Origin of the sequence: Segatella copri, assembly GCF_949820605.1 — a bacterium.
GTDB lineage: Bacteria > Bacteroidota > Bacteroidia > Bacteroidales > Bacteroidaceae > Prevotella.
Genome location: NZ_CATKVU010000006.1, coordinates 2,420,343 through 2,478,013, shown reverse-complemented (window position 1 = coordinate 2,478,013; position 57,671 = coordinate 2,420,343). Strand labels below are relative to the sequence as shown.

General features: G+C 44.9%; 48 protein-coding genes and 2 pseudogenes (2 of these 50 cut by a window edge). 42 read left to right on the top strand and 8 right to left on the bottom strand.

Translation table 11 applies throughout. The features are described from left to right. The 17 genes from rplF to RCO84_RS11305 all read left to right on the top strand — a co-directional run. Positions 1-88, top strand: partial view of a 50S ribosomal protein L6 gene (gene rplF / locus RCO84_RS11385; protein WP_264902335.1) — the 3' portion only. Its footprint begins 485 nt before the window's first position; only the last 88 of its 573 coding nucleotides appear in the window; its start codon lies off the left edge, out of view; it ends in the stop codon at positions 86-88. 18 nt (positions 89-106) lie between these two features. Next, on the top strand, positions 107-451 hold the full coding sequence (gene rplR, locus RCO84_RS11380) for a 50S ribosomal protein L18 (protein WP_022122151.1): 345 nt from the start codon (positions 107-109) through the stop codon (positions 449-451). A gap of 6 nt (positions 452-457) precedes the next feature. Further along, on the top strand, positions 458-970 hold the full coding sequence (rpsE, locus tag RCO84_RS11375) for a 30S ribosomal protein S5 (RefSeq protein ID WP_317585142.1): 513 nt from the start codon (positions 458-460) through the stop codon (positions 968-970). A 16-nt stretch (positions 971-986) separates the two neighbouring features. Further along, the gene (rpmD, locus tag RCO84_RS11370; RefSeq protein WP_317576233.1) at positions 987-1,163 is read left to right on the top strand and encodes a 50S ribosomal protein L30; all 177 of its coding nucleotides are present in this window, start codon (positions 987-989) and stop codon (positions 1,161-1,163) included. A 26-nt stretch (positions 1,164-1,189) separates the two neighbouring features. Continuing rightward, positions 1,190-1,636 (top strand): 50S ribosomal protein L15, encoded by a 447-nt coding sequence (gene rplO, locus RCO84_RS11365; RefSeq protein ID WP_006848817.1) that lies wholly within the window; start codon positions 1,190-1,192, stop codon positions 1,634-1,636. A 4-nt stretch (positions 1,637-1,640) separates the two neighbouring features. After that, a complete protein-coding gene (gene secY, locus RCO84_RS11360; protein ID WP_144152563.1) occupies positions 1,641-2,978 on the top strand; it encodes a preprotein translocase subunit SecY in 1,338 nt (445 codons plus the stop codon). A 289-nt stretch (positions 2,979-3,267) separates the two neighbouring features. Next, positions 3,268-3,486, top strand: a complete 219-nt coding sequence (gene infA / locus RCO84_RS11355) for a translation initiation factor IF-1 (protein ID WP_006848815.1) — start codon at positions 3,268-3,270, stop codon at positions 3,484-3,486. 17 nt (positions 3,487-3,503) lie between these two features. Continuing rightward, a complete protein-coding gene (rpmJ, locus tag RCO84_RS11350; RefSeq protein WP_006848814.1) occupies positions 3,504-3,620 on the top strand; it encodes a 50S ribosomal protein L36 in 117 nt (38 codons plus the stop codon). A gap of 99 nt (positions 3,621-3,719) precedes the next feature. Further along, positions 3,720-4,100 (top strand): 30S ribosomal protein S13, encoded by a 381-nt coding sequence (gene rpsM / locus RCO84_RS11345; RefSeq protein WP_006848813.1) that lies wholly within the window; start codon positions 3,720-3,722, stop codon positions 4,098-4,100. 21 nt (positions 4,101-4,121) lie between these two features. Then, entirely contained in the window at positions 4,122-4,511 is a 390-nt protein-coding gene (gene rpsK / locus RCO84_RS11340) for a 30S ribosomal protein S11 (protein ID WP_144152565.1), read from the top strand. A 57-nt stretch (positions 4,512-4,568) separates the two neighbouring features. Further along, on the top strand, positions 4,569-5,174 hold the full coding sequence (rpsD, locus tag RCO84_RS11335) for a 30S ribosomal protein S4 (RefSeq protein WP_006848811.1): 606 nt from the start codon (positions 4,569-4,571) through the stop codon (positions 5,172-5,174). 12 nt (positions 5,175-5,186) lie between these two features. Next, a complete protein-coding gene (locus RCO84_RS11330; protein WP_118152793.1) occupies positions 5,187-6,182 on the top strand; it encodes a DNA-directed RNA polymerase subunit alpha in 996 nt (331 codons plus the stop codon). A gap of 31 nt (positions 6,183-6,213) precedes the next feature. Continuing rightward, positions 6,214-6,708 carry a 50S ribosomal protein L17 gene (rplQ, locus tag RCO84_RS11325; protein ID WP_144152567.1) on the top strand — a complete coding sequence of 165 codons (495 nt, stop codon included), beginning with the start codon at positions 6,214-6,216 and terminating at the stop codon, positions 6,706-6,708. Between the two features lie 724 nt (positions 6,709-7,432). Then, on the top strand, positions 7,433-8,695 hold the full coding sequence (gene ltrA / locus RCO84_RS11320) for a group II intron reverse transcriptase/maturase (RefSeq protein WP_144151270.1): 1,263 nt from the start codon (positions 7,433-7,435) through the stop codon (positions 8,693-8,695). A 130-nt stretch (positions 8,696-8,825) separates the two neighbouring features. After that, on the top strand, positions 8,826-9,578 hold the full coding sequence (locus RCO84_RS11315; RefSeq protein ID WP_317585140.1) for a hypothetical protein: 753 nt from the start codon (positions 8,826-8,828) through the stop codon (positions 9,576-9,578). Between the two features lie 237 nt (positions 9,579-9,815). After that, positions 9,816-11,372: an IS1182 family transposase gene (locus tag RCO84_RS11310; protein ID WP_317585138.1), complete on the top strand. Its 1,557-nt coding sequence runs from the start codon at positions 9,816-9,818 to the stop codon at positions 11,370-11,372. Between the two features lie 231 nt (positions 11,373-11,603). Then, on the top strand, positions 11,604-12,809 hold the full coding sequence (locus RCO84_RS11305) for an IS256 family transposase (RefSeq protein WP_317584557.1): 1,206 nt from the start codon (positions 11,604-11,606) through the stop codon (positions 12,807-12,809). Positions 12,810-12,936: 127 nt separating this feature from the next. On the opposite strand, the gene RCO84_RS11300 is transcribed toward RCO84_RS11305, so the two are convergent. Continuing rightward, positions 12,937-13,551 (bottom strand): septal ring lytic transglycosylase RlpA family protein, encoded by a 615-nt coding sequence (locus RCO84_RS11300; RefSeq protein ID WP_317585136.1) that lies wholly within the window; start codon positions 13,549-13,551, stop codon positions 12,937-12,939. Between the two features lie 97 nt (positions 13,552-13,648). Here RCO84_RS11300 and RCO84_RS11295 point away from each other — a divergent pair, with 97 nt between their 5' ends. From RCO84_RS11295 to RCO84_RS11285, 3 genes are all read left to right on the top strand, one after another. Beyond that, positions 13,649-16,690 carry a PEP/pyruvate-binding domain-containing protein gene (locus tag RCO84_RS11295; protein ID WP_317585135.1) on the top strand — a complete coding sequence of 1,014 codons (3,042 nt, stop codon included), beginning with the start codon at positions 13,649-13,651 and terminating at the stop codon, positions 16,688-16,690. A 279-nt stretch (positions 16,691-16,969) separates the two neighbouring features. Then, positions 16,970-18,196, top strand: a complete 1,227-nt coding sequence (locus tag RCO84_RS11290; protein ID WP_317585134.1) for a sugar MFS transporter — start codon at positions 16,970-16,972, stop codon at positions 18,194-18,196. 262 nt (positions 18,197-18,458) lie between these two features. Beyond that, positions 18,459-19,472 carry a class II fructose-bisphosphate aldolase gene (locus RCO84_RS11285; RefSeq protein WP_144152915.1) on the top strand — a complete coding sequence of 338 codons (1,014 nt, stop codon included), beginning with the start codon at positions 18,459-18,461 and terminating at the stop codon, positions 19,470-19,472. Positions 19,473-19,554: 82 nt separating this feature from the next. On the opposite strand, the gene RCO84_RS11280 is transcribed toward RCO84_RS11285, so the two are convergent. After that, positions 19,555-20,361, bottom strand: a complete 807-nt coding sequence (locus RCO84_RS11280) for a DUF5106 domain-containing protein (protein WP_317572790.1) — start codon at positions 20,359-20,361, stop codon at positions 19,555-19,557. Positions 20,362-20,786: 425 nt separating this feature from the next. Between RCO84_RS11280 and RCO84_RS11275 the strand changes: the two are divergent. The 8 genes and pseudogenes from RCO84_RS11275 to RCO84_RS11240 form a co-directional block, all read left to right on the top strand. Beyond that, a pseudogene (locus tag RCO84_RS11275) lies at positions 20,787-21,146 on the top strand (Arm DNA-binding domain-containing protein); the annotation flags it as partial. Between the two features lie 14 nt (positions 21,147-21,160). Further along, a pseudogene (locus tag RCO84_RS11270) lies at positions 21,161-21,751 on the top strand (relaxase/mobilization nuclease domain-containing protein); the annotation flags it as partial. A gap of 470 nt (positions 21,752-22,221) precedes the next feature. Further along, positions 22,222-23,508, top strand: a complete 1,287-nt coding sequence (locus RCO84_RS11265) for an IS1380 family transposase (RefSeq protein WP_200756500.1) — start codon at positions 22,222-22,224, stop codon at positions 23,506-23,508. A 180-nt stretch (positions 23,509-23,688) separates the two neighbouring features. After that, the gene (locus RCO84_RS11260; RefSeq protein WP_317585133.1) at positions 23,689-24,228 is read left to right on the top strand and encodes a TetR/AcrR family transcriptional regulator; all 540 of its coding nucleotides are present in this window, start codon (positions 23,689-23,691) and stop codon (positions 24,226-24,228) included. A gap of 153 nt (positions 24,229-24,381) precedes the next feature. Beyond that, positions 24,382-26,184 (top strand): ABC transporter ATP-binding protein, encoded by a 1,803-nt coding sequence (locus RCO84_RS11255; RefSeq protein ID WP_287797410.1) that lies wholly within the window; start codon positions 24,382-24,384, stop codon positions 26,182-26,184. Positions 26,185-26,191: 7 nt separating this feature from the next. Next, the gene (locus RCO84_RS11250) at positions 26,192-26,812 is read left to right on the top strand and encodes a class I SAM-dependent methyltransferase (protein ID WP_270490500.1); all 621 of its coding nucleotides are present in this window, start codon (positions 26,192-26,194) and stop codon (positions 26,810-26,812) included. Positions 26,813-26,826: 14 nt separating this feature from the next. Next, positions 26,827-28,557 (top strand): ABC transporter ATP-binding protein, encoded by a 1,731-nt coding sequence (locus RCO84_RS11245; protein WP_144152903.1) that lies wholly within the window; start codon positions 26,827-26,829, stop codon positions 28,555-28,557. Positions 28,558-29,355: 798 nt separating this feature from the next. Then, positions 29,356-30,363 carry a transcriptional regulator gene (locus RCO84_RS11240; RefSeq protein ID WP_317585131.1) on the top strand — a complete coding sequence of 336 codons (1,008 nt, stop codon included), beginning with the start codon at positions 29,356-29,358 and terminating at the stop codon, positions 30,361-30,363. Between the two features lie 29 nt (positions 30,364-30,392). Here the strand turns inward: RCO84_RS11240 and RCO84_RS11235 are convergent, their stop codons facing one another. Beyond that, on the bottom strand, positions 30,393-31,907 hold the full coding sequence (locus tag RCO84_RS11235) for an NAD(P)H-hydrate dehydratase (protein WP_317585130.1): 1,515 nt from the start codon (positions 31,905-31,907) through the stop codon (positions 30,393-30,395). Between the two features lie 166 nt (positions 31,908-32,073). Here RCO84_RS11235 and hpt point away from each other — a divergent pair, with 166 nt between their 5' ends. From hpt to RCO84_RS11200, 7 genes are all read left to right on the top strand, one after another. Further along, on the top strand, positions 32,074-32,613 hold the full coding sequence (hpt, locus tag RCO84_RS11230; RefSeq protein WP_144152897.1) for a hypoxanthine phosphoribosyltransferase: 540 nt from the start codon (positions 32,074-32,076) through the stop codon (positions 32,611-32,613). A gap of 10 nt (positions 32,614-32,623) precedes the next feature. Further along, positions 32,624-32,863 carry a DUF6722 family protein gene (locus tag RCO84_RS11225; RefSeq protein ID WP_117727200.1) on the top strand — a complete coding sequence of 80 codons (240 nt, stop codon included), beginning with the start codon at positions 32,624-32,626 and terminating at the stop codon, positions 32,861-32,863. Beyond that, entirely contained in the window at positions 32,802-32,969 is a 168-nt protein-coding gene (locus RCO84_RS11220; protein WP_153084623.1) for a hypothetical protein, read from the top strand. The genes RCO84_RS11225 and RCO84_RS11220 overlap by 62 nt, the downstream gene beginning before the upstream one ends. Before the next feature lie 43 nt (positions 32,970-33,012). Then, the gene (locus tag RCO84_RS11215; RefSeq protein ID WP_022122168.1) at positions 33,013-33,585 is read left to right on the top strand and encodes an adenylate kinase; all 573 of its coding nucleotides are present in this window, start codon (positions 33,013-33,015) and stop codon (positions 33,583-33,585) included. A 67-nt stretch (positions 33,586-33,652) separates the two neighbouring features. Next, complete coding sequence (gene obgE, locus RCO84_RS11210) at positions 33,653-34,813, top strand: GTPase ObgE (protein ID WP_317585129.1); 1,161 nt, start codon at positions 33,653-33,655, stop codon at positions 34,811-34,813. A gap of 5 nt (positions 34,814-34,818) precedes the next feature. Beyond that, a complete protein-coding gene (gene pgeF, locus RCO84_RS11205; protein ID WP_317585128.1) occupies positions 34,819-35,658 on the top strand; it encodes a peptidoglycan editing factor PgeF in 840 nt (279 codons plus the stop codon). Positions 35,659-35,816: 158 nt separating this feature from the next. Continuing rightward, positions 35,817-37,010 carry a M23 family metallopeptidase gene (locus RCO84_RS11200; protein WP_317572787.1) on the top strand — a complete coding sequence of 398 codons (1,194 nt, stop codon included), beginning with the start codon at positions 35,817-35,819 and terminating at the stop codon, positions 37,008-37,010. Between the two features lie 385 nt (positions 37,011-37,395). Here the strand turns inward: RCO84_RS11200 and RCO84_RS11195 are convergent, their stop codons facing one another. Next, positions 37,396-37,596 carry a hypothetical protein gene (locus tag RCO84_RS11195; protein WP_006848784.1) on the bottom strand — a complete coding sequence of 67 codons (201 nt, stop codon included), beginning with the start codon at positions 37,594-37,596 and terminating at the stop codon, positions 37,396-37,398. Between the two features lie 83 nt (positions 37,597-37,679). Beyond that, positions 37,680-38,864, bottom strand: a complete 1,185-nt coding sequence (locus RCO84_RS11190; protein WP_233401169.1) for a phosphoribosylaminoimidazolecarboxamide formyltransferase — start codon at positions 38,862-38,864, stop codon at positions 37,680-37,682. A gap of 212 nt (positions 38,865-39,076) precedes the next feature. Here RCO84_RS11190 and RCO84_RS11185 point away from each other — a divergent pair, with 212 nt between their 5' ends. Beyond that, positions 39,077-39,301, top strand: coding sequence for a hypothetical protein (locus RCO84_RS11185; protein ID WP_022122172.1), 225 nt, complete (start codon positions 39,077-39,079; stop codon positions 39,299-39,301). A gap of 142 nt (positions 39,302-39,443) precedes the next feature. Here RCO84_RS11185 and rplS read toward each other — a convergent pair whose 3' ends face one another. Continuing rightward, positions 39,444-39,809, bottom strand: coding sequence for a 50S ribosomal protein L19 (rplS, locus tag RCO84_RS11180; protein ID WP_144152889.1), 366 nt, complete (start codon positions 39,807-39,809; stop codon positions 39,444-39,446). 264 nt (positions 39,810-40,073) lie between these two features. On the opposite strand from rplS, the gene RCO84_RS11175 reads away from it, so the two are divergent. Then, on the top strand, positions 40,074-40,850 hold the full coding sequence (locus RCO84_RS11175; RefSeq protein ID WP_317572786.1) for a 5'-nucleotidase: 777 nt from the start codon (positions 40,074-40,076) through the stop codon (positions 40,848-40,850). Positions 40,851-40,928: 78 nt separating this feature from the next. Continuing rightward, entirely contained in the window at positions 40,929-41,762 is an 834-nt protein-coding gene (locus tag RCO84_RS11170) for a bifunctional metallophosphatase/5'-nucleotidase (RefSeq protein ID WP_287828099.1), read from the top strand. Between the two features lie 91 nt (positions 41,763-41,853). Here the strand turns inward: RCO84_RS11170 and RCO84_RS11165 are convergent, their stop codons facing one another. Together RCO84_RS11165 and RCO84_RS11160 are read right to left on the bottom strand one after the other, a co-directional pair. Beyond that, positions 41,854-43,524 carry a glycoside hydrolase family 43 protein gene (locus RCO84_RS11165; protein WP_317572785.1) on the bottom strand — a complete coding sequence of 557 codons (1,671 nt, stop codon included), beginning with the start codon at positions 43,522-43,524 and terminating at the stop codon, positions 41,854-41,856. Positions 43,525-43,731: 207 nt separating this feature from the next. Next, positions 43,732-47,838, bottom strand: coding sequence for a hybrid sensor histidine kinase/response regulator transcription factor (locus tag RCO84_RS11160; RefSeq protein WP_317585127.1), 4,107 nt, complete (start codon positions 47,836-47,838; stop codon positions 43,732-43,734). A 478-nt stretch (positions 47,839-48,316) separates the two neighbouring features. On the opposite strand from RCO84_RS11160, the gene RCO84_RS11155 reads away from it, so the two are divergent. The 4 genes from RCO84_RS11155 to RCO84_RS11140 all read left to right on the top strand — a co-directional run. Then, positions 48,317-49,717, top strand: coding sequence for a cellulase family glycosylhydrolase (locus RCO84_RS11155; protein WP_186292255.1), 1,401 nt, complete (start codon positions 48,317-48,319; stop codon positions 49,715-49,717). 142 nt (positions 49,718-49,859) lie between these two features. Beyond that, a complete protein-coding gene (locus tag RCO84_RS11150) occupies positions 49,860-52,985 on the top strand; it encodes a SusC/RagA family TonB-linked outer membrane protein (RefSeq protein ID WP_373690124.1) in 3,126 nt (1,041 codons plus the stop codon). A gap of 19 nt (positions 52,986-53,004) precedes the next feature. Beyond that, complete coding sequence (locus tag RCO84_RS11145) at positions 53,005-54,969, top strand: RagB/SusD family nutrient uptake outer membrane protein (protein WP_144152879.1); 1,965 nt, start codon at positions 53,005-53,007, stop codon at positions 54,967-54,969. Positions 54,970-55,013: 44 nt separating this feature from the next. After that, positions 55,014-57,671, top strand: the 5' portion of a protein-coding gene (locus RCO84_RS11140) for a SusC/RagA family TonB-linked outer membrane protein (protein ID WP_144152877.1). It continues 210 nt past the right edge of the window; only the first 2,658 of its 2,868 coding nucleotides appear in the window; it begins with the start codon at positions 55,014-55,016; its stop codon lies off the right edge, out of view.

Sequence of the window (57,671 nt, the reverse complement as noted above, 5' to 3'; positions counted from 1 at the left end):
CAAGCCTGAGCCTTATAAAGGTAAGGGTATTCTCTTTAAGGGTGAAGTTATTCGCAGAAAGTCTGGTAAGAGTGCTTCAGCTAAGTAATTTTAATTATTTACGATTATGACAACAAAGAAAGTAGAAAGACGAATTAAGATAAAGTTCCGCATTCGTAAGAGTGTTAACGGTACAGCTGAGCGTCCACGTCTTAGTGTATTCCGCTCTAACAAGCAGATTTACGCTCAGGTTATTAACGATTTGACAGGCACTACACTTGCGTCAGCTTCTTCACTCGGTTTGGAGAAGATGCCTAAGCAGGAGCAGGCAACTAAGGTTGGCGAACTCATTGCTGAGAAGGCTAAGGCTGCTGGTGTTGAGGCAGTAGTTTTCGACCGTAACGGTTACCTTTACCATGGTCGTGTAAAGCAGTTGGCTGAAGGTGCTCGTAATGGTGGTCTTAAATTTTAAACGATTATGGCAATGGATAAAGTAAAAATAATTAACGAAGAAGTACTTAAGGATCGCTTGGTTGCTATCAACCGTGTAACTAAGGTTACAAAGGGTGGTCGTACTTTCACATTCGCTGCTATCGTCGTTGTAGGTGACGGTAATGGCGTAATCGGCTACGGTCTTGGTAAGGCAGGTGAGGTTACTGCTGCTATTGCAAAGGGTACTGAAGCTGCTAAGAAGAACTTGGTAAAGGTTCCTGTACTCAAGGGTACTGTTCCTCATGAGGTTGAAACTTCATTTGGTGGTGCTAAGGTTCTTATTAAGCCAGCTGCAGCCGGTACTGGTTTGAAGGCCGGTGGTGCTATGCGTGCAGTACTTGAGAGCGCAGGTATCAAGGATGTCATCGCTAAGTCTAAGGGTTCTTCAAATGCCCATAACCTTGTGAAGGCTACTATCGCAGCTCTTGCAGAGATGCGTGATGCTTATACTGTAGCAGGTGAGCGTGGTATCAGTATGGATAAAGTATTTAACGGTTAATTAGGAAAAATCGAATATGGCAACAATTAAAATCAAGCAGATTAAGAGTAAAATCGGTGCTCCAGTAGATCAGAAGCGTACTCTCGCTTGTCTTGGTCTCCACAAGATTTCTCAGGTTGTTGAGGTAGAGGATACTCCTAGCAACCGTGGTATGATCCGTAAGGTTCATCACCTCGTAAGTATAGTTGATTAATTAATCTTTTTAAATTAGGAACGATTATGAAATTAAATAATTTGAAACCTGCTGCAGGTTCTACCCATTCACGTCGTCGTATTGGTCGTGGTCCAGGTTCTGGTCTCGGTGGTACTTCTACACGTGGTCATAAGGGTGCCAAGGCTCGTTCTGGTTATAAGAGAAAGATTGGTTTCGAAGGTGGTCAGATGCCATTGCAGCGTCGTGTTCCAAAGGCTGGTTTTAAGAATATCAACCATAAGGAGTACTTCGCAGTAAACCTTTCAACTCTTCAGGCTCTTGCTGAAGCAAAGAACCTTACTAAAATCGGTATTGAGGAACTTAAGGCTGCTGGCCTCACAAACGGCAAGGAGCTTGTAAAGGTTCTCGGTAACGGTGAACTTAAAGCAAAATTGGAAGTTGAAGCTAATGCTTTCTCAAAGACTGCCGAAGAAGCAATCAAGGCAGTAGGTGGTAACGCAACTATAATCTAAGTAAATGAAAAAGTTTATTGAGACACTAAAGAACTGTTGGAAGATAGAGGATCTCCGTCAGAGACTCCTCATTACTCTTCTGTTTACGGCTATTTACCGTTTTGGCTCGTTTGTGGTACTTCCAGGTATCAATCCGGGCATGTTGGAAAAACTTCAGTCGCAGACCTCTGGCGGTCTTATGTCGCTATTGGACATGTTCTCTGGTGGTGCATTTTCCAATGCATCTATCTTTGCACTCGGAATTATGCCTTATATCTCAGCTTCAATCGTTATGCAGCTTCTTGCTGTTGCTGTACCTTATTTCCAGAAGATGCAGCGCGAGGGCGAGAGCGGCCGCAAAAAAATACAATGGTATACTAGAGTCCTGACTGTGGCTATTTTGGTCTTTCAGGCTCCTAGTTACCTTTTGAATTTGAAAATGCAGGCTGCCAATGCTCTAGCCACAGGTATTAGTTGGACGGTATTCATGATACCGGCAACAATTATCTTGGCTGCAGGTAGTATGTTTATCCTTTGGTTAGGTGAGCGTATCACTGACAAGGGAGTAGGTAATGGTATCTCTCTTATTATTATGATTGGTATTATCGCCCGTTTGCCACAGGCTTTCGTTCAGGAGATAACCTCTCGTTTGCAGGCAATTTCAGGTGGTGGTCTTATTATGTTTATTGTAGAGATTCTTATCCTTTATGCTGTTGTTTGTGCATCAATTCTTTTGGTGCAAGGCACACGTAAGATTCCTGTTCAGTATGCTAAACGCTTGGTTGGAAATAAGCAATATGGTGGTGCGCGTCAGTACATTCCTTTGAAGCTTTTTGCAGCTAACGTGATGCCTATCATCTTTGCACAAGCTTTAATGTTTATTCCATTGGCAATAGTTCGCTATCAGTCTGAAAATGCTAGTAGTGTTGTTCAGCAGTTGATGGATAATCGTAGCTTGCTATATAATGTTGTCTATGTAATCTTGGTTATTGCATTTACTTATTTATATACAGCTATTACATTGAATCCTACTCAGATGGCTGAGGATATGAAACGTAACAATGGTTTCATTCCTGGTGTAAAACCAGGAAAGGATACAGCTGAGTACATTGATACCGTAATGTCTCGTATTACTTTACCAGGTTCGTTATTTATTGCGTTTATTGCAATTATGCCTGCATTAGCAGGACTTCTCGATGTACAGCAAGCTTTCTCTCAATTCTTTGGAGGTACATCTCTATTGATTTTGATTGGTGTTGTCATTGACACATTACAACAAATCGAGAGTCATTTGCTTATGCGCCACTATGATGGTCTTTTGAATTCAGGCCATACGCGTCAGGGTGGTGTTGCTGCATATTAATCTTTTTCTTTTGAAATGAGAAATTTCTGAAGACAGAAGATGAAATTATTCAGAGTGCAGTTTTACTTCATCTTAAAGTAAAGCTAACTTGAATTTACTATATTATGTGAGACGACTCTCCATTTGGATAGGTAATTCCTCATCCACTTGGAGAGCCTTTTCCCGCTAATATGTCATCTAATTATGATTTTTATCTGATAGTGATGGCACAAAGTTGCTCGAAAAGATAAAGCACAATTTTATCTTCATTCGTAGAAGTTTAACATTAAGAAGGACAAATATTTATATTATGGCAAAACAAGCCGCTATTGAGCAAGATGGAACAATTGTAGAAGCATTGTCAAATGCGATGTTCCGAGTAGAATTAGAGAATGGAGTTGACATCACAGCTCATATCTCTGGTAAGATGAGAATGCATTACATCAAGATTTTACCTGGTGATAAGGTAAAGGTGGAGATGAGTCCATATGACCTTACCAAAGGTAGAATTGTTTTTAGATACAAATAATAATCATATATAAGGTTATGAAGACAAGAGCATCATTAAAGAAGCGTTCAGCTGACTGTAAAATCGTTCGTCGTAAAGGTCGTCTGTTCGTTATCAACAAGAAGAACCCTAAGATGAAATTACGTCAGGGTTAATGTTAAAGTATTGTAAAAGTGCCGTTTTTTCAAAAAATAGTTGTACTTTTGCACCGCTTTAAACGAAAGGTATTAATTTTTTTAATTATTTTTTTAACAATGGCAATAAGAATTGTTGGAGTAGATTTGCCCCAGAATAAGCGTGGCGAAATCGCATTGACCTATATCTATGGTATTGGTCGAAGTAGTTCAGCAAAGATATTGGATAAGGCCGGTGTAAACCGCGACCTGAAGGTTAGCGAGTGGTCTGATGACCAGGCAGCTAAGATCCGTGAAATTATCGGCGCTGAGTTCAAAGTTGAAGGTGATCTTCGTTCAGAGATCCAGATGAACATTAAGCGACTGATGGATATTGGTTGCTATCGTGGAGTTAGACATCGTAATGGTCTTCCAGTTCGCGGTCAGAGCACAAAGAATAATGCTCGTACACGTAAGGGTAAGAAGAAGACTGTTGCTAATAAGAAGAAGGCTACTAAGTAATTCTGAAGGAGGAAATTAATTATGGCAAAGCAAAAAGCAACATCTAAGAAGAGAAATGTACGCGTTGACGCTATCGGTCAGCTTCACGTTCATAGCTCATTCAATAACATTATTGTATCTCTTACTAATAATGAGGGTCAAATCATTTCTTGGTCTTCAGCTGGTAAGATGGGTTTCCGTGGTTCTAAGAAGAATACTCCTTATGCTGCTCAGATGGCTGCTGAGGATTGTGCAAAGGTCGCTTTTGATCTTGGTCTTCGTAAGGTTAAGGCTTATGTTAAGGGTCCAGGTAATGGTCGTGAGTCTGCTATCCGTGCCATTCACGGTGCAGGTATCGAGGTTACAGAAATCGTTGACGTAACTCCATTACCACACAATGGTTGCCGTCCTCCAAAGCGTCGTCGTGTATAACGCTTGAGGTTAGCATTATTAATTAAGATACAAACAATATAGCATTTATATAATATTATGGCTAGATATATAGGTCCGAAATCTAAAATTGCGCGTCGTTTTGGTGAGCCAATCTTCGGCGCTGACAAAGTTTTGTCCAAGAGAAACTTCCCTCCTGGACAGCATGGCAACAACCGTCGTCGTAAGATGTCTGAGTACGGTGTCATGTTGGCAGAGAAGCAGAAAGCTAAGTACACTTATGGTGTATTAGAGCGTCAGTTCCGTAATATGTTTGATAAGGCTGCTAAGGCTGATGGTATTACTGGTGAGGTTCTTCTTCAGAATCTCGAGTGCCGTCTTGATAACGTTGTTTTCCGTCTTGGTATCGCTCCAACACGTGCTGCTGCGCGTCAGTTGGTTGGTCACAAGCACATCGTTGTTGATGGTAAGGTAGTTAATATCCCTTCATTCGCAGTTAAGCCTGGTATGGTTGTTGGTGTTCGTGAGAAGTCTAAGTCTCTCGAGGTTATCGAAGCAGCTCTTGCAGGTTTCAATCATAGCAAGTACCCATGGATTGAGTGGGACGATAATTCAAAGAGCGGTAAGTTCTTGCACAAGCCAGAGCGTGCCGACATTCCAGAGAATATTAAGGAGCAGTTAATCGTTGAGTTGTACTCTAAATAAATCATTACATTAATGGCGATATTAGCATTTCAAAAACCTGATAAAGTAGTAATGTTAGAGGCTGATAACCAGTTCGGAAAGTTTGAATTCCGTCCTTTGGAGCCTGGCTTCGGTGTTACCATTGGTAACGCTTTGCGCCGCATTCTCCTTTCATCATTGGAGGGTTATGCTGTTAACACTATACGCATTGCGGGTGTTGAGCATGAGTTCTCTTCAGTTCCTGGTGTAAAGGAAGATGTTACTAACATTATCTTGAATCTCAAACAAGTTCGATTCAAGCAAGTAGTAGAAGAATTCGAGAATGAGAAAGTTAGTATCACCGTTGAGAATTCTACAGAATTCAAAGCAGGTGATATCGGTAAGTATCTGACTGGATTTGAAGTGTTAAACCCTGATTTGGTGATTTGTCATTTAGATGCCAAAGCTTCGATGCAGATCGATTTGACTATTAATAAGGGACGTGGTTATGTTCCTGCTGATGAGAATCGTCAATTCTGCACTGACGTTAACGTTCTCCCAATCGATTCCATCTACACCCCTATTCGTAATGTAAAGTACGCTGTAGAACCATATCGTGTTGAGCAAAAGACCGACTATGATAAGCTCGTACTTGAAGTTACAACAGATGGTTCCATTAGTCCAAAGGATGCACTGAAAGAGGCTGCGAAGATTCTTATTTATCACTTCATGCTCTTCTCTGATGAGAAGATTACTCTTGAGACTCAGGATCAGGAGAGCAATCAGGAGTTTGATGAAGAGGTTCTTCATATGCGCCAGTTGCTTAAGACTCGTCTCGTAGACATGAATCTTAGTGTTCGTGCCCTCAACTGCTTGAAGGCAGCTGATGTTGAGACTCTTGGTGATTTGGTTCAGTTTAACAAGACTGACCTCTTGAAGTTCCGCAACTTTGGTAAGAAATCGCTCTCAGAGCTTGATGATTTGCTCGAGAGTCTGAATCTATCTTTTGGAACTGATATTTCAAAGTATAAATTAGACAAGGAATCTTAAAGGTTCGTAGTCCAAAAAGCAAAAACAAAAAATGAGACATAATAAGAAATTCAACCATTTAGGTCGTACTGCTTCTCATCGTAACGCGATGTTGGCTAACATGGCTTCATCACTTATCTTGAGCGAGCACAAAAGAATCACTACGACCCTCGCAAAGGCAAAGGCTCTTAAGAAGTATGTTGAGCCATTGATTACTCGTTCTAAGAACGATACAACAACTTCACGTCGTGTAGTTTTCCGTTATCTTCAGGATAAGTATGCTGTTAAGGCTCTCTTCGGTGAGGTAGCTGAGAAGGTAGCTAACCGTCCAGGTGGTTACACTCGTATAATCAAGTTGGGTACCCGTCAGGGTGATGCAGCTGAGATTGCTTTCATCGAGCTCGTTGACTTTGATGAGAATATGGCTAAGACTCTGAAGGCTGCTGCTAAGAAGACTCGTCGTAGTCGTAAGGCAACAAAGGCTGAAGAGGCTCCTGTAGCTGAGACTGAGGCTCCTGCAACTGAGGAGGCTCCAAAGGCTGAATAATTTTCAATCATCTCAGATAAATTTAGCGTCCTTGTCTTGACAAGGGCGCTTTTTTTGTCCCTTTTTCAAAACTATCTGCTCTTTTAGGTTTTTTCCTAATCATTATTAGGGATTTTTTTGCTTTTGTTCTTTTAGTTCTTTGTATCTTTGCAGCAGAAAGTGTGTCCTGAGACAGAATGAAGTCTGATATTGGTTATATTTGATAGACTTCTGTCGTAACTTCTAAAGAGATGGTGGCAGACCCACCGCATTCGGCATGCAGGTGCTGATTGCAAACCACTTTGTGCTGCTCTGATGGAAACAGAAGGGTAGTGAACGACAATTGAAAGCCTTCCGTAAGGTTGGCAAGGTATGTGTCAAGGAGATGAACGCAAGTGAACCATTGATGAAGCATCGTTACCAAAGTTAGCAAGTCACATCAGAACCAAGGTCTTTTCTGTATCTTGGGATAATGGCAGAGGGAACCTGTTTACTGTCTGCTGGGTGTGCGGTGTAAAGGTGGCATGAACTTGACATGGGCTCTTTAGAGGAACAGGAGAAATAGACATGGAATGCTAAGGGAAAATGCCGAGAGCCGTGACACGCAAGGCAGAAAGTACCGATGTCCATGTCTGTGGCGGACTACCTCGTAGTAGTGTTGAAGTCTCTGTAATGGGGATGGAGTGAAGGGGGTAGCGTGCTTAGCCAAATTTAAAGTCCAACTTAAGAAATTGAGGATGAAACAATGAACGAGGCAAAACCTTTTGTAATAGACAAGCGATTGGTGTGGGAAGCTTACCACAAGGTGAAGGAAAACAAGGGTAGTGCGGGTATCGATAAGGTTGACCAAAAGACATTTGATAAAGAAATGTCCAAGAACCTTTATAAGATATGGAATCGCATGAGTTCCGGTTGCTACTTTCCCAAAGCGGTGAAGCTGGTAGAAATACCAAAATCCAATGGGGGTACTCGCCCTTTGGGCATACCAACGATTGAAGATAGAATAGCGCAGCAGGTAGTAGTATCAGTACTGACTCCTATTCTCGAACCTATCTTCAAGGAAGATTCCTACGGCTATCGTCCAGGTAAGGGAGCGCACCAAGCCATAGCCAAGGCTAAGGAGCGCTGCTATGTGAACCCCTGGGTGCTTGATATGGACATCAGTAAGTTCTTTGACACAATCAATCATGAATTGTTGATGAAGGCTATCCGCAAGCATGCAGAGGAGAAATGGGTACTTCTATACATTGAGCGGTGGCTCAAGGTTCCCTATCAGACATCGAAAGGTGAAGTGATAGAGCGAACGATGGGAGTTCCCCAAGGTTCTGTGATAGGTCCGGTTTTGGCAAACTTGTTCCTTCATTACGTCTTTGACGAATGGATGTCGCGTAACTATCCAACGATTCCGTTTGAGCGTTATGCTGATGACACCATCTGCCACTGCGTATCGGAGAAGCAAGCCCAGTTCTTGAAAGCTGTTCTAATGAAACGCTTTGAAGAATGTGGATTGAAACTGAATGAGGAGAAGACAAAGATAGTCTATTGTAAGGATAGTAATCGAAGAGGTGACTCGGAGCATACTTCCTTTGACTTTCTAGGCTTTACCTTCAGACCTAGAGGTGCAAGAAACAGAAAGACGGGTCAAAATTTTACTGCTTTTCTTCCTGCAATAAGCAAGAAGTCGATGAAGAGGATTAAAGAAGCTGTAAGGGCTTGGAATCTGAATCGTAAGACTTTTGTTTGCCTGCTAGACATAAGCAATGAGGTTGATACGCAGATTAGTGGATGGATGAACTACTATATGAAGTTTGGTAGGTCTGAGTTCCGTAAGGTGTTGAATTACATTAATGAGCGACTAACCCGATGGGTGATGCGTAAGTATAAGCGCTTCTCCAAGGGTAAGAAGTTTAGTAGAGCGTATGAATGGCTTGTAGAGCATGCGGTACATAACAGAAATGAGTTTTCACACTGGGCGAAGGGCTTTGTACCCTATCCACGTCTAGGTTAATAAAGAATATTAATTAATAAACAAAAGAGTTAAGTACGAAGAGCCGTGTGATGGGAGACTGTCAAGCACGGTTCCGAGAGAAGGGAGGGTGAAATTCCCTCCACTTACTCGACTATAAAGCTTAATGAAGATGAAAAAGATTATGCTTTTTGTAGCTTGCTCTTCTTTGTTGTTGAGTAGCTGCGATACTTATACGGGAGGTGGTGCTTATGCTGGTGCCACATTTGGTTCTATTCTTGGTTCTGCTATTGGTGGCTTGTCTGGTGGTCCTAGAGATTCAGATATGGGTACTATTATCGGCATGGCTGGCGGTGCTGCAGTTGGTGCGGCAATTGGTAGTCAGGCTGACCCGAAATCCCAGCAGCAAAGAGAATCTGTTTATCGAGATAGATCACACCTTGATCCTCATTCTTATCAGGATGGAGTTTACCAGCAATCTTTACCAGTTTATTCCAATGACGAAATCTTTGATTCAACTAATTCTGGTGATGATAGGATTTATGATGAAGAACTGGGGCAGAATTATGCTTATTCATCATCTTTGGAAATAATGAATGCTCTTTTTGTTGATTCAAATGAGGACAATACTTTGAATCGGAATGAAACAGCCAAGGTTATTTTTGAAATCCGAAATAACGGAGCTCACACGTTGTATGATGTACTTCCAACCATTATTGAGACTACCGGCAATAAGCATATTTTCATATCTCCAAGTATTCATGTAGAAAGTATTGCTCCTGGCCAAGTGATTCGTTATACAGCAATGGTCAAGGCTGATAACCATTTGACGAATGGTACTGCTTGTATCTGTGTTTCAGTTATACAAGGCGGTAAGACGATTTCTAAGGTTAATCAGTTTGATATTCCGACAACCTCCAGATAAGATTCCGGTAATATAATGAATTTGTATGATATTATCTTATTTTAGGATTCTGTTATATATACAAAGGTAAAGAGGGTGTGTCATAAGTCTGTGACGCACCCCTTTTTATTTTTTGCCTTTTCACAGATACGAAATCTTTAAAAAACATTTTTATTTACAACAAAGCCCAAACTTTCACAAGCTCGGGCTTTGCCTTTCCGCAAAAGATTTGTATCTTTGCAGAAAACTTCTTTAAGTATGGCAAAGATACAAATAAAATCTGAAACTCGGCACGAATTGAGCTTTTTTCCTAACTCTTTCGATGATTATGTGCCAAAAGACAGCAAAGTTCGTATGGTGGATCGTATTGTTCGCAGTATGGACATCAACCCTCTCATGGATACCTATGATGGGATTGGTGCTCCTCCTTACAGTCCGAAGATGCTTCTAAGTTTAGTTGTTTTTGCCTATATCAATGGCATTTATTCCTGTCGTGGCATAGCGGACGCACTTAAATACGATGTTCGCTATATGTGGATTTGTGGAGGTAAGCAATTATCTTTCGCAACAATCAACCGCTTTAGATCCAATCATATGATTAAATGCATCGACTTTTATTTTGATGCAGTCGTCTCCATATTGGTTGAAAAGGGCGTGATTAGTCTGGAGGAACAATATGTTGATGGTACTAAGATAGAGTCGAAAGCAAACAAGTACACGTTTGTATGGAAGAAGACCGTGGAAAAGAACAGGGCTAAGCTCTTGGAAAAGACCTCTGCTGCATTGGCTCAGATAAAAGAACAAATTCGCCTGAATGGCGGGAGTGACATTAGGGAAGAAGACAGCGAGCCAGCCACTTTCGCCAAGGATGTAGAGAGAAGTGCACGTTTGTGTGAGAGGCAAGTGAAGAACCTTCCTAAGGCAAAGCTTACAGGAAGAGAGAAGCAAAAGCTAAATACTCAGATAGATCACTTGTTCAAAGCCTCGGACAAACTGCGCGAGTATGAAAAATCACTGGATATACTGGGCGAGAGAAACAGTTACTCCAAGACTGATCCCGATGCGACCTTCATGCGCCTCAAGGAAGATGCCATGAACAATGGGCAGACAAAGCCTGCCTATAACCTTCAAATTGCGACAGAGAATCAATATTGGACGAATTTCGCCCTTTATCCCAATCCAACAGACACCCTGACCTTCAAGCCTTTTTTGGATAAGTACAAGAAAAGATATGGAAAGCAATCCAAGAGCGTCACCGCAGACTCAGGGTATGGCTCGGAGGAGAACTACGAGTACCTAGAGATGGAAGAGATGATGGGTTATGTAAAGTACAACTGGTTTCACAAGGAACAGCATAAGCCTTTCAAGGAGGATGCCTTCAACCAAGCGAACTTCTACTACAACAGGGATGATGACTATTATGTCTGCCCCATGGGACAACACATGGAACCTTGTGGACAACGGCAAACGAAAAGTGTCTCCGGCTATGTGTCTGTCATTACATTATATAGAGCACAACGATGTGATGGATGTCCGCTTGGAAGTCTCTGCAAGAAATCCAAAGGCAACAGAACCATATATGTCAACCATAAACTGAATGCATATAAAAAGGAAGCCTTCCTGCTACTAACGTCTGAAGAGGGCTTGAAACACAGAAGCCAGCGACCGATAGAGCCGGAAGCTGTATTTGGGCAGATGAAGGCAGATATGCATTATAAGCGATTCAGGCATTTTGGAATGGACAAGGTTTACATGGATCTAGGATTGTTCGGAATGGGATTCAATTTGAAGAAATATTTGGGTATAAAACGATAAAACTCAATTTTGTTTTTTTTATCGTCAGGGATAACTATGCCCTTTTGTGAGCTTTGGGGCTGTTTTGTTATCGATAAAACAAGTAAAGTAAAGTTTCTATACAATATAATAAGATTCCCTTTGTGAAGAAAGACTACGATTCAACTAGAATATATAGAAACACACACAAAGAGAGTGTAAACTAAACTGTGTCAAGCTACAATAAAAGTAGTTTAACACAGTTTTTATATTATGGACAACTTAGAAATTGATTACAAGAAAGCAGCTCAGCAGTTGCGTAGTGGTGAAGCCTTATTTGGCAAGGACGGAGCATTAGCTCCATTGTTAGAGCGTATTCTCAACTCAGCTCTCGAAGGTGAGATGGACGCTCATTTAAGTGAAGAGGAACGCTCTTCCGGCAACCGTCGTAATGGTAAGATGAGTAAGAAGGTTCAAACAAAATATGGTGAGGTCACTATAGAGACTCCTCGTGACCGAGACGGAACTTTCCAACCTGAGACCGTAAAGAAGCGTGAGACTATTCTTGCCAATGGCATGGCAGACCAGATTATTGAGATGTACGCCATGGGCACCAGCACACGTGACATCAGCAGCTACTTTGAGCGTGAGTTCAACACAACTCTATCAGCCGATACAATCAGCTCTATAACAGACCGTGTATTACCCGAAATCACCGCCTGGAAGTCTCGCATGCTCGATCCTGTATATGCCATTTGCTGGCTTGATGCTATCCATTATAAGGTAAAGGATGAGAATGGCAGAGCTGTCACACGAGCCATTTACAACATTCTTGGTATCAACAAGGAAGGCCAAAAAGAACTGTTAGGTATGTATGTGTCTAAGAGTGAAGGAGCTAACTTCTGGCTAGAAGTTCTTACGGATCTTCAGAACCGTGGTGTTCGAGACATCTTGATTTGTTGTATTGATGGTCTCAAAGGCTTCCCGGATGCCATCCAAAGCGTATTTCCTGAGAGTTCTGTGCAGCTCTGTATTGTCCATCAGATACGCAATTCTATCAAGTATGTTGGCAGTAAGCATCAAAAGGAGTTTATCAAGGATTTAAGAACAGTATATGGTGCAGTAAACAAAGACTCCGCTGCTGCTAATTTAGACCTGTTAGAGTCTAAGTGGGGAGAGATGTACCCAATTGTCATCAAGTCATGGCGTGACAATTGGGAACGTCTGACAGAGTATTTCCAATATACTCCAACCATCCGTAAACTCATTTATACGACCAATACGGTTGAGGGGTATCACAGACAGGTAAGAAAGGTCACAAAGACTAAAGGGGTCTTTCCTACGGATAATTCTTTGGAGAAGCTTGTGTACTTAGCTTACCGCAACATCCGTAAGAAATGGACTATGCCACTGGCAAATTGGGGACAAATTTCTCAACAAATGGCAATAAAATTTGGAGATAGATTTAAAATTATGTAACTTTGCAGCCGAAAAGGCTTCCCTGCTGGGGGCATGCCCCCAGCAGGGAGTGGGAATGAAAGTTAAGAACAAGCCTTGACACAGTTTAAATTACACCCCCCACACAAAAAAAAGGTGCGCCATAGACTTATGACACACCCTCTTTACTTTTTGTCTTATCTGTATTGTGCTTTTTTAGATCAGCCTTTGTCACCTCTTTGCTTTTATGGTGCTCTGTTTTATTTATTTCCTTTGAAGTAATTTTATTGGTTTCTTTTTTACTGCTGTGATGATTTTCCTTATTCCTGTCAGTAGTTCCCCACTTGTTTGGAAATTCATATTCCGTTTCAGCCACTTCAAAATCAACCTTAGGCAATTTTGTGTCCTCTGGTTTGTAAGGAATCGGGTTTTCCACCATTTCAACTTTTACAGACGCTACGCCTTGTGAAATCATACCAATTTCTTTTGCAGCCTTCCATGATAGGTCAATGATTCTACCTCTTCCAAACGGACCTCTGTCGATGACTTTTACGATAGTACTCTTGCCATTGCTAAGGTTTGTAACCTTGAGGTGCGTTCCGAAGGGATAAAACCGATGTGCGCATGTTAAACTATCATGATGTATTCTCTGCCCGCTTGCAGAGCGGGCACCTGTTGCTCTTTTAGAGTAATATGAAGCCTTGCCGTGCTGGTGCTTTTGTCCGTAGCATGGAACCAGGCTGAATATAGCCAAGATGGCTGTGATGAAAGTTTTTGTAACCATATCTTCATATTTTATGGCACAAATATAAAAAAAAATGCTGAAAGATGCAAGTAAATCTCAGAAAATCAGTATCTTTGCACAAACTTTAACTTCATTTATGGAAAATAATATACCTCAGGAGTGGAATAAATTCTACTTGAAAGACGTATCGTTTGTGAATCTGATGATGCGCCGTATCTACAATGTACTGATTGTAGCCAATCCTTACGATGCGTTCATGCTTGAAGATGATGGACGTATAGAAGAGAAGATATATAATGAATATATGGAGCTGGGTCTTCGCTATCCGCCAACCTTTACTCAAGTTTCTACTACCGAAGAGGCTGCTGCTGTGCTGCGTTCTACCGTCATTGATCTGGTGATTTGCATGCCTGGCAATGCTGACAATGATGCCTTCGACGTAGCGCGCGACATCAAGGGTAAGTTTCCCAATATCCATTGTGTTGTTCTTACGCCTTTCTCTCATGGTATCACCAAGCGTATGCAGAATGAAGACTTGAGTATCTTCGATTATGTCTTCTGCTGGCTTGGCAACACCAATCTTATTCTTTCTATCATCAAGCTGATAGAGGATAAGATGAATCTTGAACATGACATACAGGAAGCAGGCGTGCAGATGATTCTGTTGGTAGAAGATTCTATCCGTTTCTATAGTTCTATATTGCCTAATCTCTATAATTATATATTGGAGCAGAGTAAGAACTTTTCTAAGGAGGCTCTGAACCGGCATGCGGCTACCATGCGTATGCGTGGCCGTCCTAAGGTGGTCTTGGCTCGTACTTACGAGGAAGCCCAGAAACTGTATGATAAGTATTCTGATAACACGTTGGGTGTAATCAGCGATGCACGTTTCCCGTTAAAGAGTGCTGCCAAAGCTTTTGGTAATGAGGTGATGCCTGAAGTAAAGCCTAAGCATCGTACGGATACTTTCGGTCGCGAGAAGTGTCCAGATGCAGGTTTGCAACTCTTCCGTTATATCAGGAAGAACGATCCTTTCGTTCCGCTTATCATAGAAAGTTCTGAAAGTGAGAACCGTGCGAAGGCAGAGGCAGAAGGTTTCCGCTTTGTTGACAAGAACTCGAAGAAGATGAGCGTAGATCTTCGTCGTCTGATGGAAGAGCACATGGGCTTTGGCGATTTCATATTCCGTGATCCTGAGACCCATGAGGAGATTATGCGCATTCATAGTTTGAAGGAATTGCAGGATAACATCTTCAATATTCCTAACGATTCCATGCTCTATCATATCAGCCGCAACCACATGAGCCGTTGGCTTTGTGCTCGTGCCATCTTCCCTGTATCTGCTTTTCTGAAGCATGTTACCTGGGAGAAATTACAGGATGTGGATGCTCACAGACAGATTATCTTCGATGCCATCGTGCAGTATCGTCACATGAAAAACATCGGTGTAGTGGCTGTTTTCGACCGCATGAAGTTTGACAAGTATGCCCACTTTGCCCGTATCGGAGAAGGCTCCCTGGGGGGAAAGGGTAGAGGGCTAGCCTTCCTCGACAACATCATCAAGCGCCATCCTGAGTTCAACCAGTATGAGAATGTCACCGTGCAGATTCCGAAGACCGTGGTGCTCTGTACCGATATCTTCGACGAGTTCATGATGAGCAACAATCTCTATCCGATAGCTTTGAGTGATGCTAGCGACGATGAGATTCTGAAGCACTTCCTGCATGCCCAGCTGCCCGATTCGCTGATAGCCGACTTCTTCACCTTCTTTGAGGCAACCAGGAGTCCTATCGCAATCCGTTCAAGTTCGCTGCTCGAAGATGCCCACTATCAGCCGTTTGCCGGTATCTATTCTACCTATATGATTCCATATCTGGAAGATAAGTATCAGATGCTGCAGATGCTGGCCTGTGCCATCAAGGGAGTCTATGCTTCTGTGTTCTATCGCGATTCGAAGGCTTACATGACCGCAACGAGCAATGTCATCGATCAGGAAAAGATGGCTGTTATCTTGCAGCAGGTTGTGGGTAAAGACTATGGTACAAGGTTTTATCCTACCATGAGCGGTGTGCTCCGTTCGCTCAATTATTATCCGATAGGTGATGAAGAGGCTGAAGAGGGTATAGCCAGTCTTGCCTTGGGCTTGGGTAAATATATCGTAGATGGAGGTCAGACCCTTCGTGTTTGTCCTTACCATCCGAATCAGGTGCTCCAGACATCGGAAACCGAGCTGGCTCTGCGCGACACCCAGACCCAGTTCTATGCGCTGGATATGAAGCATGTGGGCAATGATTTCAAGGTGGATGATGGCTTTAATATTCTTAAACTTCGGGTGAAGGATGCCGTAGAAGACCAGAGTCTTACCTATATCGCATCTACTTTCGATCCGTACGATCAGGTCATCAATGATGGGGTCTATGAGAATGGCCGCAAACTGATAACCTTCTCAAGTGTGCTCCAGCATGGAGTGGTGCCTTTGCCAGAGATACTGCAGATGTCGATGAAGTATGGAGCAGGGGCTATGCGCAGACCTGTGGAGATAGAGTTTGCCTGCAATATCAATAATGACAGGAGCTGCGAATTCTATCTTCTTCAGATTCGTCCTATCGTTGATGCCAAGGAGATGCTTGATGAAGATGTGAAGGCTATCCCTGATTCCGACTGCCTGTTGCGTTCGCACAATTCGCTGGGGCATGGCATCAGCGAAGATGTGGTTGATGTGGTTTATGTGAAGTATGATGACCACTTCTCTGCGATGAATAATTTTTATGTAGCCGATGATATAGAACGAATCAACCGCAAGTTCCTTGCTGACGGCAAGAACTATGTGCTGATAGGTCCTGGCCGTTGGGGCTCCAGCGACCATTATCTGGGTGTACCTGTAAAATGGCCGCATATCAGCGCAGCCCGGGTTATCGTAGAGGTGGCTCTGAAGAATTACAATATCGATCCTAGTCAGGGTACTCACTTCTTCCAGAACCTCACCTCTTTTGGCGTGGGATACTTTACGGTAGATACAAATACAGGTGAAGGCGGCTTCGTAAATAAGGAAATCCTGGATGCAATGCCGGCTGTAGAGGAGACGCAATATGTCCGTCATGTGCGCTTTGAGCACCCGATGAGAATTCTGATGGATGGAAAGAAGCAGGAAGGAGCCGTCTTGATTCCGAAGGAATGACGGGAAGAGTTGTCTTTGAATAGACATCAGAAACGTTCTATTTCTAGTTAAAGATGTATTTACAGTAGAATAAAATCTTCGTTCATCGACGTTGAATGTCCGTTCATCGACGTTGAACCGCCGTTCAAAGACGTTGAACCGCCGTTCAACGTCGATGAACGGAGATTTCATCTGATAGTAAAGACAATTTTATTTGATATAAACAACAAATAATACTGGGAATGTTTGGAATTTCCATCGAAAAGCCTTACCTTTGTTCCCATCTAAAATGAATGCCTTATGAAAATGTTAACAGAACAACAGACAGAAACAAATCAGACAACCGACAGGAGATATCTTGTCCCGTTCATTCTCATTACGTCGCTCTTCTTTTTGTGGGGCTTCGCTCGTGCCATTCTGGATGTGCTCAACAAGCACTTCCAGAATGCGCTGCACATCAGTATTACTCATTCCGCCCTTATTCAGGTTACCACCTATCTGGGTTATTTCCTGATGGCAATACCTGCTGGCTTCTTTATCAACCGGTATGGTTATCGCCGTGGAGTAGTCTTCGGTCTGCTCCTCTTTGGTATTGGCGCCTTGCTCTTTATCCCGGGTGCTGCGGTGGGCAGTTTCTCTGCATTCCTGCTCTGCCTTTTCATTATCGGGTGCGGTTTGGTGTTCCTGGAAACAGCCGCCAATCCCTATGTTACCGAACTGGGTGCCAAGGAAACAGCTACCAGCCGACTGAACTTATCGCAGTCGTTTAATGGATTGGGGGGCATTTTCGCCACACTTTGCATCGGTCAGTTCCTGTTTAATCAGACCAAAGAGGGCGGTAATGTGGTGGTGCCTTATACCATTCTGGGTATTCTGGTTTTGGTGATAGCTCTGGTCTTCTCGCGTGTAGATTTACCGGAAATCAGTCATGTGGCAACAGCAGAAGATGAGGCAGCCGGTTCTAATATCAGCAAACTCTTTTCCCATCACAAGATGTTTGTGTTTGGACTTCTGGCTTTGCTGAGCTATGAAGTGGCAGAGATTTCAATCAATTCCTACTTCATCAATTTCGTTACGGGCATGAAATGGATGGACGACCGCACGGCTTCCGTAGCCCTGACTTGTGCGCTGGCATTCTTTATGGTAGGCAGATTTCTCGGTTCCTGGATTATGCGCCGAATCAAGGCAACAACGATGTTGCTGATCTGCGCTGTGGGGTGTGTTGTCTGTATACTTTTAGTCCTGTCGAATCTGGGTAAGCTATCGCTGGTAGCCCTGCTTTGCAACTATATGTTCGAGGCCATCATGTTTCCTACCATCTTCAGTATCGCCCTCACGGGTTTGGGCAACCTTACCAAGACAGCCTCTTCGCTTCTGATGATGACGCCAATCGGAGGTTGCGGTTTCCTGTTGATGGGACTCATCGCCGACCGTACTCATTTCACGCTTCCTTTCCTGGTACCGCTCGTAGGATTTGTCATCGTTCTGGCTTATGCGGCTCGTGAATATAAACTTGCCAAGAAGTAACTGGCGGTTGGGTAGAAAAATGTAAATATAAAGATGTTAAATTGCTAACTGCGTTTAGCAAAAGCTTTGTGTTTTGTAGGGTATAGGTGCGGAATTAACTTTTTTAACTCGATTGCAACACGAAAAATCGAATTATCATTTTGTTGTCTCAAAAGAAAAAGGTAAATTTGCACTCGGTAAGGAAAGAGCCTCATAAGTTCTACACCTTATTATATATAAGAAAGAAAAGAATGTTTCATTAAACAATAAATTAAGTAAAATTATGGCAGTAGATTACAAGAAAATCGGTCTTGTGAACACTAAGGAGATGTTCGCAAGAGCTATCAAGGGCGGTTGGGCCGTTCCTGCTTTCAACTTCAATAACTTGGAGCAGCTCCAGGCTATCATCCAGGCTTCTTCAAACTTGAAGTCACCAGTTATCCTTCAGGTTTCTAAGGGTGCTCGTAAGTATGCTAACCCTACATTGCTCCGCTACTTGGCTGAGGGTGCTGTAGAGTATGCTAAGGAGTTGGGTTGCAACCATCCTGAGATCGTGCTTCACCTCGATCACGGTGATAGTTTCGAGACATGTAAGAGCTGTGTAGACTTCGGTTTCTCTTCTGTAATGATCGACGGTTCTGCTCTTCCATACGAGGAGAACATCGCATTGACAAAGAAGGTTGTTGATTACGCTCATCAGTTCGATGTAACTGTAGAGGGTGAGCTCGGTGTCCTCGCTGGTGTTGAGGATGACGTAGTAGCTGAGGAGTCTCACTATACAAAGCCTGAGGAGGTTGTAGATTTCGCTACACGTACAGGTGTTGATTCATTGGCTATCTCTATCGGTACTTCTCACGGTGCTTACAAGTTCAAGCCAGAGCAGTGCACACGTGACCCTAAGACTGGTCACCTCGTTCCTCCTCCATTGGCATTCGACGTATTGGCAGCAGTTGAGAAGCAGCTTCCTGGTTTCCCTATCGTTCTCCACGGTTCTTCTTCAGTTCCTCAGGAGTATGTTGATATCATCAACAAGTTCGGTGGCAAGTTGCCAGATGCAGTTGGTATCCCAGAGGAGCAGTTGACTAAGGCTTCTGAGAGCGCTGTTTGCAAGATCAACATCGACTCTGACTCTCGTCTTGCTTTCACAGCAGGTGTTCGTGAGACATTGGCTCTTCACCCAGAGTACTTCGACCCACGTCAGTACTGCGGTAAGGCTCGTGAGTACATGGTTGACCTCTATAGCCACAAGATCAAGGATGTTCTTCATTCTGACAACAAGTTGGCTAACCTCGACTAATCTTCGAGATTTTACAACACAAAATAATAGCGGGAATCCGAAAGGGTTCCCGCTTTTGTTTTATCTTTTTTTCGCGATTATACTATCTGTTGTTTTCATTTCCCCTTAGCGTTTCCATGAGCTGTTCAGGTGTACAGTTTTTTAATATCACCTTATTCTCTTTATCCAACAGGTAAATGGTTGGCATGGCTTTGAGCCCGTAAATCGTGCTCAATCGGTTATCTGCTACGATGCGGAGCAGACTGATGCCGGCTGGTATTGTCTGTTTGTCGAGCCATGCAGATATCTTGTGGCAGTTCTCGCAGTCAGGATCGTAGAAATATAAGATAACCTTCTTTTCCCGGTAATCGCTCAACTGATGAGGCTTGCCGTCTTCCAGCATAAAACTGATGTTGGTAGCCTGTGTGCCAGGCAAGTTCTTTCTTGCCTGTTTCAGTTTAAATCCTATTCTTTCTTTCTCGGTTTCATCAAAGTATGGCGATTTAGCCATGTCTTCCAGAAATAGGGCATATATCCTGTCGTTGCGCATGGGCGACTCAGGGTTCTCATAATAATGCTCGATGAGGTTTTCAAACTTCTCTTTAGATGGCTTCTGCTGGTAAGCTTTGGCTGTAAAGGCCGCAATACCCTTCTGGGCTATTTCCTGGTCGAAACGTGCCAGAATGTCGATGAAGTTGACAAAGCCCTGTTCTGCCATCTCCTTGTTTGCCAGTTCCAGGGTATCGGAAAAGCTGAAGTTGTCCCAATAGTGCTCACTCAGGTATGTTGCGCGTTGCTCTACACTGCGCAGACTATCTGGCAGAGCAGGGTATGGGAAACTGTTCTGAGCCTTGGTTGGGGCTAAGCCTCCAACCAGCATGAAGAAACTGAGGAATATGAATCTTGCCATCATCTTTTTATTGGAATTAATGATATTACTAACGGGTGCAAAATTACAAAATAAGATTGAAAGTGGCAAGGTTTTTTATATAAAAATCTTCGATAAAAACGCAGAAATGAGCGAATTTGGGTATTTATCTGACGGTCAGTGACATTTGCCCCATAATGCGACGGTTGGCATACAGCCCGAAATACGTGACATGGGAAGAATATTGCAACGGTTGCACTTCCAAACCATTACCCGGACTTTGGAGCATATTTATCCGCAACAGTTTGTATTTCAGTGTTCTGCACAAGCCTTGATTACTGCTTTACGGCTCTCACAAATTAATTTTGCACCAAATAAAAGTAACGAGTATGAGAGCGACATTCAAGACCGTGTTCTACGTGAACGCAAGTAAGGAGAAAAATGGAATTGTGCCCATTATGTGACGAGTGACAATCAACGGGACTATCGCACAGTTCAGCTGCAAGCAGGCCATCCAAAGGACGCTTTGGGATGCCAAGGGCAACCGCGCAAAAGGCAAGAGCAAGGAGGCACAGGCGGTGAACGCCGCACTTGACAACATCAAGGCGCAGATTGCCAAGCACTACCAGCGGATTTCTGACCGTGATGCGTATGTGACCGCCGAAATGGTGCTCGCACAGTCCTCCGTATGGATTTACTCCATCCCGCTGAAGCACATCGTGACGACCGCCCACTATAACGGCAAGATACCGCGCAACCCGTTCGCGCAATACCATGTGGACCCGGACTTCAAGGAAAGGGAGTACCTGACGGAAAAAGAACTGAGGGCGTTCGCCACTGTGGAAACACCATTTCTGACAGGAACGAGCTGTTGCGTAGCACCCGTATCTGCAAGGAACTTACGCGGAAACATGGACTACATATTGCAAACGGCAAGGATAACGTCAAGCGTGAGCGGCTGAAAGAGCCGGACAGGATAAAGTACGAGCTTTACGACATCCTCAAAACCGAGGTCGGCAGGTGCGGCAATTGGGACGTGCTTGTCGCCAACCTGAATCGGCAGGGCGTGGAAGTGCGGTTCAAGCACAAAGGGCAGACGGACGAAATACAGGGCGTGGTCTTCACCAAGAACGGCTATCATTTCAACGGCTCCAAAGTGGACAGGCGTTTCAGTTATTCCAAGATTAATGCGGCATTGCAGTGCAATAGATACAAGGAGCGAATGGAACTGGCATCAGAAACAAAACACCATGTTTCAGAAACGCACAATGCATCGTTACCGTCCCCCACTGGACACGGCGAGTTTTTCAGCGGCTCATTAGGATTGCTGAACGGCAGTTCTTCCTACAACGCCGCCGATGCGGAAGCCAATCAGAAAATGGCGGAGATTCTTCGCAGGAAGAAGAAACGTAAACGAGGCATGAGGTTATGATTATGCTGCCAAATGGTTATAAGTTCTGAACATTCTGATGCACATCTTTCTTGTGAAGCCGAAATTACCAACAAATGATTAGGGGACGCGAGCAATAGTAGCTGAACAAAAACTCTATTCATTCATTGTTGCATGTTTTTCGCTATGTAAATAGCTGGAGATAAGATGCTTTGTATTCAATCATTATTTATGGGTATTGCGTAACTGATTGGATTTTAGTAATTTTGCATCCGAAAAAAATATGGAGTTAACTTATGCAGACACTCAAAAGCAACATACGGGAAATGATATTGAAAGCGGCCCGAGGCAAATTCGCAAGGAAAGGTTTCCTAAACCTTAATTCCGCAACACTATATTTAACATTATTTATAAGTGCCTGTGCAACAAAAAGTTACCCAGGATTTTGCCATGTCAGAATTTTCACTTACCTTAGTGTTGCGAAAAGAAGACAAGCAAAACTCTAATATGACATGGCAAAGATACAAATAAAATCTGAGAAACTCACTCCTTTTGGGGGAATTTTTTCGATTATGGAGCAATTTGATGCTCTTTTAGCTCAAACCATAGATTCCACCTTGGGATTGAGATGCACTATGTTTGGTTATCAATATAGCGAGATTCTACGCTCTCTGATGTGCGTATATCTTTGTGGTGGCTCATGTATTGAGGATGTTACAACTCACCTGATGAAACATTTGTCTCTTCATCCAACTCTTCGCACTTGCAGCGCAGACACCATATTACGTGCTATCGAAGAACTGACTTTTAAGAGCATCACCTATAAGTCTGCTTCTGGCAAATCCTATGATTTCAATACTGCAGACAAGATGAACTGCTTACTGGTCAATGCCCTGCTTGCTACTGGTCAATTGAAATCCGGTCAAGAGTATGATTTTGACTTTGACCATCAGTTCATTGAAACAGAGAAGTATGATGCAAAACCAACCTACAAGAAGTTCTTGGGCTATAGTCCAGGCGTAGCTGTCATTAACGACATGATTGTTGGTATTGAAAATAGAGACGGCAACACAAACGTACGCTTCAACCAAAAAGAAACTTTGGAAAGAATCTTCAAGCGATTGGAGGCTTCGGAAATATATATTTCTCGTGCCCGCATGGATTGCGGCTCATGTTCGGAGGAAATCGTAGATATGGTAGAGGCTCATTGCAGGCATTTTTATATTCGTGCCAACAGATGCTCTTCTTTCTACGATTCCATGTTTGCCTTAACTGGATGGAAAACTGTTGAAATCAACGGTATTGAGTTTGAGTTGAATTCTATCCTTGTTGAGAAATGGAAAGGAAAACCGTATCGTCTTGTCATACAGAGACAAAGGCGAATAGATGGAGACCTTGACATTTGGGAAGGCGAATATACCTACAGATGTATACTGACTAACGATTACAAGTCGAGTGCAAGAGACATCGTGGAATTCTACAATCTTCGTGGTGGCAAGGAACGCATCTTCGATGACATGAACAATGGCTTTGGCTGGAATCGATTGCCAAAATCGTTCATGGCACAGAATACTGTATTCCTGCTTATGACAGCTCTCATCAGAAACTTCTACAAAGCTATTATGCAGAGATTGAAAACCCATGAATTTGGATTGCGTGCCACCAGCAGAATCAAGACCTTTGTTTTCAAGTTCATCTCTGTTCCTGCGAAATGGATTAAGACATCACGTAGGCATGTATTGAACATTTACTCAGACAACAATGCTTATGCCAACCTGTTCAAGACAGACTTTGGTTAAAGACCATGCTTTTCTGGTTAAACCAGCGTATTACCTCAAATCGCTTTATGGGGTAAGGGGATTTTGTGTCTGCGACATTTCTGTTGTGCAAGAAATATGTACAATAAAATGAATTTTGTCGCTTTGCAAGCAAAATCCCACTAAACCCTATAGGTTGCGGATTTGAGGCTAAAAACTTCCATGCGTGATATTGCCGATGCCGCTGGAATGGGCGTGGGCAATGTCTATAATTATTTTGCGGGCAAGGACGAACTGTTTCAGGCGGTAGTCCGCCCCGTGACTGATGAGTTCAAGCGGTTATTGGAAAAGCATCATGGACAAAGTGGCAGGGATGCCTTGGAAATGTTCTCGGAGGCTTATTTCAGGGATTGTGTGAACGAATATGTGCAGTTGATTGACAAGTACAGGACGCTTATGAGAATCTTGTTGTTTCTTGCGCAAGGTTCTTCGTTGGAGACATTCCGGGAGCAGTTCACCAACAGGGCTACCGAGCAGGTCAAGGCATGGTTCGCCGACAACAAGCAAAGACACCCGGAAATCAATGTCGCGGTATCCGATTTCTTCATACATCTGCACACCGTATGGATGTTCACACTGTTTGAAGAAATGCTGATGCACAACATTCAGAGACAGGAAATAGGTCGGATAGTTGAGGAATACATGCGCTTCGAGATACAGGGATGGAAGAATATAATGAACATATATGAAACCGAAGTATGATAGATTTTGAACGTTTCGGAATATCGTTCGCTTTTGCGCACCTTTCTTACACTCGGCAGAGTGAGCAAACTCCCTACCCTTGCTCAACCGAAAGGTCCATTATTCATCCATTTGGCAAGAATGGATATAATCAACCAAAGATAACAACAGAGTATGAAACAAGAAAAGAAAAAGAAAGGCTTGTCCCGGCTGATGGAGATAGCGGGACAGCGCAAGGGACTGCTCATCGTGGCAGGCGTGTTGTCGGCGGCGAGTGCCGTATGTATGCTTGTGCCCTATTGGGCTGTGTATGAAATCCTTCGGAAACTGCTGGAACATGGCGGTTCACCGACTTCAGCCAATGGCGCAACCATGGAGCTTTTGGGATGGACTGCGCTCGGAGGCCTCGCCCTCGGCTTGCTGACGCTTTATGCCTCACTGATGGCTTCGCATGTGGCGGCATTCAACATTCTCTACGGTATGCGTGTGAGACTCTCTGAACATATCGGACGGTTGCCATTAGGCTTTCTGACTAACACATCAACGGGAGCCATCAAGAAAACGATGGAACAGAACATTGAGAAAATGGAGACATTCATCGCCCACACCATCCCCGACATAGTGAATGTCGTCGCCACGGTGGCGGTGATGTTTGCTATCTTCTTCTCGCTCTCCGGGTGGATAGCGGCAGTATGCCTTGCGGTCATAGCCCTGAGCATCGCCCTGCAGTTCGGCAATTTCATGGGCAAGAAAGCACAGGAGTTCACCAGAGCTTATTTCGACGCACAGGAACAGATGTCGGCCTCTGCCGTGCAGTATGTGCGCGGTATGCCTGTGGTGAAGATATTCGGGCAGAGCGTTCTATCGTTCCGACGCTTCCATGCGGAGATAGAGGCGTACAAGACATTCGCACTTCGCGTGTGTGATACCTATCAGAGTGGAATGATTGCGTTCACGGTGTTGCTTAATTCCGTTGTCACGTTCATTCTTCCCGTCGGCATCATGCTGTTGCAGGCCACTCCCGGAAGCATTGCCCTCGCCGCCGTGTGGCTGTTTTTCATCATCATGGGTCCGGGTGTGGCATCACCGGTCTATAAGCTGATGTATCTCGGAAGCAGCACACGGGAGATAGATGAAGGCGTGGAGCGTATCGACCGCATCCTGAACCGATGTCCTGTGGCGGAGTCAAAGCATCCGCAGATGCCCGTGACCTGCGACATTGAGTTCCGGCACGTGTCGTTTGCATACGAGAACACGGACGAGGGCACACGGACTGAAGCCTTGCGTGACATCTCGTTCGCGGCAAGACAAGGTGCGATAACCGCCCTCGTGGGACCGTCGGGCAGCGGCAAATCGACCGTTGCCAACCTGATACCCCGCTTCTGGGATGTGACGGAAGGGGAAATCCGCATTGGCGGGGTAAATATCAAGGAGATAGCCACGGAACGGCTGATGAGCCTCGTGTCGTTTGTCTTTCAGGACACGTTCCTCTTCTACGACACACTCTATGAGAACATTGCTGTGGGCTGTCCCCATGCGACGGCAAAGCAGGTGGAGGATGCCGCCCGTGCCGCACAATGCAACGACTTCATCAGCCGCCTGCCACAAGGCTATCAGACGCGCATCGGTGACAATGGCGTCTATCTCTCCGGCGGCGAGGCGCAGCGTGTCTGCGTGGCTCGTGCCATACTGAAGAATGCTCCGATACTGGTGCTTGATGAGGCTACAGCCTTTGCCGACCCGGAGAACGAATACCGCATGCAGCAGGCTCTTGCCAAGTTGATGAAAGGCAAGACGGTGATAGTCATTGCTCACCGTCTATCGTCCATCGTGTCGGCAGACAACATCGTCGTGCTGAAAGAGGGGCGTGTGGCGCAACAGGGACGGCACACGGAACTGAGCCGCACGCCGGGCGTATATAAAAATATGTGGGATGCCTATACGAGCGCATACCATTGGACGTTGAACAAAAATTAAAAGCAATATGGGAAAAAGGAATTTCTTAAACAAAGTCTTGCAAAACACAAGTTGTCCGCAAGGATTTTGGGGACGGATGATTTTGCGGGGAATGAATTGTTTTCATGCATCTTTGGCTAATCGTGGCATGAAGCAAGTGAAATGGCAGCCGGAATGGAATGTGCTTGATATAGGCTGCGGCGGTGGTGCGAATTTGAAACGTCTATTGAATTTATGCCCGAAAGGAAACATCTACGGCATAGACCTGTCAGAAGAAAGTGTTTCATTCGCCCAAAAGTACAATACAAAAGACTTGGATAAAAGATGTTTCATACAACAAGGGGATGTCTGTTCCTTGCCATATAAAGAAGGGGCGTTTGATGCAGTAACAGCTTTTGAAACGGTCTATTTCTGGTCGCCTGTAAACAAAGCGTTGTCTGAGGTAGCGCGTGTGCTCCGAAAGGGAGGCTGTTTCCTTATCAGTTTGGAAGCGAGCGACCCCGAACTTGGGAAAATGTGGACGGAACGGATAGACGGAATGGTGGTCTATACTCCAGAAGATTTGGAAGAACGGTTGTCTGAAGCAGGATTCTCATCCATCAGAACAGTCCGTAAAAAGGACGAAATACATATTATATCACATAAATGAAAGGAGAACTGTATATGAACGCAATCAACAACATTACAATCGGGCAGACCGAGCGACTTCGGAAGCCCGTCGGTTTCACGATGCTCGCCAATCTTGTGAACATAGTACCATTCTGTCTCTCCATTGAGGCTGTCAGTACCATCTTCCGCAGTTTCGACGGCAGTGGCACACCGCTGGACACAACGAGGCTGTGGACAATCATTGCCGTACTCGTCTTATACATGGGAGTGATGGCGGCGGCGGAGCGTGCCGCCTACCGTGCCAACTTCCGAGGCGCATACGAGATGAGCGCATCCGGGCGCATATCCCTTGCCGAGCACCTGCGGCGACTGTCGTTAGGATTCCTCTCACATCGCGACCCCGGCGACCTGTCTTCAATGATTATCACAGATTTCACGATGGCCGAGACTGGCGTTTCCCACTATCTGCCGCAACTGATGGGAGCCATGGTGATGCCCTTGCTCGCTTTCCTCTCGCTGTTATGGATAGACTGGCGCATGGCCACGGCGATGTTCATCGCCCTTCCGCTGTCCGTGCTTGTGCTTTGGCTGAGCACATACGCGCAAAACAAACTGAGTGGGCAACAAATAGAGGCGAAGATAAACGCGGGCAACCGTTTAGAGGAATACCTGCAGGGCATCCGCGTGATGAAGGCATACAACCTTGTTGGCGAGCGTTTTGTCCGCCTGCGCGATGCTTTCGCCCGTCTGCGCCGCGCAGCCATCCGTCAGGAAGCATTGCTCGGTCCCTTCGTGTTGCTGAGCATCGCCCTCGTCCGTGCCGGACTTACGCTAATGGTGCTTTGCGGTGTCTATCTCATGCTGGGTGGTCAGCTTTCCGTGCTCACTTTCGTCCTGTTCCTCATTGTAGGCTCGCGCGTGTTCGACCCGCTCACTTCTGCACTGACCAACTTTGCCGAGTTCCGCTATTTCTCCATCGCGGGAGGTCGCATCCTCTCGCTGATGCGTGAGCCGGAAATGCAGGGCATTCGCAAGGCTCCTGAGAACGGTGACATCCGCATGGAACACGTCTCGTTCGGCTATGACGGAAAGGATGTGCTTCACGACTTGTCGCTTACACTGCCGCAAAACTCACTCACGGCTCTTGTCGGACCATCGGGCAGCGGAAAGAGTACGCTGTTGAAACTCTGCGCCCGATTCTATGACCCGCAACAAGGGCGCGTCACATTCGGTGGTATACCGATGAGCGAGATACAGCCGGAATCGCTGATGAGCCGCATGTCGATGGTATTCCAGGATGTCTATCTCTTTCAAGACACCATCCGTAACAACATCCGTTTCGGTAAGCCCGATGCCTCCGATGATGAGGTCATGGCTGCAGCCCGCTGCGCTTGCTGTCACGATTTCATCATGCGCCTGCCGCAAGGTTACGACACCCATGTGGGCGAAGGCGGATGCACGTTGAGCGGCGGCGAGAAGCAGCGCCTCTCCATAGCCCGTGCCATATTGAAAGATGCCCCTGTCATCCTGCTCGATGAAGCCACCGCATCACTTGACCCGGAGAACGAGGTGGAGGTGCAACGCGCCATTGACACACTCGTCAACGGGCGGACGGTCATTGTCATCGCCCATCGTCTGAAGACCATCATGAATGCCGACCGCATCGTTGTACTTGACAATGGGCGCATCGCCGAACAGGGAACACACGCCGAACTGATGGGCAAGTGCGGACTTTACGCCCGGCTTTGGAACATTCAGGAGAAAACGATGGGATGGCAGATGTGATTCTTTCCTGTTGCTTATTAAGCATGGAAAGTAATGTATCAGCCATACCTTGAAACAGACGAACGGCAGTAGAAAAACGCCGTTCGTCTGTTTGGCATAGCCAAGTCTGCACTCCTTTCTTTTCGGAAAATCTTCGCAAAGAGTTAAAAAACAGATTTTCTCATACTACCATTAGGCAGTTTGAGAAATAATTTGTATTTTTGCATTTGAAGAGTTGTTTGACAGTAATGAGCGGCAAAACGCTGAGATTAAGACCGTTGCCAAGTCATTACCTGAATTTTTGAATATCCTCATAACTCTCTCATTCTAAGACATCTGCAAAAACTTATCGTTTTTTTTATTAAAAAATACATTGAATGATTTAGAATCACCTTGTTACTTACTTGTATACTCTTTATAATGATCACCAATACCTGAAGCTACTGAGAACTCTTGTTTTCTGAAGTTTACTTTCAACTGTTTCTTTTTCCTTTCAGTTTATTTTCAACTTATTTTTTAGCTCATCTGTATCTCAAGTTTTTGAATTTCAGCTGCAAAAATATAGTGAATATTTAAGACGACCAAACTTTTCTACACTGAAAAATACTGAATTTCCCACCCCCCCCTAAAAAGTGCACTGATTTATGCTTAAAATCGTTAAAGTTGTACGATTTTCTGATAATTGAACAAGAATTTCTGATATTATTTGTAATTTTGCAGCCGAAATCAATAATTCCCTAAAAAATGGCAATTTCCAAGAAAAAGAGCCGTTTGACTTACGAAAGTATAAGTAAGATTCAAGAAAATAACCAAAACGAAATGAAACTGAAGAATGACATTGTAAACCTGATTATGAGGGTAGAGCATCATTTATGCCCTCAATATTGTGGTGTGGTAGACCGCCGACGCATTATCGCCTTTCTACTTCTGACGATAAGCGAGCTGATTATCATACCTTATCATATTATGCTCTTTCTGGTGACGAAAGAATCTTATGGTTTAAGCCTTTGCTGTTTGCATACATTCGTGTTCTGCCTCCTGCAGTTCCTCATTTGGAAGCGGAAGATTGCTTTCGTGAAAGGTATTTCTTCTCTTTACCTTCTGATGTTCGCCAAACTGGCTCTTGATAGCGTATTTTGCATCAATTTTGGTTTGCCCAATGATAATTTGAGCGTTATCTGCAACCTGTTTGTCGTCTTTATCCTGGCTATTACAGCGTTAAGCCAAACTTTGTATAAGACTTGCACCATCATCACGGCAGGTATGATACCGCTATTGCTGATATACCTGTTCAGCACTCCGCTTATGCCAGCTCTGTTCAGTATGAAGACGATTTTTCTGGGTTTCGTGATGCTGGTTTATGTGGCAGTATATAATATGAGTATTGTAACCAAGGGGTTGCGCCAGCCGAAACGGATGGCTCGGGTAGAAAACAAGGCGTTGAATATGCTTGCCGATTTGAAGGATAATGAACCGGAAGCAGCAGAAAGCCTGATGAAGCGTCTGACTCCTGATGTCCGGCAGAAGATTATTACCCATGCTTCTAAACATCTGTTTAATGAAGAATTGGATAGAGTGGCGTGGGATCAGGTTTGTGATGGACTTACATTCAGCGAAAAGGAAATATGCAAGCTGATTCTCCAGGGACGGACTTTAAAGGAAATATGTGTAAAACTCAATAAGAGTGAATCAAATATCACCAGCCAGCGTTGCCATATCCGCAAAAAGTTGAATATGGACCGTCGCGATGATTTGAGGAGAACCTTGGAAGTAAGGTTCTATGATGCGCAGAAACAAGTAAAAAAGTCAGAAGCCGAAAACTCCTGACTTTTATGGATATTCTTATTTCTTGGTAATTATTCTTCCAATCTGAGAAATGCTTTCGGAATATATTGGATGATGTCGCTGGCGATGAGGCTCTCTTTGCCCAGATCTTTAGCGGCAAGGTCACCAGCCAGACCATGAAGATGCATACCCAGGCGACAGGCATCTGCCTGCTTGTATCCTCTAGCCAGGAGGGCTGTGATGATACCGGTCAGTACATCGCCGCTTCCTGCAGTGGCCATGCCGCTGTTGCCGGTAGAGCAGAATTCTACCTTTCCATCCGGGTGGCAGAGTGCAGAATAATGTCCCTTTAATATAATGTATGCCTGGAGGCGTTCTGCCAGTTCGCTTGCCTTCATCAGTCTTTCGGTACAGCTGCTGCTCGCATTGCCGGCAAGCCGGTCGAACTCCTTCGGATGAGGTGTCATGATGATATTCTTTGGCAACTGCTGCATCCACGCCCTGTGGCTGGAAAGAATATTGAGCGCATCGGCATCAATGACGAGCGGACAGGTAGCACGGCGCAGTTGGGCGATGAGGGCGATGGCTGTTGTCTCGTTCTGTCCCAATCCGGGACCTACGCCCAGCGCATCGAACATCTCTGTATCTACCGGTTCGCTGAATATGGTTTCTTCAGCATCCATCTGCAGTACCGCTTCAGGTACCGAAATCTGCATGATTTCATAATTCCGCTTTGGGGTATGGGCTGTTACCTTGCCCGCACCGGTTCTCAGACAAGCCTTGGTGGCTAATACCGAAGCACCGCTCATGCCGTAACTTCCCGCTATGAGCAGCGCATTACCCATGCTGCCTTTATGAGCAAAGTCGCTGCGCGATTTCAAGAGCGGACGGATGTCGTTCTCTTCGAGTATGCGGCACTGGCACTCCGTATTTTGGATGAATTCCTGGGAAAGTCGGATGTTGAGAACGCGCAGTCTGCCCAGGTACTGCTGGTTATCCGCCATCAGCATCGACAGTTTCTTCTGCTGCAGGGTAAGGGTCAGACTGGCACGGATGATGTTGGCATGGATATTATAGGAATTGTCCTCGGTCATCAGTCCCGAAGGGATATCGATGCTTACTACCTTGGCAGGACTCTGGTTGATATATTTCACCATCGCGGCGAATCCGCCTGCCAGTGGCTTGTTGATTCCGCTTCCAAAGAGTCCGTCCACCACCAGCGTTTCTGCATTGAGCTTAGGAGGGTCCAGGTTAGTGGTAATCTCAGTAAATTTTACTCTCTTTGCATCCTGCAGACGTTTCTTGTTGGCAAGACAGTCTGCCGACAGTTTATTCTGTACATTAAAGAGGTATACACTTACATCATATCCATCCTCGCTGAGCATTCTCGCCACAGCAAGCGCATCGCCGCCGTTATTACCCGGACCGGCGAAAACGACCACTGGAGTGCGGTTAGACCATTCCTCTTTTATGGCGCGTGTCAGCGCTTTGGCTGCACGTTCCATCAGGTTGAGCGAACTGATAGGTTCATGCTCAATGGTGTATTTATCCAACTCATGAATCTGAGCGCTTGTGAAAATCTTCATATTATCTGATAATCTTAGTATTATCTGCGCGAACTGTCGTGATAATTTGTCAACTCATGCAGATAAACGGTTATTTTCATGCAAAAGTACAAAAAATAGTTGATGAAAGCACGAAGTTTCATGTTTTTTTCGTAATTTTGCAGAAAATATTATTATAGAACAGACTATGAGCATAGTAAAGATCAAGGATAAGAGCTTCAAGACATCGATTCCTGAGGCTGAGATTCTGAAGAAAGTACAGGTCGTAGCAGACCGTCTGAACAAGGATTATGAAGGCAAAAAACCTGTATTCCTGGCAGTATTGAACGGCGCATTTATCTTTGCAGCCGACTTGATGCGAATGATTACCGTGCCAAGCGAGATTTCATTCGTGAAGTATGCTTCTTACGAGGGTACCTCCTCTACGGGCAGCATGAAGACCCTGATGGGTTTAAACCAGGATTTGGCAGGCCGCCACGTGGTTATCGTAGAGGACATCGTAGATTCTGGTTTCACCATGGCTCACATGATTGAAGACCTGAAGAAGATGAACCCAGCCAGCGTTGAGGTTTGTTCACTCCTCGTGAAGCCAGGCAACTTGAAGGTTGATCTTGATATCAACTATGCTGTTATGGAAATCCCTAACGATTTCATCGTAGGATATGGATTAGATTATGACCAAGAAGGCAGAAACCTCCGCGACATCTACACCATTGTAGAAGAATAGGGGGTGAAGCATGTGGGAGAAAATTAGTGATTATTGCTTGGATGTCTCCAAGTACTTCTTGACTGCTGTATTTGTCGCATCTTTAATGGTGGATTTGGGTGAAATGCGGTGGTTGCTTTATGCAATTAGTGGCGTTTTGGCAACAATCTTCTTTTGTGCAGGTTTGTTCTTCATATCCAAAAGTAAGGATGAGAAAGAAAGGAAGTATAAAACAACTCGAAAGTATAACAATAAAAATAGGAGGACATAAAATGGATGCATTATTTTTCTTAGGCGTTGTAACAGTTCTCTTTGGAATTGTTTTTGCAGTTCTTTTGTCTCCAAAGGGGCAGAAGTGGGTTAATAAATATAGTTAAGTTTCTGACACAACATAAATATTTTATATATATTAAGGTAAAAATGAAAAATATCGTAATTTTCGGCGCTCCAGGTGCAGGTAAAGGCACACAGAGCGACAAGATGATCGAGAAGTATGGTCTCGGTCACATTTCTACAGGTGACGTACTTCGTAACGAAATCAAGAATGGTACAGAACTTGGTAAGACAGCTAAGGGTTATATCGACAATGGTCAGTTGATTCCAGACGAGTTGATGATTGACATCCTCGCAAGTGTATACGATAGCTTCGGTAAGGATCACGCTGGTGTAATCTTCGACGGTTTCCCACGTACCACTCCACAGGCTGAGGCTCTGAAGAAGATGCTTTCTGAGCGTGGTCATAAGATTGCTGCGATGATTGAGTTGGCTGTTCCTGAGGATGAGCTGATGGCTCGCCTGATTAACCGCGGTAAGGAAAGCGGCCGTTCTGATGATAACGAGGAGACTATCAAGAAGCGTCTCAATGTTTATCATACACAGACTGCTCCGCTCATCGACTGGTATGAGAAGGAAGGCATTCATCACCACATCGAGGGTCTCGGTACTGTAGATGAGATCTTCGCACGTGTTTGCAATGTAATCGACAACTTGTAATCAAGATAAAGAATCTTCCCCGCTATGGTGGGGAAGATTTATTCATTAAATAAAAAGAAAAGAATAAATGGCTGAATCCAATTTCGTAGACTACGTAAAGATACAATGCCGCTCTGGTAAGGGTGGCAAGGGCTCCATGCACCTGCGCCACGTAAAGTACCAGCCTAACGGCGGTCCTGACGGTGGCGACGGCGGACGTGGAGGAAGCATCTATCTCCGCGGCAACCATAACTACTGGACGTTGCTGCACCTCAAGTATCAGCGCCACTTCTTTGCCGAGCATGGTGGAAATGGTGGCCGTGATAAGTGTCATGGAACCGATGGCAAGGATATTTATATCGATGTGCCTTGCGGTACTGTGGTTTATAATGCCGAAACAGGCAAGTTTGTATGCGATGTAGCTTATGACGGGCAGGAAGTTCTGCTCCTCAAGGGCGGTCGTGGCGGATTGGGCAACTTCCAGTTCCGTACCTCTACCAACCAGGCTCCTCGCTATGCACAGCCGGGCGAACCTATGCAGGAGATGACCATCATCATGGAGCTCAAGCTCCTTGCCGATGTAGGTCTGGTAGGTTTCCCTAATGCCGGTAAGTCAACTTTGCTGAGTGCCGTATCAAGTGCCCGTCCTAAGATTGCAAACTATCCGTTTACTACGCTCGAACCATCGCTGGGTATCGTAGATTATCGCGATCACCAGAGTTTTGTCATGGCTGATATTCCTGGCATCATCGAGGGCGCGAGCGAAGGAAAAGGTTTGGGCTTGCGATTCCTCCGCCATATTGAGCGCAACTCTCTGCTGCTCTTCATGGTTCCGGGCGATACTGACGACATCAAGAAAGAATATGAAGTATTGCTGGGCGAACTGAAGAACTTCAATCCAGAGATGCTCGACAAGCATCGCGTGCTGGCTATCACCAAGTGCGATCTGCTCGACGAAGAACTGATTGAAATGCTCAAGGAAACTTTGCCTACCGATCTTCCGGTGGTCTTCATCTCGTCTGTTACCGGACAGGGTATCAAGGAACTGAAGGACGTGCTCTGGAAGGAACTCAATTCAGAGAGCAACAAGCTTCAGGAGATTACTGCCGAAGATACGCTTGTTCACCGTGACAAGGATATGTCTCGCTTCCAGCAGGAACTGGCTGCAGAGGGCGAGGATGTTGTAGAATATATTGATGAGGATGAAATCGAGGATGTTGACGACCTCGATGATTTCGAATACGAATAAATGTTATGATCAAAGAATATCAGGTAGCCGCTGGCGTCAGGGCTTTCTCTACTACCCGTAAGGGAGGAGTAAGCCAGGGCAACTATGGCGAATTTAATATCAATGAGTTTTGCGGTGACAATGCAGAACATGTGGCTGAAAACCGCAAGCGTCTTGCCACAGAGTTGGGTATTGATACCGACCATATCATCATGCCCCATCAGGTGCATGGAGTAGAGGTGCGCAATATTGCCGGTGAGTTTCTCACCATGCCTGAGAATATCCGCAAGATGGTGCTCGAAGGTGTAGATGCTGTGATGACTGACCAGAAAGGTGTATGTATCGGTGTTTCTACTGCCGATTGCATCCCTGTGCTTCTTTATGATGAGGAGCATCATGCTGTGGCTGCCATCCATGCCGGCTGGCGTGGTACGCTGGCTCGCATTGTGCATAAAACCATTCAGGAGATGGCGTTTTCCTATCATACCGATCCGAAGAAGTTGAAGGCGGTGATAGGTCCGGGCATTTCGCTCGACCATTTCGAGGTGGGCGATGAAGTTTACGAGGCGTTTGAGCAGGCAGCTTTCCCTATGGAAGAGATTGCCGAACAGCGTCCTAATGCCGCCTTCTCGGTTGGTCCTGCTGAGCGTGAGCGCCTGGCTGCTGAGGGTAATATTGTGCAGCCGCTGAAATGGCATCTCAATCTTCCGCTCTGCAACAGACAGATTCTTCTGCATTGTGGAGTGGCCGAAGAGAATATCCAGGATTGTGGCATCTGTACCTTTGCCCACAGCGATGAGTACTTCTCTGCCAGAAAACTGGGTATAGAGAGTGGCAGAATCTATACAGGCATCTTGTTGAAGTAAAAGCCTGGTAGCAGGTAAGTATCAGATAGTTTTCAAGATAACATCCATTTTTCCTTTTCTGTAAGAACGGAGAGAGAGAAATGGATGTTTTTCAGTTAATAGTTTATTGTTTATAGAATATTTTGAAAATCAGAAAGAAAAAGTAAATAATGAAAAGAATGAAAAAAGGATTGCGGCTATTGGCTGTGGCAGGACTCATGGTGTTCTCGCTGAGCAGTTTTATGCCCGCTAAAAATGTATTCACGGCAGCCGAACAGCAGCAGGTGAGTATTGCAACACCCGGTCTCTTTGCCCAGAGTCAGGCATTTAATGTAGACTTTGAGATATTCCGTGCTAAGGAATATTCCTTCCCGCTTCCTGTGGGCAAAGCAACCCTTCTGAACAATCATGTGTTGCGTATCTCTACCTCTAAAGGCGATGCTGTCAAGGCGATGCTCGAAGGTTATGTGCGACTTTCCAGAAAGTCGGAATCAATGGGTAATGTCATCGTGGTGCGCCACGATTGCGGTCTGGAAACCGTTTATGCCAACAATGCCGAAAACCTGGTTAGGGTAGGACAGCATGTGGATGCCGGACAGACGATTGCCATTGTAGGCTCTAAGGAGGGTGAAACTTATTGCGACTTCTCTATCATGGTGAATGGCGGTAGGTTGAATCCGGAAACTTTCGTAGAACTGAAATCACATAAGTTGCGCCGCCAGACGGTGCAGTTCCGCAAGCAGGGTGCCCGTGTCATCGCTTCGGTTATCGGTGGCAAGGATTCTTCTGTAGGAAGAAATGCTGAGGCTGACAAGGAGGCATCTGGCAAGAAAAAGGGTGGAATAGGCGATGGAATGACGCTCGACCCTGATGAGGTTAATGATCCGTTTACCATTACCAATACTTTCGAGCTTGATTTGGAGAAGATAGAAAAGACAGCCTGGGCTTATCCTTTGCCGGGTGCCAAGGTAATCAGTCCTTATGGTGGCAAGCGCCGTCATTCGGGGGTTGACCTCAAGACGTGCCCGAATGATGAGATAGTGGCTGCCTTTGACGGTACGGTTGTTGCATCAGGACCTTTCTATGGTTACGGCAACTGCATCCGTATCAAGCATGCTTATGGTTTCGAGACGCTCTACAGTCATCAGAGTAGGAACAAGGTGAAGAAGGGCGATAAGGTAAAGGCTGGTCAGGTAATCGGTTTGACGGGCCGCACCGGTAGGGCTACCACAGAGCACCTTCATTTCGAGGTTAGCTTTGATGGTAGACGACTGGACCCAGCCATCATTTATGACCACGGCAAGCATCAATTGAAGCCTGTAACCCTTTATCTCTCGAAGGGCAGGGGCGTTAAGAGTGTAAAGAACCGATAGCCGTTTTACTCTTCACTCTTCACCTTTCGGCCGGAAACCCTAGTGTTTATCGGCATTTCGAGGGGTGAAGAGTGGGTGAAGAGTCAGGTGAAACTCTTCACCCCTCGAAACACCGATAAACACATGGGGTTCCGAAGAAAAGGTGAAGAGTGAAGAGTTTTTCGATGTCCGTTACTTCTACCGCTTTTCCTTTGGATTTTGATGACTGTTTAAGAAGAACAGCCCACTGGCAATACGCTTGCTAGTGGGCTGTCTTACTTATACCAGTATGCTGTCTTTCGCTTGCCAGTACTCTATTCATGGCTCCCGCTATCAGAAAACAGTTCGCCCGTGCGCTGTTAGCATACAGCACACGGGCGAAACCTGTTATTATGATAGAGAAGTATTATTTCTTCTTCTGGGATTTACGATTGGCTCTCTGCTGGCGATACTTTGCCTTCTGACGGGCAGAGCCACTACCGTGAGCACCCGTTATGTACTTTTTCTTCTTGGCTTTGGTCTTCACCTTGTCGTCGTCATCCTTCTTAGGACCACCGCCGCCTTTGAAGACCATACCGCCCATGATAATATCGTCAATGTCACTCATATACTTTGAACTTTGAATTTTGAACTTTGTGATAAGTAAAGCCGTTGAATTCTTCACTCTTCGTTCTTCACTCTTCACTTAAATTAGTGATGGAAGAGGCGAACGTGAGTAAACGCCATGGCGATGCCGTACTTGTCGCAGGTATCAATAACATGATCGTCACGGATACTACCGCCTGCTTCTGCTATGTATTCAACACCACTCTTGTGAGCACGTTCAATATTGTCGCCGAATGGGAAGAAAGCATCACTACCTAATGATACACCCTTGTTCTGTGCAATCCAAGCCTTCTTCTCCTCGCGGGTCAATGGCTCAGGCTTCTCAGTAAAGAACTGCTCCCAAACGCCGTCCTGCAATACATCCTCCCACTCATCAGAGATATAGACATTGATGGTATTGTCGCGGTCGGCACGACGGATCTTCTCCTTGAAAGGCAGGTTCATCACCTTAGGACACTGGCGCAACCACCACTCATCAGCCTTAGAACCAGCCAGACGGGTACAGTGGATACGGCTCTGCTGGCCGGCACCGATACCGATAGCCTGACCATCCTTTACGTAGCATACAGAGTTACTCTGAGTATACTTCAGGGTGATGAGCGAGATAATCAGATCGCGCTTAGCCTCAGGAGTGAAAGTCTTGTTCTTGGTAGGAACATCCTCGAAGAGAGCAGGATCATCAAGCTTCACCTCGTTGCGTCCCTGTTCGAAGGTAACACCGAACACCTGCTTGTGCTCGATAGGAGCTGGCACATAGTCAGGATCAATCTTGATAACGCAGTAGGTACCCTTGCGCTTTTCCTTCAGAATCTCGATAGCCTCAGGAGTATAGCCAGGAGCAATGACACCATCGCTCACCTCACGCTTGATGAGGAGGGCTGTAGCCTCGTCGCATACATCGCTCAGCGCAACAAAGTCGCCATAAGAGCACATGCGGTCAGCACCACGCGCACGAGCATAGGCACAAGCCAATGGAGAGAGCTCAAACTTGACATCATCAACGAAGTAAATCTTCTTCAATGTGTCGCTCAGAGGCAAGCCGATAGCTGCACCGGCAGGAGAAACGTGTTTGAAACTAGCGGCAGCAGGCATTCCTGTAGCAGCCTTGAGCTCCTTGACCAATTGCCAGGAATTGAAGGCATCCAGGAAGTTGATGTAGCCAGGACGGCCGTTGATCACTTCGATAGGAAGCTCCCTTCCGTCATCCATATAGATGCGAGAAGGTTTCTGATTTGGATTACATCCGTACTTAAGTGCTAATTCTTTCATCTTCTAAGAAATGTATTTTGGAATTTGGCGCAAAGTTACAAAAAATGATTGAGATATTGGACTTCTGTTTCGTAAAAAGCCCTAAAAAACAGCATTTTTATGATATAAAGCATTTTTTTTACCCCAAAACATAAAAAAGTCGGGAAAAATGTACTCTGTTTCATTCTTTTTCAGTACTTTTGCTCCCAGTTAGTAAATATGAGAGGATTGTTATGAAACAGGATTTGAAAGTCCTTGCTGAACACATAGAAAAGAAGGTTGGCAAGGCTCATGTTTTCCACAAAATGTGGGATGTATTGAAAGGGAAGGAGAAGCCTTCCCGCCAGACTTTGGACAAGCTGGCGCTGCTTGCCGGATTCCAGAGTTGGGATGATTTCCAAGGTGCTTTACACGGCACGGAGGATGGGCTCGTGAATTATGATGCGGGCGAAAAATAAAAGAATGGAGCATGGTTGGTTTAGCTGTCAACCATGATTTGTTTGACGGTTTTGGGGTTAAGATTATAGACATAAAAAAGGGAATCTGGTCGTGAGACTGGATTCCCTTTATTTTTTTTCTGATTAGGTCTCCTAAGAAAAATTATTCTGCATCCTTAGCTACAGTCTTCTTCTCAGCGATACGAGCCTTCTTACCAGTAAGCTTACGCAAGTAATACAACTTAGCGCGACGAACCTTACCACGCTTGTTCACCTCGATAGAATCGATAGCTGGTGACTCGATAGGGAAGATACGCTCAACACCTACAGTGCCAGACATCTTGCGAACTGTGAAACGCTTCTTGTCACCATGACCGGAGATCTTGATAACAACACCACGATAGAGCTGGATACGCTCCTTAGTACCCTCGACGATTTTGTAAGCGACTGTGATAGTATCACCTGCCTTGAACTCAGGGAACTTCTTGCCGGTTGCAAATGCTTCTTCAGCAACTTTAATCAAATCCATTTTTTGTATAAAATTAAAAATTGTTTGTCGTTCCAACGCAACATGGACTTGGACAACACTTCTGCCCAGACAACAGCGGTTACGCCGAAAAGCGGGTGCAAAGTTACTACTTTTTCCTGTATCTCGCAAATTTTCAGACACTTTCTTCACTTTTTCCCTTTGTTTTTTTATTTTCTTTACTTCTACAATGGAATTTTCTTGCCGATTTTGCCGATTTTGTAGATTTATTTTGTATCTTTGCGCTCTAAAAGTATTTAGTGTATTATGAAGAAAAAAAATAGTATCAAGATTTTCCTTGCTTCAGCAGTCATGCTGCTGATGGCAAGTCCGGCTTTCGCCCAGAAATACAAAGTGGCAAAGGTGGAGAGAACCCGGATATTGGTTGATCAGAAATGGGATGCACAGCCTGATGCTGAGGCTGCCAGGTTTATCGCTCCTTATAAGAGCAAGGTAGACAGTATCATGGGCCCTGTTGTAGGTCATATTGCTCATGATATGACCTGTCACCGTCCGGAGAGCGAACTCAGTAACTTGCTCTGTGACATCCTGGTATGGGGCGGCAAGCAGTTTGAAGAACAGCCTGTTTTCGCTGTTTACAATATGGGTGGAATCCGTTCTAATCTTGCCAAGGGTAAGATTACTGTAGGCGATGTGAACGATATGGCTCCTTTCGAGAACAAAATCTGTTTCCTGACCCTGAAGGGTGATAAGGTTCTGGAACTCTTCCAGCAGATAGCTCATCGTGGCGGCGAAGGCTTGAGCCATGCTGTAAGAATGGTTATCACCAAGGGTGGAAAGCTGAAGAGCGTTACGCTGAACGGTGAACCTGTTGATCCGGAGAAGAGTTACCGCGTTGCAACCCTCGATTATCTTGCCGAAGGTAATGACCAGCTCGTAGCCTTCAAGAGCGGAACCGATGTCTTTTCGCCTAAGCAGAAAGAGAACAATGTGCGCTACATCATCATGAATTATTTCCGTGAGATGCAGGCACAGGGCAAGGTGGTGGAATCTAAGATTGAAGGCCGCTGCGTGGTAGAATAGTTGATAGTTAATAGTTTATAGTTGATAATTCTGATGAAACATACATTATTATATATAGGTCTGGTTCTGGCATCCTTCATGATGCAGCCAGCAGCCGTTCAGGCTAAAGCGAAGAAAGAGGCAAAGGTGGTAAAGCAACTTGTAGTGCTCCATACCAACGATACGCATTCATGCGTAATGCCCATCAATCCGAATCTTGCAGATACGGCAACAGCAAATCGTGGCGGTTTCCTCCGTAGGGTGGTGATGATCAAGCAGGAGCGTAAGGCGAATCCCGACTTGCTGCTCTTTGACAGTGGCGATTTCTCACAGGGTTCACCTTATTACTCTCTCTTCAAGGGAGATGTGGAAGTAGGACTGATGAACGAGATGAAATATGATGCTGCTACCATCGGAAACCATGAGTTCGATTTCGGAATAGACAACATGGTGCGCATCTTCAAGATGGCGAAGTTTCCAATCGTCTGCTCCAACTATGATTTCACTGGTACCGAACTGGCAAATATTGTAAAGCCTTATACCATTATCAAGCGCAAAGGACTGAAGATTGGCGTTTTCGGCTTGTGTCCGGAACTTGCCGGCTTGGTAACTGAAGCCAACTATGGCTGCATCAAGTATCTCGATCCTATCGCCAAGGCAAGGGAAATGACAGAGATATTGAAGAAGAAAGAGAAGTGTGATGTCATCATCTGCATCTCCCACCTGGGCTGGAAGATAGATGGCATCGACGATTCCGAGGTAGCCCCAGCTACCCGTGACATCGACCTGATACTGGGCGGTCATAGTCATACCTACTTCAAGCAGTTGGAGTATCTGAATAATCTCGATGGCAAACCGGTGCCAATTGACCAGAACGGCAAGAGCGCCATCTGGGTAGGAAAAATGATATTGGATATTGTGAAGAATAAATAAAAGAAGAAGGTTGATACCTGGCAAAACGCGAGGTATCAACCTTTTCTTGAATTATCTTTTTTTTAAAAAAACTTAATTTTTTCTCAAATCCTTATTCCTTGTTGGAAGAAGCATAGAGACCGATGCAGGCGCCGATGAAGCCACCGCTCTTCTGGGTGCTCAGGTTAGAGGCATCCACACCCTTGGCAAGCAGCTGCCAGCTGCCGCCTTCTTCAGCATAATAGAAATCATAATATCTGTCATGACCTTCTACCTTCAGCTTCAGCTTGCCAGCCTTGATAGGAGCAGAAGCAATGAGGACATTGTTCTTCTCGGCACGGGTCAGGGTAATCATCAGCTTGCCCTTCTTCATCGTCTTGCCCAGTACGAAGTTGTAATCTTCCTTCTGGAGAAGTGCCAAGCCTGCGATATCCTTGTCGTTGCGAGGAGTAAAGTTGATTTCTGTCTCAGCTGTGAAGGTGCCGTGCTGCTGACGTGCCCAGATGGCAGACATCGGCTCACGCTTGTAGATATTGCCTGGCAGGAGATTGAACTTCAATTTGCCGTTTTCTACCTTGTAACAGTCAACGAAGTCGCGGAGGAACATCCAGCGTGGATTCAACTCTTTCAGACCTACCTTATTGTTATCTGCATCGAAGTTATCCACATAAGAGAAGTTGCCTGAGAACTCATTCTTCTTTGCAGGCTTCAAGCCAGCCTTCTCTCCAATGGTAGAGATAGGAGTATTCTTGGCAAGAATCTCTGGCCATCCATTCTTCCAGGTTACAGGCAGGAGATAAGTATCGCGACCTGTGTTGTACATATCCTCTTCATAAGGACGGCAAGCCAGAAATACAGCCCACCAGTTACCCTTGCCATCTTCTACGATGTCGGCATGACCGGCACTTGATACAGGGTCCTTGCGGTTAGGGTCGAGACCGATACGCTGGGTAAGAATAGGGTTGTTAGGGCATTCCTCCCATGGTCCCATCGGATTCTTGGCACGCAGGATAACCTCGCTGTGCCATCCACCTGTACCACCTTCTGCACACATCAGATAATAGAACTTGCCCTTCTTGAAGAGGTGAGGACCCTCAATCCAGATAGGACGCGCCTCTACATGGGTTCCGCCACGCAGAATCTCCTTGAAGTCGCCCTTGATGCTGTCGCCCTTCACGTCGAATTCGAAGCAGCGGATAGCACGCTGACCCTCATAGTCGGCACCGCCAACTACTGGACCGTTATGCACGATATATCCCTTTCCGTTGTCATCGAAGAAGAAGCTAGGGTCGATGCCGTCAATCTTCTTCAGATAGATAGGCTCGCTCCAGCCTTTGGAAGGATCTTTTGATTTCACAAAGAAGTTGCCGGCTCCCACGTTGGTGGTAATCATATAGAAGGTCTTGTTCTTCTTGTTATAGCTGATGGCTGGTGCGAAGATACCGCCTGATACGTGCTGGCCCTTCAATGGAACCTGTGATGTGCGGTCGAGAACATGACCGGCAGGCTGCCAGTTGACCAGGTCTTTACTGGTTGAGAGAGGCACACCTGGGAAGAAGGTAAACGAAGAGTTTACCAGATAGTAGGTGTCGCCTACGCGACAGAGTGATGGGTCTGGATAGAAACCAGCCAGTACCGGGTTGTAATACTGGTGAGTCTTGTCGATTTCAACATTGAAGCGAGCGTCATTTCCCGCATACTTGAAATAGTCAAACTCAGCTGTCTGCGCCTGTGCAGCAGCTGCAAGCGTCAGGGAAAGCGATAAGATTGCAATTTTCTTCATTTTATTATAGGATTTAAATTTACAGAATGAGTATCTGAACTCATGGCTGAAGCATGTATTCAGAATTCTGCTGCAAAGTTACCGCTTTCCGTTTAAATATACCCCCACAGAATGTTACCAACACTTTGCGAGGCGTATCATAAATATCTCTATTTGTAACAAATACTTTATTCCTGGAAACATCTGGCCTCTTCTGCAGTGAAAAGGCTAGATTTTCCGGTGTGCCTGCATATAATCGCGAGGCGAAGAGCCATAAAAGTTCTTGAACATGGTGCTGAAGCTGGCTGGGTTGGAGAAACCGCAGGTAAACATGATGTCTGATATCGTCTTGTTAGAGTGGCTCAGCAACTTTTCGGCATATTGCAGACGGGTATTGCGGATGAAGGCATGTGGTGTCTGGTTGGTCAGTTCCTTCATTCGGCGGTGCAGATGCACACGGCTCAGTCCTACTTCGCGGGCAATCATATCCACACTCAGGTCCTCATTATCCATGTTATCATTGATTACCTTCATCACCTGTTCCATCAGCTGGTCTTTTGGCGACAGGTCTTTTTCTATCGCGAGCTGCCTGTCGCTCTGGCTCTCGTTGCCCATAAACTTGTTTTTCAAAGTACGGCGCACGTTGAGCAGGTTGATGATGGTGCGGCGCAGAATGTCCATATTGAACGGCTTCACCACATAGGCATCGGCACCCGACTGCAAACCTGTCAGCTGGTCTTCCTCTCTGCTCATCGCTGTAAGCAGAATCACTGGAATGTGGTTGGTGTTCACATTGTTCTTAATCTTGGTACAGAGCGTATTTCCGTCCATCTCTGGCATCATGATGTCTGAGATAACGAGGCTTGGCTTCTGCTTGATAATCTCCGGCAGCGCTTCCTTTCCGTTGCAGAAGGTAAGGATATTGTAGGTTTCCTGTAGTTGTGTCTTCAGGAAATTACGTATTGCCTCATCGTCTTCTACCACAGCGATGGTGCTCTTTGCCTTGCTTATGAAATCTTCTTCGGCGTCATTGGCTGTATCGGAACTATTCTCCTTATTTCCTTCCACCATGTTTTCTTCCAGTTCCCTGATGTCTTCAGCAGTCTGTGGCTCCGGTGCATCTATCATTTCTTCCGGTTTCAGATGCTCGTTGCCCAGAGGCAGCGTGATGAGGAACTGGCTTCCTTCCTTCCAGTCGGCTTCATCAAGTGTCTTGTTGTTGGCGGCTGTAATGGTTCCGTAGTGCAGTTCCACGAGCGAGCGGGTCAGGTCGAGACCGATTCCCGTACCTACATTCCGGTCATTAGAAGTGGTGGCACTCTGATAGAAACGCTGGAAAATCGTTTCGAGCTTTTCCTCCTGAATGCCCTTGCCGCTGTCCTTGATGGCGATGCGGACATGATGAGGCGAGTGGGAGAGGGTGATACGGATTCTGCCGCCTGCAGGAGTAAACTTGAAGGCGTTTGACAGGACATTCATCAATACCTTGTCAAAGTTGTCGCGGTCTATCCATACCGGGAGAGTTTCATCTTCGTGCTCAAAGGTAAATTGGATGCTCTTGGCTATCGCCTGCTGGCAGAAGAGTTTGTATTCATCGCCAATAAAGGCAACCATATCGGTTTCGCTCATGTGCATCACCATCTGTCCCTTGTCAATCTTTCTCAGGTCCATCATCTGGTTAATCAGGTGCAGGATTCGTTCCGAGTTCTTACGCATCATATCGTAGATGCCCTGTCGGTGAGCGTCTTTATCTTCCTTAATCAGCGTGAACAGCGGAGTGAGGATAAGAGTCAATGGGGTACGGATTTCGTGGCTGATGTTCATGAAGAACTTCAGTTTTGCTTCGCCCATCTCTTCCGCATGGATATGCTGCTGCAATATGAGCTGGTCTTCCATCTTGCGTTTGCGGTGCTTGATATAGAGCAGACAGAGCCCCAGGAAGACAAGCAGATAGCAGAGTCTTGCCCAGATGCTGGCGTACCAGGCTGGGTGAACGATGATGGAGAACTCCTTGACAGGGGTTTCGTATCCGTTGCAGATGGCCTTAACACGGAACTTATAGGTACCTGCTGGCATGTGTGAGAATGACAGCTCGTTCATGCCAGACTGTATGGTTCGCCAATCCTCACCATTGATGCTGTAGGCGTAACTGATCTGCTCTACATTATTATATGTAAGAGTAGACAGTTTGATGGTGAAGGTGTTGTCTTCATGAGATAAGGAGAACTCGTCGCTGTTGTAGGCGCTTTTGTCGGTGATAGTATAGATGCCCGATTCCATATCCGGGTATACAGGTTTGTTGCCCACAAGAAGTCCTGATATGGTAACTTTTGCCTGCCAAGGATGCTGTTTCACCTTGTCCGTATCAAACCAGTTGATACCGCCGGTTCCGCCCATCACCAGCATCTTTCCTCCCCAGAGCGTGCAGGCTGCAGCATCGCTGAACTCATTGCTCTGCAAGCCATTGCCCGAGAAGTACTTGTTGATAGTTCCTTTTTCTGTATCTACCTGGTTTAAGCCACAGGTAGTTCCTATCCAGATTCTGCCCTTGTAATCTTCTATGATGCTGGCTACGATGTTGTCAGAAAGTCCAAGTTCTGTGTTATAAATCTTCGGATGAGCATATCCCTTCTTCGGATCATAGCAGATTGCGCCGTCTTCAGTGCCAAACCATACGCGATTCTTGCTGTCAGAATAAACGCAATGTGAGAAACTGCCCTTGTTCAGACAGTTGACGCCACCGAAAGTGGAAGTCCAGCTATTCTTCTGCTGGTCATAGCAAGCCAGACCCACAGAAGTGGCAACGAAAACCCGCTTACCATCTTTTGAGATGCTAAGTTTCACGAGATAATCATTAGGAATACTATTCTTTTTCAGGTTGTTGTCGGCACCATCTTGTGTTTTCCATTGCTTGATGCTTCCATCAGGAGAAAGGCGGAAAAGTCCTTTGCCCATGGTAGCAAACCATACATTGCCCTGCGGGTCTTCCTGGATATCGAAGATGCCCGTCTGGTTGCCAATGCCTAGGCTGAATGGATGGAAAGCCCCCCCCGCATCTATAAATCCGATGCCGTTAGTATAGGTTCCTACCCATGTTCTGCCCTTCTGGTCTTTGCAGAGTGCCAGTACCGTGATGTTGCTTAATAAATGGCTCTTGATGCTACCGGTTTTTATGTCAAAGAGGTAAAGACCATCCTTGTCGGTGCCCACCCAGACTTGATTGCCCTGGTTGACACACAGACTTGTGATGCTGTTTTCGCCTATCACGTTGCGGTTGCCCAAACGGTAGCCCATATAGTTGAAATCGCATTGAGCCTGCGACTGCATGAATACGCCCTTCTGGAGCATGCTCACCCAGATGTTTCCCGTAAAATCTTCTATAATGCTGGTAATCTTGCACTTGGCAAGATTTACTTCACGGCTGAACAGAGGGTTATTTTGCAAGAATCCTGTTACAGGATTATACACGAAGATACCCATACCATCGCAACCGATAAACAAGCGCTGGTCGCGGCTGATATAGATGTTGTCTATAGGAAGATTGCCTATGCCGGCTATCTTGGTGAAGATGGTTGAACCTGCCTTGAGAAGGTAAATACCATCATTCTTGGTAGCAAGATAAATGTTGCCCTTGTCGTCTTGCCTGATATCTTGTGTGTTAAGTTGCTCTGTTCCCATGATGCGTGAAACAAGCTTGCCGTTCTTTTCTTTCCGATACAGCTTTCCGTTTTCCAGGATAATCCAGAGCCTTTCTTGTTTGTCTTCCAGAATCTTATGTATGAATTTCAGGTTCTCCACTTCTCCTTTCATGGCGTAACAGGCGTTTGCATCTATTTTTTTTGTCATGATGCCGTAACCGGAGGTAACGACAGCAATATCGCCATTGTGCAAACGGCTAACCTGGGTAACGTAAGTGTTTATAGGCTTATTTCTTGAATCGAGCATAGGTACGTTGCTGAATCTTTTACCATTAAGTATAAGCAGCGACTTGTTTGTTCCCAGCACAATACGCCCCTTTTCATCCTGTGTTATACTGTTGATATAGTTGCTGTTGAGCCCGTCACTGTTGTCGTAGGTTTTTCTGATGACCATAAAGTTATAGCCATCATAGATATTCAAGCCGTTACGGGTGGCAATCCAAATGAAACCATTTGAATCCTGGAACACCTGAGTGGCAAGGTTGCTCGAAAGCTGGTTGTCTGAATTGAAAAGTTTTCCTCGCTGCGCCATCATATTCTGCGCAGTGAGACAGAAGATAAACATCAGTAAAAGACCGATGTATCTCATTGTTCTGAGGTTTGATTTCATGGAAATCATCATGATTCTTGGTTTCATTGTCTTTTGGCTTTTTTATATTCGTTTGCAAAAATACAAAATAAATGGGAGAATAATGCATGGTAAGGTATGTTTTTTACGAGAATGTATTAAAAAGATGTTAAAATGTTACATAGAGTAAAGATAAGGTTACATGTGATACGAGAGAAAAACTATTGGTTACTTATTATAAAGTATATATGATAGATTAGGAGTATCTTTGCATCGGTTTTTTAAGTTGTATATATTTAGAATATTTAGGTTAGTTAGGTTTATACATAATAGGTTGTAGAATAGGTTTAGAATTTCTAAAAGATTTTGATATTATGGTTTTTATATAGAATCATGATTAATTGGTTTTCGGGAATGGTGCGTAGTGATTACGCGCCATTCTATTTTAAAAGACCAGCATCCTTTTCTGTAAACTGGAACCTGGCAATCCTTCATAATATAATAAGGTGACTGACAATAAATGATAAATCTAAAAATAATCGTAACAATGAACAGAAAGAAATTGTTAATATCACTCGCTATGGCTATGCTGTCAATGGAGGGACTGGCTGCAGATAATCTGCCGGCACTCCGTGTGCAGGGTAGGAACCTGGTGGATGCCAATGGTAAGACTGTTGTCTTGCATGGCGTAATGGATACGCCAAACCGCTACTTCAACGGTTGGAGATGGCAACAGTGGAAGGCTGATTATTCTGATGCCGACATTAAGCCTTGCTTGGAATATTTCTCTAAGCTGTTCTCGGCTATTACCGACAAGAAGCAGGGTGCTTATTGTACCGTGTTCCGATTGCACATGGATCCATGCTGGACCAACGATCCGGCAAAGAAAGCAGAAAACGAGGCTGATATCTCGGCATTCAACATGGCGCGCTACCGTCGCTATCTCCAGAAACTCTATATTCCTCTCATCAAGGATGCTATAGCACATGGACTTTACGTCATCGTACGTCCACCGGGTGTCTGTCCTGGTGATATCAGAGTAGACGATAAGTACAACCGCTATCTGAAGGGTATCTGGAAAGCATTTGCTGCCGATGAGTATATTCAGCAGAATTCGGGTATTATCTCTATCGAACTAGCCAACGAGCCGGTGAGGGTTCATCTGGGTGATGGCTCTAATTCGGATAAAGCACTGCATGATTACTTCCAGCCGGTGATTAACGAGATTCGCGAGCAGGGCTTCAAGGGAATCATCTGGGTTCCGGGTGCCGGTTATCAGAGCCAATATCAGAATTACGCCAAGTATCCTATCACCGATAGCGAGGACAACTTCTCTTATGCAGTACATGTTTATTCCGGATGGTATGGAAATATGACCGATAAGAATTGCAATCACGATACTTTCATCCGCAACTTTAAAAGTCAGGTGCCGATGGTGGAAACGAAACCTATCATGGTAACGGAGATAGACTGGAGTCCGGAAGATCCTGACCAGAAAAATAAAGGTCACTACAATGAGTGGGGACAGTGGACACAACCTAACCTGGGAAGCTGGGCAACAGCATCTACCTCGAAATGGGGATTGGCATGGAAGGCAGTTCACGACCACTTTGGCAATATCGGTATGACCCTTACCCATCCGCAGGAATATTACGATATTGATGAATATCTTAAATCGGGCAAGGTGATTCCTGGTTTCCAGAATGCCAAGAAACACGGATTGTTCGAAGAGTGTTGCGGCTATGCCTGTATGAACTGGTATAAAGAGTGGTATTTGAAACAAAATACAACAGGAATTAAACAATTAGAAACCCAGGCAGACGTGGTTTCCACCTTATATTATAATATAGAAGGAAAAGAGGTAGAAAAGCCAACTGCTGGTGTTTATATAATAAAACAACTGTTAAGTAATGGAAAAATACGTTCTCGCAAGGTTTTTCTAAAATGATAAACTTTCTGTTACACCACGCAAAGTATGTTTCGAAAGAAATCCATACCTTTGCCGCCGTGAATAAACAGTTTTAGTGCACGCCTAAATTTTTAAAGCATAAATCAAAAATGAATAGAACATGATTGAACAAGTGTTAACAATGAAACGGACAGCAGCCTTATGCTTGGTGGGAGCTTTCTGCAGCCTGAATGCTCAGGCACAGAATATCCAGGTCAAGGGTAATCTTGTTGACGGTACAGGTGAGCCTCTGATAGGTGCCACTGTAAAACTAAAAGGTAATGCCAGCGTCGGTGCGGTCACCGACTTAGATGGTAATTTCAGTATCAGTGTTCCTTCAGAGAATTCTACCCTCGTATTTACATACGTAGGTATGAAGACCAAGGAAGTAAAGATCGGTAAGAAGAGAGAGTTCAAACTTACTCTTGAAGACGACAATGCCATCGGCGAAGTTGTAGTCGTTGGTTATGGTCAGCAGAAGAAGGCATCTGTCGTAGGTTCCATCACCCAGACCACTGGTGAGGTTTTGGAGCGTGCAGCTGGTGTCAGCGACGTTGGTTCAGCCTTGACAGGTAACCTCCCAGGAGTTGTTACAATCCAAGGCAATGGTATGCCTGGTGAGGAGGAACCTCAGATTATCATCCGTGGTTCTAGTTCATGGAATAATTCCGACCCTCTCGTTCTCGTTGATGGTATTGAACGTCCTCTGAGCAGCGTGGACATCTCTTCTGTGGAGAGCATCTCTGTACTGAAGGATGCTTCTGCTACTGCAGTCTATGGTGTGAAGGGAGCCAATGGTGTCATCTTGGTTACCACCAAGCGTGGTCAGGAAGGCAAGGCTAAGATTGACGTTGGTTTCAATGCTACGTTGAAAGCTCCTTCTAAGTTGCCTAATAAGTACGACTCTTATGATGCGTTGATGCTTCGCAACCAAGTGGTAGAGCGTGAACTGGGCATTTATCCTGAAGGTGTTTCATATCTTCGTCCTCAGTCTTTTATAGACAACTATCGAAACCAGACTACTCAGGAGCAGCGTGAACGTTATGCCAATGTGGATTGGCAGGATGCACTTTTCAAAAAGTCTGCTGTGTCCTATAATGCCAACGTGAACGTGAGTGGTGGTACAAAATTCGTTAAGTACTTCGCTTCTGCTGATTTCGTGCATGAGGGTGACCTCTTCCGTGAGTATGACAATGGTCGTAATTACAACTCTGGCTATGGATACAATCGTATCAATGTTCGTAGTAACTTGGACTTTGCCATCACAAGTAGCACTACTTTGAAGGTAAATGTGGCTGGTAGCAATGGCGTAAGAAAAGCTCCTTGGAGTAACATGAGCAATAGTGAGTGGCAGATTGGTCAGCAGTGGGCTGGTGCTTATAACATCGCCCCAGATGTGTTCTTGCCACAATATTCTGACGGCACATGGGGATTCTATCCAGCTGCTTCCAATGTAAGTAACTCTGCACAGAATCTTGCTATCGGTGGTACAGCACAGGCTACAACCACTCGTATCAATACAGACTTTACCCTTGAGCAAAAATTGGATTTCATAACCAAAGGCTTGAATTTCCGTGGTACTATCTCTTGGGATAATGTTTTTGTTGAGACAGGACGAGGTATCAATGACTTGAATAATGAAGCCCAGACTAAGTATATTGATCCTGAAACAGGTCAGGTTACTTATGGTAAAGAACTTGAAGGAAATAATAAGTTTGATTGGCAGCAAGGTGTGAACTGGTCAACGGAAGGTGGTTCTGTAGATAATAACCAGACTGTTCGCAACCTCTACTATCAGTTGCAGCTCAACTGGGCTCGCAAGTTTGGACAGCATGACGTATCAGCCATGGGCTTGTTCTCACGTCAGGAGAATGCACGTGGTAGTGTGATGCCAACTTACCGTGAGGACTGGGCATTCCGTGCTACCTATAGCTATGCAGGTCGTTATAACATCGAGTATAATGGCGCCTATAACGGATCAGAAAAGTTCAGCAAGGACAATCGTTTTGCCTTCTTCAATTCAGGTGCTATCGGATGGACCATTACTGAGGAAAACTTCATGAAGTCTCTTCGTGACAAGCACATCATCGATATGTTGAAGTTCCGTGCTTCCTATGGTGAGATTGGTGATGACAACATAGGTGACCCATTTGATTCTAGTCGTCGCTGGTTGTATATGAGTCAGTGGGCGTATGGCGGCAAGACTACGATGGATCTCGACCATACAGAGAGCATCTATACATGGTATCGACAGAACACTCTTGGAAATGATAATGTGAAATGGGAAACAGTTAAGAAAACCAACTTCGGTATTGATTATGGTTTCTTGGGAGGCTTGATTACTGGTTCTTTGGATTTCTTCTGTGATCGTCGTAATGACATCTTGATTTTCGGCGCCAACCGTTCTGTTCCTTCTTATTTCGGAACGACAGCACCTACTATTAATAAAGGTAAGGTTCGTACCAGTGGTTACGAGTGGGAATTGAAACTTAATAAGGTGTTTGCTAATGGCTTGCGACTCTGGGGTAATTTCAATATGACCCATGCCAAGAATAAGGTGATTTTGAAGGATGATGCCATCTTTACTCCAAATTATCAAAAGGAGGCAGGATTTGCCATGAATCAGTATCACTCTTATATAGATAAGGGCTTTATCAATAATATTGATGATTTGATAGGTTCTCCGGCGCACGACTCCAATGACAATCACCGTTTGGTTGGTGACTATTACATTGTTGATTTCAATGGTGATGGTGTTGTTGATAGCAGGGACTCGGCTCCTGTAGGTTATAGCAGTAGTCCGCAGAACACCTATAATGCTACTATTGGTTTCGAATGGAAGGGGTTCTCTGCTTTCGCTCAGTTCTATGGAGTAACTGATGTGACCCGTGACGTATCATTGACAAGCTTTGGTAATATGCTTGATAATGTTTATGATACTGGTACTTGGTGGAATAAGAATCAAGGCAATGCAGAATGTATCCTCCCTCGTTGGGGTGCCACAGCTTCAAGTTACACCTATGGTACACAATTTATGTATGATGGCTCTTACATTCGTTTGAAGAATGTCGAGATTGCTTATACCTGGACCAAGGGCTGGATTAAGGCATTAGGCATAAACTACCTCAAGGTTTACTTGAATGGTAATAACCTCTGGCTCTGGACTCGTATGCCTGATGACCGTGAGGCAAACCTCGGTGGTGGTGGCTGGTTGGGAGCATACCCTACGGTTCGCCGCTTCAACTTAGGTGTTAAATTCTCATTGTAATTATAAAAAAAATATTCAGATGAAAAATAAGATAAAGACATTATTGTTGACGGGATGCGTCTCGCTGGCTCTCGGTACTTCGCTGAGTTCTTGTCAAGACTACTTGGACAAGGAGCCAGACTCAACAGTTTCTGCAGACGATGCCTTTGCCAATTTCCGTAATTTCCAAGGTTTCGTTGAGGAAATATACAACTGTATCCCTGATAAAGAGAAATGTAACTATTGTCCTTCATGGAACTGGGGTGATGATGAAATCTTCAATCCTGAGGCTGATAATAGAATGACCCATCAGGTTGATTTAGGTAACTTCCGTGCATGGGAATCTACTGGTAACTGGCTAAAGCGTGATGGTTCTTCTACTTCCACAAATAAGTTCGACCACGGTATTTGGAACCATGCGTGGTATTGCATCAGAAAATGTAATCTCGGTTTACAGAATATCGACAAGTTTGTGACTGGAAGTGCTGAAGAGAAAAAACTGATAGAGGGTCAGCTCTATTTCTTCCGTGCATGGTGGCATGAGGAAATGATGCAGTATTTTGGTGGTATGCCTTATGTGGATACTTTTCTCGGTGACAATGCCGAGCAGAGATTGCCACGCCTTTCTTTTCAGGAATGCGCTGATAAAGCGGCAGCAGATTTCCGCAAGGCTGCCGATTTGTTGCCTATTAATTGGGATAAGACTTCTGCAGGTTTAGCCACACAAGGTAAGAATGATCTTCGCATCAATAAGATCATGGCTCTTGGTTATCTTGGTAAAACCTATCTTTGGGCTGCTAGTCCTTTGATGAAGAATGGTGCGCAGACTGGTGCCAGCAAGAATGGCAAGACTTATGATTATGATCAAGAATATGCTAAGAAGGCAGCTGAGGCTTTTGGTGAACTGCTCTCTCTTGTGGAAGCTGGTCAGACACAATATGCATTGGCAGAGTTTAAGTACTCAGACATCTACAATCATGAGAAATCTGCTGATGCCAATAGCTGTTTTTCTGATATATTCTATACCAAGAAGCAGAACTGGAAAATGCCAGGAACGGTTGAAGCAATCTTCCGTGGTCCATCTGCTGATTTTAATGGCTCTAACTGGAATACCTCTAAGGTCTTTGGCCCTAAGGTACAGAAAGTAGTTGCTCATGATAATGTCATTCACCAACCTACGGCCAACCTTGTAGAGGCTTATGGAATGGCTAACGGAGAGCCAATCTATTTGGTTGAGAATGGTAAGTATGTACTCAATCCAAAGTCTGGCTTCGACCCTACCCATCCTTTCAAAAATCGTGATCCCCGTTTCTACCACGATATCGTCTTCGATGGTTTTAAGTATTTGAACGGAACACCTGGTCAGTATGCAGATTTACAGTATTGCCAATTATATACGGGTGGTAATATGCGCCCTGTCGCAAATGCAAGCCGTACGGGTTATTTCATTCAGAAGTTGGTGCCTCATACTTGTAATGAAGTGGATAAAGATTACGATTGGGGTTCAGCTTTACACTGCTATTTGCCATATATGCGTCTTGCAGACATATACTTGATGTATGCAGAGGCTTGTGCTGCATTCGGTGGTGCTTCTGGCAAGTCTTCAAACTTTGGCAAGACCGCAGAAGATGCAATTAATACACTTCGCGACCGTTGTGGTGCAGGTCATGTTGCTCCAGAATTTGTTGCAGACAACCATAAGTTCATGGATGAGGTCCGTCGTGAGCGTGAGGTAGAACTTTCTTTCGAAGGATTCCGTTTTTGTGACTTGCAGCGTTGGTTGCTTCTGACAGAGGCACCATATAATCAAAAATTCTCACAGGAGTTTGACCGTGTGGAAAGTGCAGACTTCTATACGAAGAATGATCCTAAGGACGCTCAGGTTGCCAATTATCGTAGAAAGTTGATATTGACTCGTAATTTCGATGCCAAGCACTATTGGTTCCCATTGCCAATCAAGGAGACTCAGATCAGTTCAGAGTTTAGACAAAATCCAGGCTGGTAAGGTTTAAAATTATAAATTAGTAATACTAAATGAATAATGATAGTATGAATTCAAGATTCAAATCATATAATTATAAGCTTTTTGTAGCAAGTCTCGTGGCTTTGGCTCCTCTTGGTGCCAATGCCAAGACTGCACAGACAAGCGAATCCGACACAGCCAGTGCCGACAAGGAGATGGTTCAGGTGGCTTACCGAAAGGTAGCCAAGGATGATATCTTGGGCGGTGTGTCTGTAGTCGATGTAGAGAACTTGATGAAGAAGAACTACCATACTTATAGCCTCGACAATATGCAAGGTTATGTAGGTGGTTGGAATGGCAATTCTCTCTGGGGTATGGATGCCGATAACGCTGGTTATCTCGTCTTGGTAGATGGTGTGCCTCGTGAAGCTAACAACGTTCAACCAAGTGAGATTGCACAGATTTCTTTCCTCAAGGGTGCGCAGGCTGTGGTGCTCTATGGTAGCAAGGCTGCCAAGGGTGCTGTAGTCATAACCACCAAGCGTGGTCATAATGACGGCTTGAAGGTCGAGGTGCAGGCTAATGCAGGTTTGAATGTAGCAAAGTCTTATCCTGAGTATCTTAGCAGTGCAGAGTATATGACTCTCTATAACGAGGCTCGTCGTAATGATGGTCTGTCTGAGCTTTATTCTTCTGAGGATATCTATAATCATGGAGCAGGTTTGAACCCTTATCGTTATCCTAATCTCGATTTCTATTCTTCTGATTATCTCAGAAAGATGAACAGCCGTTATGAGGCTACTGCAGAAATCAGCGGTGGTGGTAAGCGAGCTCACTTCTATAGCAATATCAACTATTATCGCCAGGGCGATTATTTCAAGTTTGGTGAGGCTAAGAATAATAATACCCAGCGCTTCAGCGTTCGTGGTAATGTGGATATAGACATTACTGATGATATTAAGGCTTGGGTCAACTCCAGTGCAACCTTCTATGATTCTCATTCTGCAAAGGGTAATTACTGGGAAGCTGCTGCTACTTGGCGTCCTAATTTTCCACAGAATGCAGCTCCTCTTATCTCCACAGATATGATAGCCCCTAATGCTAAGGCTGCTTGGGACTTGATGAGCGTTGCGAAGTTGGTAGATGGCAAATACTTTCTTGCTGGTACTCAGGCAAACTCTTCCAATGTTTTTGCTGACATCTATTCTGCAGGAAGTAGTAAATTTACTAGTCGTCAATTCCAGTTTGATACGGGTATCAATATCAACTTGCACAAGGTGTTGAAGGGCTTGTCTTTCGAGACTCATTTCGCAGTCGACTATGCTACCTCTTATAATACTTCTTTCGATAATAGCTATGCTGTTTATATCCCAACATGGGCTAACATTGATGGCAAGGATATGATTGTCGCATTGAAGAAGGAAGGTGAGGATAAAAAGTCTGGCAACCAGAACATCAGTGGAAGTACAGATAACCAGACCATGTTTTTCTCTGGTCAGTTCAACTACAACAATACTTTCAACAAGGTTCACAATCTGTCGGCAATGTTGATAGCTTCTGGCTTCCAGCAGTCGAAGTCTGGACAGTATCATAAGAACTCTAGTGCCAATCTTGCATTCGATGCTTCTTACAATTATGACCAGAAATATTATGCAGATTTTGGATTAGCTGCCATCCACTCTGCCCAGTTGGCTCCAGGTCATCGCGAGGCTCTCTCACCATCACTTTCTTTGGGTTGGAGACTCAAGAATGAGGCTTTCTTGAAGAATTCCAAGGTGGTAGATGACATGCTGATTAGTGTATCAGGTAGTATTATCAATGAGGATATTGATATAGCAAATGGTGACAAACGCTACTATCTCTATCAGAGTATTTGGACTTCTGATTACGGCTATGGATGGTATGATGGAGCTAGCGATAAATACACCTATTCAAAAAGAGGTGAGAACAAAGACCTTGATTTTATCAAGCGCAAAGAGTTGTCTCTGAATTTCAAGACATCCTTGTGGCAAAAATTGGTGACATTGGATGCAAGTTTCTTCATCAATTCGATGGAGGGTTATCTTATCTCTTCGCCAACATTCTATCCATCTCATTTGAATACTGGTTATCCAGCGGCTTCGTTTATGCCTGTACTGAATTACAACAATAATCGTAGAGTAGGATTTGATTTCGCAGCCAACTTCAATAAGAAGGTAGGTGATGTGGATCTCTCACTTGGTGTGACTGGTACTTACTATACAACCAAGGCTACCAAACGAGATGAGAACAACGTAGAGCAGTATCAGAACAGACAAGGAAAGGCACTTGATGGCATTTGGGGCTACAAGAGCGCAGGTCTCTTCCAAAGCGAGGAGGAAATCAAAAATTCTCCAGACCAAAGCTATTTTGGTGGAACAGTTAAACCTGGTGACATCAAGTATGTGGATGTAAATGGTGATAATAAAATTGACCAATACGACCAAGTCTTCTTGGGTAAGGGTGGTTGGTACGGAGCACCATTCACGCTTGGTGTCAATCTTACAGCTAAGTGGAAGAACTTTACCTTCTTCGCTCTTGGTACCGGTAACTTCGGTGCTTGGGGTGTCAAGAATAATTCTTATTGGTGGGTAAAGGGCGATAGCAAATATTCTGCTGTAGTTCGTAACCGATGGACTGAGGAAACAAAAGAGACTGCAACCTATCCTCGTTTGACATCTCTTGATGGTAACAACAACTTCCAGACATCAGACTTCTGGATGTAC

What these genes read in the sequence shown, in the direction of transcription:
- rplR (WP_022122151.1), top strand. Translation starts at nt 107, where the DNA reads ATGACAACAAAGAAAGTAGAAAGACGAATTAAGATAAAGTTCCGCATT.
- rpsE (WP_317585142.1), top strand. Translation starts at nt 458, where the DNA reads ATGGCAATGGATAAAGTAAAAATAATTAACGAAGAAGTACTTAAGGAT.
- rpmD (WP_317576233.1), top strand. Translation starts at nt 987, where the DNA reads ATGGCAACAATTAAAATCAAGCAGATTAAGAGTAAAATCGGTGCTCCA.
- rplO (WP_006848817.1), top strand. Translation starts at nt 1,190, where the DNA reads ATGAAATTAAATAATTTGAAACCTGCTGCAGGTTCTACCCATTCACGT.
- secY (WP_144152563.1), top strand. Translation starts at nt 1,641, where the DNA reads ATGAAAAAGTTTATTGAGACACTAAAGAACTGTTGGAAGATAGAGGAT.
- infA (WP_006848815.1), top strand. Translation starts at nt 3,268, where the DNA reads ATGGCAAAACAAGCCGCTATTGAGCAAGATGGAACAATTGTAGAAGCA.
- rpmJ (WP_006848814.1), top strand. Translation starts at nt 3,504, where the DNA reads ATGAAGACAAGAGCATCATTAAAGAAGCGTTCAGCTGACTGTAAAATC.
- rpsM (WP_006848813.1), top strand. Translation starts at nt 3,720, where the DNA reads ATGGCAATAAGAATTGTTGGAGTAGATTTGCCCCAGAATAAGCGTGGC.
- rpsK (WP_144152565.1), top strand. Translation starts at nt 4,122, where the DNA reads ATGGCAAAGCAAAAAGCAACATCTAAGAAGAGAAATGTACGCGTTGAC.
- rpsD (WP_006848811.1), top strand. Translation starts at nt 4,569, where the DNA reads ATGGCTAGATATATAGGTCCGAAATCTAAAATTGCGCGTCGTTTTGGT.
- RCO84_RS11330 (WP_118152793.1), top strand. Translation starts at nt 5,187, where the DNA reads ATGGCGATATTAGCATTTCAAAAACCTGATAAAGTAGTAATGTTAGAG.
- rplQ (WP_144152567.1), top strand. Translation starts at nt 6,214, where the DNA reads ATGAGACATAATAAGAAATTCAACCATTTAGGTCGTACTGCTTCTCAT.
- ltrA (WP_144151270.1), top strand. Translation starts at nt 7,433, where the DNA reads ATGAACGAGGCAAAACCTTTTGTAATAGACAAGCGATTGGTGTGGGAA.
- RCO84_RS11315 (WP_317585140.1), top strand. Translation starts at nt 8,826, where the DNA reads ATGAAAAAGATTATGCTTTTTGTAGCTTGCTCTTCTTTGTTGTTGAGT.
- RCO84_RS11310 (WP_317585138.1), top strand. Translation starts at nt 9,816, where the DNA reads ATGGCAAAGATACAAATAAAATCTGAAACTCGGCACGAATTGAGCTTT.
- RCO84_RS11305 (WP_317584557.1), top strand. Translation starts at nt 11,604, where the DNA reads ATGGACAACTTAGAAATTGATTACAAGAAAGCAGCTCAGCAGTTGCGT.
- RCO84_RS11300 (WP_317585136.1), bottom strand. Translation starts at nt 13,551, where the DNA reads ATGGTTACAAAAACTTTCATCACAGCCATCTTGGCTATATTCAGCCTG.
- RCO84_RS11295 (WP_317585135.1), top strand. Translation starts at nt 13,649, where the DNA reads ATGGAAAATAATATACCTCAGGAGTGGAATAAATTCTACTTGAAAGAC.
- RCO84_RS11290 (WP_317585134.1), top strand. Translation starts at nt 16,970, where the DNA reads ATGAAAATGTTAACAGAACAACAGACAGAAACAAATCAGACAACCGAC.
- RCO84_RS11285 (WP_144152915.1), top strand. Translation starts at nt 18,459, where the DNA reads ATGGCAGTAGATTACAAGAAAATCGGTCTTGTGAACACTAAGGAGATG.
- RCO84_RS11280 (WP_317572790.1), bottom strand. Translation starts at nt 20,361, where the DNA reads ATGGCAAGATTCATATTCCTCAGTTTCTTCATGCTGGTTGGAGGCTTA.
- RCO84_RS11265 (WP_200756500.1), top strand. Translation starts at nt 22,222, where the DNA reads ATGGCAAAGATACAAATAAAATCTGAGAAACTCACTCCTTTTGGGGGA.
- RCO84_RS11260 (WP_317585133.1), top strand. Translation starts at nt 23,689, where the DNA reads ATGCGTGATATTGCCGATGCCGCTGGAATGGGCGTGGGCAATGTCTAT.
- RCO84_RS11255 (WP_287797410.1), top strand. Translation starts at nt 24,382, where the DNA reads ATGAAACAAGAAAAGAAAAAGAAAGGCTTGTCCCGGCTGATGGAGATA.
- RCO84_RS11250 (WP_270490500.1), top strand. Translation starts at nt 26,192, where the DNA reads ATGGGAAAAAGGAATTTCTTAAACAAAGTCTTGCAAAACACAAGTTGT.
- RCO84_RS11245 (WP_144152903.1), top strand. Translation starts at nt 26,827, where the DNA reads ATGAACGCAATCAACAACATTACAATCGGGCAGACCGAGCGACTTCGG.
- RCO84_RS11240 (WP_317585131.1), top strand. Translation starts at nt 29,356, where the DNA reads ATGAAACTGAAGAATGACATTGTAAACCTGATTATGAGGGTAGAGCAT.
- RCO84_RS11235 (WP_317585130.1), bottom strand. Translation starts at nt 31,907, where the DNA reads ATGAAGATTTTCACAAGCGCTCAGATTCATGAGTTGGATAAATACACC.
- hpt (WP_144152897.1), top strand. Translation starts at nt 32,074, where the DNA reads ATGAGCATAGTAAAGATCAAGGATAAGAGCTTCAAGACATCGATTCCT.
- RCO84_RS11225 (WP_117727200.1), top strand. Translation starts at nt 32,624, where the DNA reads ATGTGGGAGAAAATTAGTGATTATTGCTTGGATGTCTCCAAGTACTTC.
- RCO84_RS11220 (WP_153084623.1), top strand. Translation starts at nt 32,802, where the DNA reads ATGAGAAAGAAAGGAAGTATAAAACAACTCGAAAGTATAACAATAAAA.
- RCO84_RS11215 (WP_022122168.1), top strand. Translation starts at nt 33,013, where the DNA reads ATGAAAAATATCGTAATTTTCGGCGCTCCAGGTGCAGGTAAAGGCACA.
- obgE (WP_317585129.1), top strand. Translation starts at nt 33,653, where the DNA reads ATGGCTGAATCCAATTTCGTAGACTACGTAAAGATACAATGCCGCTCT.
- pgeF (WP_317585128.1), top strand. Translation starts at nt 34,819, where the DNA reads ATGATCAAAGAATATCAGGTAGCCGCTGGCGTCAGGGCTTTCTCTACT.
- RCO84_RS11200 (WP_317572787.1), top strand. Translation starts at nt 35,817, where the DNA reads ATGAAAAAAGGATTGCGGCTATTGGCTGTGGCAGGACTCATGGTGTTC.
- RCO84_RS11195 (WP_006848784.1), bottom strand. Translation starts at nt 37,596, where the DNA reads ATGAGTGACATTGACGATATTATCATGGGCGGTATGGTCTTCAAAGGC.
- RCO84_RS11190 (WP_233401169.1), bottom strand. Translation starts at nt 38,864, where the DNA reads ATGAAAGAATTAGCACTTAAGTACGGATGTAATCCAAATCAGAAACCT.
- RCO84_RS11185 (WP_022122172.1), top strand. Translation starts at nt 39,077, where the DNA reads ATGAAACAGGATTTGAAAGTCCTTGCTGAACACATAGAAAAGAAGGTT.
- rplS (WP_144152889.1), bottom strand. Translation starts at nt 39,809, where the DNA reads ATGGATTTGATTAAAGTTGCTGAAGAAGCATTTGCAACCGGCAAGAAG.
- RCO84_RS11175 (WP_317572786.1), top strand. Translation starts at nt 40,074, where the DNA reads ATGAAGAAAAAAAATAGTATCAAGATTTTCCTTGCTTCAGCAGTCATG.
- RCO84_RS11170 (WP_287828099.1), top strand. Translation starts at nt 40,929, where the DNA reads ATGATGCAGCCAGCAGCCGTTCAGGCTAAAGCGAAGAAAGAGGCAAAG.
- RCO84_RS11165 (WP_317572785.1), bottom strand. Translation starts at nt 43,524, where the DNA reads ATGAAGAAAATTGCAATCTTATCGCTTTCCCTGACGCTTGCAGCTGCT.
- RCO84_RS11160 (WP_317585127.1), bottom strand. Translation starts at nt 47,838, where the DNA reads ATGAAACCAAGAATCATGATGATTTCCATGAAATCAAACCTCAGAACA.
- RCO84_RS11155 (WP_186292255.1), top strand. Translation starts at nt 48,317, where the DNA reads ATGAACAGAAAGAAATTGTTAATATCACTCGCTATGGCTATGCTGTCA.
- RCO84_RS11150 (WP_373690124.1), top strand. Translation starts at nt 49,860, where the DNA reads ATGAAACGGACAGCAGCCTTATGCTTGGTGGGAGCTTTCTGCAGCCTG.
- RCO84_RS11145 (WP_144152879.1), top strand. Translation starts at nt 53,005, where the DNA reads ATGAAAAATAAGATAAAGACATTATTGTTGACGGGATGCGTCTCGCTG.